The sequence below is a fragment of the Edaphosphingomonas fennica genome (assembly GCF_003034225.1).
GTDB classification, from domain to species: domain Bacteria; phylum Pseudomonadota; class Alphaproteobacteria; order Sphingomonadales; family Sphingomonadaceae; genus Sphingomonas_E; species Sphingomonas_E fennica.
The window spans coordinates 1-57,671 of the sequence record NZ_PHHF01000075.1; the positions used below are offsets into that span (position 1 = coordinate 1).

The 57,671-nt window shown below is 67.0% G+C and carries 45 protein-coding genes (1 of these 45 running past the window's edge); 20 read left to right on the forward strand and 25 right to left on the reverse strand.

Annotated elements, in window-relative coordinates:
- Positions 1-295 precede the first annotated feature (295 nt).
- The 6 genes from cas2 to CV103_RS17610 all read right to left on the reverse strand — a co-directional run bounded on the left by cas2 (position 296) and on the right by CV103_RS17610 (position 12,375).
- Entirely contained in the window at positions 296-643 is a 348-nt protein-coding gene (gene cas2, locus CV103_RS17585; RefSeq protein ID WP_245896931.1) for a CRISPR-associated endonuclease Cas2, read from the reverse strand.
- Positions 636-1,559, reverse strand: a complete 924-nt coding sequence (gene cas1 / locus CV103_RS17590) for a type II CRISPR-associated endonuclease Cas1 (protein ID WP_107395675.1) — start codon at positions 1,557-1,559, stop codon at positions 636-638. The genes cas2 and cas1 overlap by 8 nt, the downstream gene beginning before the upstream one ends.
- Before the next feature lie 18 nt (positions 1,560-1,577).
- Positions 1,578-4,862: a type II CRISPR RNA-guided endonuclease Cas9 gene (cas9, locus tag CV103_RS17595; RefSeq protein ID WP_107395676.1), complete on the reverse strand. Its 3,285-nt coding sequence runs from the start codon at positions 4,860-4,862 to the stop codon at positions 1,578-1,580.
- 332 nt (positions 4,863-5,194) lie between these two features.
- Positions 5,195-8,584, reverse strand: coding sequence for a class I SAM-dependent DNA methyltransferase (locus CV103_RS17600; protein ID WP_107395677.1), 3,390 nt, complete (start codon positions 8,582-8,584; stop codon positions 5,195-5,197).
- A gap of 168 nt (positions 8,585-8,752) precedes the next feature.
- Positions 8,753-10,045: a metallophosphoesterase gene (locus CV103_RS17605; protein WP_107395725.1), complete on the reverse strand. Its 1,293-nt coding sequence runs from the start codon at positions 10,043-10,045 to the stop codon at positions 8,753-8,755.
- 23 nt (positions 10,046-10,068) lie between these two features.
- Positions 10,069-12,375, reverse strand: coding sequence for a TonB-dependent receptor (locus CV103_RS17610; RefSeq protein WP_107395726.1), 2,307 nt, complete (start codon positions 12,373-12,375; stop codon positions 10,069-10,071).
- A gap of 97 nt (positions 12,376-12,472) precedes the next feature.
- Between CV103_RS17610 and CV103_RS17615 the strand changes: the two genes are divergently transcribed.
- Both CV103_RS17615 and CV103_RS17620 read left to right on the forward strand, forming a co-directional pair.
- Positions 12,473-13,066, forward strand: coding sequence for a TetR/AcrR family transcriptional regulator (locus CV103_RS17615; protein WP_107395727.1), 594 nt, complete (start codon positions 12,473-12,475; stop codon positions 13,064-13,066).
- Positions 13,067-13,161: 95 nt separating this feature from the next.
- Positions 13,162-15,324, forward strand: coding sequence for a penicillin acylase family protein (locus CV103_RS17620; protein WP_015458179.1), 2,163 nt, complete (start codon positions 13,162-13,164; stop codon positions 15,322-15,324).
- 16 nt (positions 15,325-15,340) lie between these two features.
- Here CV103_RS17620 and CV103_RS17625 read toward each other — a convergent pair whose 3' ends face one another.
- Positions 15,341-16,525 carry a TetR/AcrR family transcriptional regulator gene (locus CV103_RS17625; RefSeq protein WP_107395678.1) on the reverse strand — a complete coding sequence of 395 codons (1,185 nt, stop codon included), beginning with the start codon at positions 16,523-16,525 and terminating at the stop codon, positions 15,341-15,343.
- A gap of 213 nt (positions 16,526-16,738) precedes the next feature.
- On the opposite strand from CV103_RS17625, the gene CV103_RS17630 reads away from it, so the two are divergent.
- Positions 16,739-19,189, forward strand: a complete 2,451-nt coding sequence (locus CV103_RS17630; protein WP_170112664.1) for a TonB-dependent receptor — start codon at positions 16,739-16,741, stop codon at positions 19,187-19,189.
- 26 nt (positions 19,190-19,215) lie between these two features.
- Positions 19,216-20,244, forward strand: a complete 1,029-nt coding sequence (locus CV103_RS17635; protein WP_107395680.1) for a metallophosphoesterase family protein — start codon at positions 19,216-19,218, stop codon at positions 20,242-20,244.
- 122 nt (positions 20,245-20,366) lie between these two features.
- On the opposite strand, the gene urtE is transcribed toward CV103_RS17635, so the two are convergent.
- From urtE to urtA, 5 genes are read right to left on the reverse strand one after another with little or no spacing between them, the layout of a single operon-like run.
- The gene (gene urtE / locus CV103_RS17640) at positions 20,367-21,083 is read right to left on the reverse strand and encodes an urea ABC transporter ATP-binding subunit UrtE (RefSeq protein ID WP_070934799.1); all 717 of its coding nucleotides are present in this window, start codon (positions 21,081-21,083) and stop codon (positions 20,367-20,369) included.
- Positions 21,080-21,838, reverse strand: a complete 759-nt coding sequence (gene urtD / locus CV103_RS17645) for an urea ABC transporter ATP-binding protein UrtD (RefSeq protein ID WP_107395681.1) — start codon at positions 21,836-21,838, stop codon at positions 21,080-21,082. The genes urtE and urtD overlap by 4 nt, the downstream gene beginning before the upstream one ends.
- Positions 21,835-22,914 carry an urea ABC transporter permease subunit UrtC gene (urtC, locus tag CV103_RS17650; RefSeq protein WP_015458185.1) on the reverse strand — a complete coding sequence of 360 codons (1,080 nt, stop codon included), beginning with the start codon at positions 22,912-22,914 and terminating at the stop codon, positions 21,835-21,837. The genes urtD and urtC overlap by 4 nt, the downstream gene beginning before the upstream one ends.
- Positions 22,907-23,797: an urea ABC transporter permease subunit UrtB gene (gene urtB / locus CV103_RS17655; RefSeq protein WP_015458186.1), complete on the reverse strand. Its 891-nt coding sequence runs from the start codon at positions 23,795-23,797 to the stop codon at positions 22,907-22,909. The genes urtC and urtB overlap by 8 nt, the downstream gene beginning before the upstream one ends.
- Before the next feature lie 25 nt (positions 23,798-23,822).
- Positions 23,823-25,040, reverse strand: a complete 1,218-nt coding sequence (urtA, locus tag CV103_RS17660) for an urea ABC transporter substrate-binding protein (protein WP_107395682.1) — start codon at positions 25,038-25,040, stop codon at positions 23,823-23,825.
- 203 nt (positions 25,041-25,243) lie between these two features.
- Between urtA and CV103_RS17665 the strand changes: the two genes are divergently transcribed.
- From CV103_RS17665 to CV103_RS17680, 4 genes are read left to right on the forward strand one after another with little or no spacing between them, the layout of a single operon-like run.
- Positions 25,244-26,113, forward strand: coding sequence for a peptidyl-prolyl cis-trans isomerase (locus CV103_RS17665; RefSeq protein WP_015458188.1), 870 nt, complete (start codon positions 25,244-25,246; stop codon positions 26,111-26,113).
- On the forward strand, positions 26,094-27,098 hold the full coding sequence (locus tag CV103_RS17670; protein WP_107395683.1) for a HupE/UreJ family protein: 1,005 nt from the start codon (positions 26,094-26,096) through the stop codon (positions 27,096-27,098). Before CV103_RS17665 ends, CV103_RS17670 begins: the two co-directional genes overlap by 20 nt.
- 35 nt (positions 27,099-27,133) lie before the next feature.
- Entirely contained in the window at positions 27,134-29,188 is a 2,055-nt protein-coding gene (locus CV103_RS17675; protein WP_107395684.1) for a TonB-dependent receptor, read from the forward strand.
- Between the two features lie 10 nt (positions 29,189-29,198).
- Complete coding sequence (locus CV103_RS17680) at positions 29,199-30,785, forward strand: tetratricopeptide repeat-containing sulfotransferase family protein (protein ID WP_107395685.1); 1,587 nt, start codon at positions 29,199-29,201, stop codon at positions 30,783-30,785.
- A 116-nt stretch (positions 30,786-30,901) separates the two neighbouring features.
- Here CV103_RS17680 and CV103_RS17685 read toward each other — a convergent pair whose 3' ends face one another.
- Positions 30,902-33,307: a TonB-dependent receptor gene (locus CV103_RS17685; RefSeq protein WP_107395686.1), complete on the reverse strand. Its 2,406-nt coding sequence runs from the start codon at positions 33,305-33,307 to the stop codon at positions 30,902-30,904.
- A gap of 305 nt (positions 33,308-33,612) precedes the next feature.
- Here CV103_RS17685 and CV103_RS17690 point away from each other — a divergent pair, with 305 nt between their 5' ends.
- Positions 33,613-33,921 (forward strand): UrcA family protein, encoded by a 309-nt coding sequence (locus CV103_RS17690; protein WP_170112665.1) that lies wholly within the window; start codon positions 33,613-33,615, stop codon positions 33,919-33,921.
- 38 nt (positions 33,922-33,959) lie between these two features.
- On the opposite strand, the gene CV103_RS17695 is transcribed toward CV103_RS17690, so the two are convergent.
- Genes CV103_RS17695 through CV103_RS17730 form a run of 8 tightly spaced genes read right to left on the reverse strand, consistent with a single transcriptional unit; the run spans position 33,960 to position 40,545 of the window.
- A complete protein-coding gene (locus CV103_RS17695) occupies positions 33,960-36,149 on the reverse strand; it encodes a xanthine dehydrogenase family protein molybdopterin-binding subunit (RefSeq protein WP_107395688.1) in 2,190 nt (729 codons plus the stop codon).
- Positions 36,142-36,612: a (2Fe-2S)-binding protein gene (locus CV103_RS17700; RefSeq protein ID WP_107395689.1), complete on the reverse strand. Its 471-nt coding sequence runs from the start codon at positions 36,610-36,612 to the stop codon at positions 36,142-36,144. The genes CV103_RS17695 and CV103_RS17700 overlap by 8 nt, the downstream gene beginning before the upstream one ends.
- Positions 36,613-36,646: 34 nt before the next feature.
- Positions 36,647-37,144 (reverse strand): hypothetical protein, encoded by a 498-nt coding sequence (locus CV103_RS17705; protein ID WP_107395690.1) that lies wholly within the window; start codon positions 37,142-37,144, stop codon positions 36,647-36,649.
- Positions 37,141-37,599, reverse strand: a complete 459-nt coding sequence (locus CV103_RS17710) for a c-type cytochrome (RefSeq protein WP_107395691.1) — start codon at positions 37,597-37,599, stop codon at positions 37,141-37,143. The genes CV103_RS17705 and CV103_RS17710 overlap by 4 nt, the downstream gene beginning before the upstream one ends.
- A complete protein-coding gene (mauA, locus tag CV103_RS17715) occupies positions 37,599-38,147 on the reverse strand; it encodes a methylamine dehydrogenase (amicyanin) small subunit (protein ID WP_070934810.1) in 549 nt (182 codons plus the stop codon). Before mauA ends, CV103_RS17710 begins: the two co-directional genes overlap by 1 nt.
- A gap of 19 nt (positions 38,148-38,166) precedes the next feature.
- Entirely contained in the window at positions 38,167-38,796 is a 630-nt protein-coding gene (mauD, locus tag CV103_RS17720) for a methylamine dehydrogenase accessory protein MauD (RefSeq protein WP_107395692.1), read from the reverse strand.
- Positions 38,797-38,798: 2 nt separating this feature from the next.
- Complete coding sequence (locus CV103_RS17725) at positions 38,799-39,347, reverse strand: MauE/DoxX family redox-associated membrane protein (RefSeq protein ID WP_107395693.1); 549 nt, start codon at positions 39,345-39,347, stop codon at positions 38,799-38,801.
- Positions 39,348-39,354: 7 nt separating this feature from the next.
- On the reverse strand, positions 39,355-40,545 hold the full coding sequence (locus CV103_RS17730) for an amine dehydrogenase large subunit (protein ID WP_107395694.1): 1,191 nt from the start codon (positions 40,543-40,545) through the stop codon (positions 39,355-39,357).
- 185 nt (positions 40,546-40,730) lie between these two features.
- On the opposite strand from CV103_RS17730, the gene CV103_RS17735 reads away from it, so the two are divergent.
- The 11 genes from CV103_RS17735 to CV103_RS17785 all read left to right on the forward strand — a co-directional run bounded on the left by CV103_RS17735 (position 40,731) and on the right by CV103_RS17785 (position 53,406).
- The gene (locus CV103_RS17735) at positions 40,731-42,155 is read left to right on the forward strand and encodes an agmatinase family protein (protein ID WP_015458202.1); all 1,425 of its coding nucleotides are present in this window, start codon (positions 40,731-40,733) and stop codon (positions 42,153-42,155) included.
- Between the two features lie 161 nt (positions 42,156-42,316).
- Positions 42,317-43,810: an agmatinase family protein gene (locus tag CV103_RS17740; protein WP_084653368.1), complete on the forward strand. Its 1,494-nt coding sequence runs from the start codon at positions 42,317-42,319 to the stop codon at positions 43,808-43,810.
- Between the two features lie 79 nt (positions 43,811-43,889).
- On the forward strand, positions 43,890-44,774 hold the full coding sequence (locus CV103_RS17745) for an urease accessory protein UreD (RefSeq protein ID WP_211314421.1): 885 nt from the start codon (positions 43,890-43,892) through the stop codon (positions 44,772-44,774).
- Between the two features lie 2 nt (positions 44,775-44,776).
- Entirely contained in the window at positions 44,777-45,079 is a 303-nt protein-coding gene (locus CV103_RS17750) for an urease subunit gamma (RefSeq protein WP_015458205.1), read from the forward strand.
- A gap of 145 nt (positions 45,080-45,224) precedes the next feature.
- Complete coding sequence (locus CV103_RS17755; protein WP_107395696.1) at positions 45,225-45,530, forward strand: urease subunit beta; 306 nt, start codon at positions 45,225-45,227, stop codon at positions 45,528-45,530.
- Entirely contained in the window at positions 45,531-47,243 is a 1,713-nt protein-coding gene (ureC, locus tag CV103_RS17760) for an urease subunit alpha (protein ID WP_107395697.1), read from the forward strand. It abuts the gene before it with no gap.
- A gap of 10 nt (positions 47,244-47,253) precedes the next feature.
- On the forward strand, positions 47,254-47,784 hold the full coding sequence (gene ureE / locus CV103_RS17765; RefSeq protein ID WP_107395698.1) for an urease accessory protein UreE: 531 nt from the start codon (positions 47,254-47,256) through the stop codon (positions 47,782-47,784).
- The gene (locus CV103_RS17770) at positions 47,678-48,454 is read left to right on the forward strand and encodes an urease accessory protein UreF (RefSeq protein WP_245896934.1); all 777 of its coding nucleotides are present in this window, start codon (positions 47,678-47,680) and stop codon (positions 48,452-48,454) included. The genes ureE and CV103_RS17770 overlap by 107 nt, the downstream gene beginning before the upstream one ends.
- A gap of 2 nt (positions 48,455-48,456) precedes the next feature.
- Positions 48,457-49,125, forward strand: a complete 669-nt coding sequence (ureG, locus tag CV103_RS17775) for an urease accessory protein UreG (RefSeq protein WP_015458210.1) — start codon at positions 48,457-48,459, stop codon at positions 49,123-49,125.
- Positions 49,122-52,499: a hybrid sensor histidine kinase/response regulator gene (locus tag CV103_RS17780; RefSeq protein ID WP_107395699.1), complete on the forward strand. Its 3,378-nt coding sequence runs from the start codon at positions 49,122-49,124 to the stop codon at positions 52,497-52,499. The genes ureG and CV103_RS17780 overlap by 4 nt, the downstream gene beginning before the upstream one ends.
- Complete coding sequence (locus CV103_RS17785) at positions 52,489-53,406, forward strand: response regulator transcription factor (RefSeq protein WP_107395700.1); 918 nt, start codon at positions 52,489-52,491, stop codon at positions 53,404-53,406. The genes CV103_RS17780 and CV103_RS17785 overlap by 11 nt, the downstream gene beginning before the upstream one ends.
- A gap of 167 nt (positions 53,407-53,573) precedes the next feature.
- Here CV103_RS17785 and CV103_RS17790 read toward each other — a convergent pair whose 3' ends face one another.
- The 4 genes from CV103_RS17790 to CV103_RS17805 all read right to left on the reverse strand — a co-directional run.
- Positions 53,574-54,746 carry an acetyl-CoA C-acyltransferase gene (locus CV103_RS17790; RefSeq protein ID WP_107395701.1) on the reverse strand — a complete coding sequence of 391 codons (1,173 nt, stop codon included), beginning with the start codon at positions 54,744-54,746 and terminating at the stop codon, positions 53,574-53,576.
- Positions 54,746-55,639, reverse strand: a complete 894-nt coding sequence (locus CV103_RS17795) for an SDR family NAD(P)-dependent oxidoreductase (protein WP_107395702.1) — start codon at positions 55,637-55,639, stop codon at positions 54,746-54,748. The genes CV103_RS17790 and CV103_RS17795 overlap by 1 nt, the downstream gene beginning before the upstream one ends.
- Before the next feature lie 108 nt (positions 55,640-55,747).
- Positions 55,748-56,416 carry a TetR/AcrR family transcriptional regulator gene (locus CV103_RS17800; RefSeq protein ID WP_245896935.1) on the reverse strand — a complete coding sequence of 223 codons (669 nt, stop codon included), beginning with the start codon at positions 56,414-56,416 and terminating at the stop codon, positions 55,748-55,750.
- Between the two features lie 71 nt (positions 56,417-56,487).
- Positions 56,488-57,671, reverse strand: the 3' portion of a protein-coding gene (locus CV103_RS17805; protein WP_107395703.1) for an AMP-binding protein. Its footprint extends 376 nt past the window's final position; 1,184 of the gene's 1,560 nt are visible here — the last part of the coding sequence; its start codon lies beyond the right edge, outside the window — the gene reads right to left on this strand; its stop codon occupies positions 56,488-56,490.

Below are 57,671 nucleotides of genomic sequence, written 5' to 3' on the forward strand. Positions count from 1 at the left end.
CGATCTCTGAAGCGCTATTCTTGGCAGGAAGGAGAGAAGCGTTGGGCGACAAGTTGCCGCTGGACCGCGATCTCTGAAGCGCTATTCTTACCAGCTCCACCGTCAATTCGCCTGGACGGGTTGCCGCTGGACCGCGATCTCTGAAGCGCTATTCTTGCGCGGTGCCGACGCGAGACGCTCGTTGGAGTTGCCGCTGGACCGCGATCTCTGAAGCGCTATTCTTGGATGTGTGGTTATCTCGTTGATTGGAAACGGGATAACCACCGTCCTGAATGGACAGAAATACCCGGAATCGTCAGAATAATGCGAGTTGGTCGGGATTTTTGCGCTGGCGTCGGCGGCGTTGGCCGGAGAAGCGGACGATGTTTTCATATTGCCGGTCGGTGAAGGACAATATGTGGATATCGCCCTTTTCCGGCAAATGCGATTCGATCCGCCGCATATAGGCTTCGAACTGTTCCTTGCCGTTGCAGAAGCGCGCATAGACGGAAAACTGGCTCTTTTCGAAGCCTTCGTCCAGCAGGAATTCGCGGAACTTGGTGGCGGCGCGCGATTGTTCGCGGGTCATCACCGGCAGATCGAACATCACAAATATCCACATCAGCCGATAGCCGCTGAGCTGCGTCGCCATCGCTTCACGCAAGCAGCAGATCGAGCCCGGCGAGCTCGGATGCCGAGGGTGGCGGCGGGAGAATGAGATCCGCGGCGCGCCCGTTCTGGAAGCAGGCCGCTAGCGTCTGCGCGGCGCGGGTGGCGGCGCCGGAAACGGTGGTAATGCCGTTTTCGCCGGGAAGATCGAGAGCGATCATGCCGGCGAAAGCGCGCTTGGCTGCCGGCGTGACGCTATCAATGCCCTGCGCGAGAAGGCGGATGGTGAGTGCATCGGCAAGCGGGCGGAACGGCTCGATCAAATCATCCGCGAGCGCGAAGGGGTTGCCGCGATTGGCATGGTGCACACCGATCGACGGGTGAAGCCCCGCGGCGACCACCGCCCGCGCGCACATCGAGCGCAGGATCGCATAGCCGTAGTTGAGCATCGCGTTGACGCCGCCAGCATCGCGATCGCGGCGGAAATCCTCCCCCATCAACAGCGGCCAGTAGCGCCGCGCCGCCTGCGCCTCGACATTTTCGGGGTCGCCCGACCCTACACGGCGGGCAAGCAGATCGAAGGCGGACGCCGGCTTGCCGTTCGCGGTGAGCACCGCCGCCTGCCAGCCGATCTTGGCGACGACCAGACGGCGCCAGAGCTGCTTGGCGAGCGGCCTGCCCGCTTCCCATTGCGCCCGCATCCGGCCGTTCTGGGCGTGATGCCCTTCGAGCGGCAGACACACCGCCACCGGCGCGTGGTTCGAACCGCACAGCAGCAGAATCGCGCCGCGTTCCGCCAATGCTACGACGAGGTTGGTCGACCAGGTGACGCCATGGGCGTGGACGACCACCGCCGCGACATCGTCGAGCGGCACACGGCCGACCTCCTCGCGATCCTCGGATACGATCAGGAAACCGCGATAGGCCGAAAGATGCCGGCCATCGGTGGCGATATCCACGATACGCTCCACGCCACCGCCCTTTCCGCTTCAGCCGCGAGTCCGTCGCCGTGCCGTGCGGGCCGGGAAGCCGGGATCGACGATGCGGCCCAGTTCGTCGACACGAACTTGCCGCGCCCGCGCCCGCTTGAGCCCGCCGCAGGTAGGCGCGAAATATTTGAAGGGGTCCTGATCGTTCGGCATCGCATCGCGCCGCTTGAGGTCGCCCGCCTGCTGTGGCTCGGCCAGCGTGATCTGGCCGTTCTGGCCGAATTTCACGACACGCATCAGTTTGCGTTCCTCACCTTCGCGTTCGATCGCCAGCAAATCATTCTGGTGCAGGCTCAGCACCTTGCGCGCGGCGGGGTGCGGACGGGGCTGACCCTGAGACTGATGGGCATCGAACATCGAAACAATGCTGGAAAGACTATTACCGTCTTTGTCTTTCCAGTTCGTTACCCATTTGCCGTCAGGCAGTTCCCACACATCATAGCGATAGTTGGAGTCACCCTTATAACCTTTGTATATACGCCCTTCGCGATCCCGGATTGGAATGACTGTGAGCGGTTCGACCACACGCACGCGGCGGATGCCACGGAAGGGCAGAGGCCCGCGCGTCGAGAATTCGTGGATCGCCCGCTCGAATAGCTTACCCTCCAACCCACGGGCGAAGTCGCCGAGCGCAACCCTGAGCTCGGGATCGCGCACGCGATCGATATCCGCCGGCTTCTTCAGGCTACCGAGCGGCACGCGATGGACGACGATATTGTTGCCGCGCGCATCCCTCTCACCGGTCAGGCCATAAGCGATATCGTTGTGGAGCCGGCCGGCGGTGGCATCGAGCCCCTTGGCGAGGCCGGCTTTGGCGGCAGTTCCGTGATCCGCACGGTGGCTGACGATGATGCTATTAATCGCGATGCGGAGATCATCGCGAAACCCTTGCCACGGCTCCGGGATGATGATGCGTTCGCGGCCCTCGGCGCCCTCCTGGCCCGATGCGCGCGCGATCTTCTGCAGCATCGCGCGATCGACGATCGCCACCACCACCGCATCGATCGCATGATGACGGTGATCGAGCCGGTTCTTGGCCTGATCGCCGCCGGCATAATTATGATCCGGCAGCAGATCGTTGAGGCCCAACTTGCGGCGGACCATCTCGGTCAACCGGCCGGGTGAAACCCATATATGGCCGCTGCCCTCGCCGGTTTCGGGATAGAGCGATGCGAGATATTCACGGGCGAGGCGGGCAAGATACTGGGTATCCACGAGATGCCGGGCCAGAAAGCCTCCGCCGTCCCTGAAGCGCTCCATGGCGTCCGGTTCGAAACGCCAGCGCTTGTTGCGGGGAAGCTGCGCCGCCCGGGCGGCGATCTCCTCCCACTGCGGCATATGCCCCCACGCCTCGTAGGGCGATCGCTTGCGCTTGGCCCGGTTCGCCTCGCGCATGCAGACGATCTTGTTGGCGTTGCTGTCATCCAGCGTGTCCGAGAAGGGCAAGATGTGATCGATATCGACCGCGCCGGAAAAGAGCATCTCGATCGATATCTGCTGGCCGGTATAGACACAGCGCCGATCGAGGACATTGCCGGGGTTCAACTCCTCCCACAGCCTCAGCAGCGCGCGATTGGCGCCGGTATCCGGCTGGCCTATCGCCATCAGCTTCTCCGATCGGCGTTCGGCGGCCAGGCGGTTCTCGTTATTCTCGCGGTTCAGCCGCTTCTTGTCGTCATCGGTGAGCTTCAGGTCACGCGCCAGTTCGATCGCGATCTCGGCGGGCGGGCCATAGATGCGGATCAGCCGATTGACGACGCGGCGAAGCTGGTTGAGGCCGATATGCACGGTCGGGTTGGTCAGCCGGCCGATGCGCATCTCCTCCGGGTCCGAAGGCTCGCCGGTGCCCGGCATGATGTGCCGTTCCAGCACGGCGCCATAATAAGGCAGTTCCACATGCACTGCGCCGGTGCGGAAATCGCTGTGATGGCCAAGGCCGGCCCGCTCTACCGCCTCGCTATAGACGATGACGCGGCCGTCGACGTTCGCTGCATCGCGAAGTGCGTCGATCAGCCTTGTAGTGGCGGTGAGGCCGAACCGGCCATAGCCCTGCGGCAGATGCGCGGCGGCGACAGCCTTTGCCTGATCGGGGGAAAGGCCGTGAGCGGCGATGAGCCATTCGCGGAAAACGCGATCATCCTCGTCGCTTTCAACGGCGCCCAGCCGTTCGACGACCTCCCATTGCGCCTCGGCCGAAAGATGCGCCCAGAGATTGCCGAAACGGGCTTTCGCCCCCATCAGCGCGGCGACCTCATCCCCCTTTAGATCAGTGCGGTTCTCGCTTTCCTTGTTGAAGCGCGCGTCGGGATCGAGCTTCAGCAGCTTGCGCAGGCTGGCGAAAGCGACCTTGCCCTTGTCCTTCAGCTTGAGAAGCAGGAGATCGCGCTCCTCGCGCGTCAGCCGTTCGGCCTTTTCGCCGGGGCGGACGATCATCAGCGCGTTCAGTTCTTCCAGCAGGCGACGGCGCTGGAATAGCGGGTGGGCCTTGGGCAGCCGCTTCTCGCCCGGAACCAGCGTGCAGGTGCCGACTTGGGGGGCCTTGAGCGGGCGCTGGTGAAAGACGATCTCGAACAAACGCTTATAGACATCCCGCGTCAGGATATCGGGATGATGCGGCGCCTGCGCATCCCATATCTCCCGGAACTCATGCTCGATCAGGGTGCGGCCGGGATAAAAATCATAGCCATCGCCCTTCGCGCCCTCGCCGGTTTCGGGGCGCAGGCGCGCGCGGACGCTAGGGATCGCATTGGGATCGCTCGCCGCGGCGCGGCGGCGGTGGAGAAATTCCCCAAAAGTGCGCGCGCCGCTTTCAACGATGGCGTCGCGCAGGCGATCGATGCCGATCGCGATCTTGCCGGCATCGTCATCCGCCCGGCGATCGGTCTTGCGATTGGACTTGAAGCCGCGCCGCTGGTTGAGATGGAAGAAGGCGCGACCGATATGGTGGAGCGGCAGTGCCTCATCGAGCGCGCGGGCGCGCAGTTCGAAGGGGTCCAGCCTTTCCAGCGTCTTGCGCCCCGCGATATCCGCCGGGAACAACCCGTCACGGGTGAGATGGTCAAGCAGAGCCCGCTGCCGCTGCTTGAAACGATCGCGACGACGACGCATGGCACGCGCGTCACGGCGATCAACCGCGAGCGAGGCGCCGGATTTGGGATCGCGGCCGTCGCTAAAGATGCGAGAACCGGCAGCGAGGATGGTGCAAGGCTTACCCTCCTCATCGAGGCCGATCGCCGCCCAGCCGAACGAATTGGTTCCGAGATCCCCACCCAAGCGCCATTTCATATGCAATTCCCCTGAACTTGAAATGACAGCAGGAGATTCGGCATGATTCAAGACATGATCGTGAGGCGTTATGAATTTTATACCTCACTTCTGAAAATACTCTTGACCGCACTAATAGGCAGGCTTATTCACAAATCTTCAGAGATCGTGGTCTGGCGGCTAACAAGCAGCTAGTCCGCACCAGATAAAGGCGGCGCTGCGGCGCCGCCTTTTTAACGCCCTGCAAGGACGTTCAGAGATCGCGATCCAACCACAGCCCACCCCGATTATGCCACCCTGCGTAACGCACGTGCCGCTCTCTCCAGGGTCGTCCGCACCACAGCCCACCCCGATTATGCCACCCTGCGTAACCGATAGCCGCCCTGCTCCACGGCGACATGGCCCAGGCGCGCCAGTGCGGCGAGGGTCGCCTCGATGCGGGGCACCGCCTTCCGGCCCTGGGCGTAGCGGCTGGCAAGGTCGGTGGCGCTCCAGGCGCGGCCATCGCGCAGGCTCTCCAGCACCGCCGCCGTCTGCCCGATCGCATCGCGCGGGAAGGGGGGCTTGCCAGCCGCCGCGGCAGCCAACTCCGCCTCGATCTGCACGGCCGCGGGCTTGGGCGCGAGCATTTCCACGCCGCTGCGGGCAAGCTGATATTCTGGCCGGAGCCAGCGCACGCGGCCGGACTGCTCCTCCCGCGCGCGCTCCGCATTGAGCGCGACGAGGCGGGCGACGACTTCTTCGTCGGACAATGTGGCCGGCCATCCATAAGCGGCCGTCACGGCCAGATCGAGCCGGGCATGCAGTTCGGCGATGATATCCACCCGGCCGCGTATGCGCTGCCCCTCCTCGGCCGCGTTCAGCGTCCCGCCTGCAACGATCCTGTCGCGCAGATTGTAAAGGCCGGTCAGGGTGAGATCCCCATGCTCGGCCAGCACGGCCTTGCGGGTGGCATCCAGTTCCTCCGCGAGGTCGGCGATTGCCTTGCGGCTCGCCCGATCGGCTTCCGGGAAGGGGAAAGGATCGAAGACCCTGCTCTTCACATACACCGAGTCATTGCCAACACCCAGCCAACCACCCGCGCGAAGCGACCAGGCTATATGATACGACGACGACAGAATCCCGAGGATGTAGGCATCATCAAGGGCGATGGAGAGCAACTTGTTATCCGGAAGGATTTCCGCATCCAGAAACTGGAAAACGCGATGCTTCGCCGTCTCCACAGTGGCGATATAGCGCAACAGCCCCTCAAGCGCAGGACGCAGTTCACGGCGCGGCTCTCCGAAGGCCCACCAATTATCGCGATACGTAGCCCGGTTGTTTCGATCGCGCTCAGGCTTCACCGTGCGAAGGAGGTGGCCATAGGCTTCCGGAAAGCGCCGGCGGACATCCCCTTCCTCGAGACCGAAGAAATCCATTACCATCGCGCCGCGCGCCCGCGCGGTGAGATCGCGACCGTTGCGATAGGGGCGGATATGCCGATCCAGCCCCTCGCGCCGACCAAGGCCGAGATATTCCCCCTCGGCTGGCGTGACGATGAAGCCCGCGCCATGCAACTTCATGCCCGGCGAACTTAGCCCCGCATTGGCGCGCAGCGGGCGCGTGAGCGTGACATCCGCCCCCACCGTCAGATCCGGATGAATCCGCCCGCGCGCTTCCATGAAGGCGATGCGCGGCTGATCGCTGTCGAGCCCGGCTTCGCTCGCGACCTCGTAGAGCACGCCCTCCCCTTCGCCTGGCGCCACCACCGTCATGGCGATGCGGACAGCGGCGGAATCGGGCGTCGCCCTGGTCCAGGGATGATCGGGAACGGCCATTTCCAGATGGAGCGGCGATGGCCCGTCCAGCCGCTTCGCCATGACGCGGCGGCTGAATTCCTGGGTGACGGAATTGGTGGTGACGAAGCCGAACCGCTTGAGGCGGGAACCCCTGGCCGCCAGCAGCGCCGCCGCGCGATCCCACCAATACATCACGAAATCGGCGGATTTGTTGATATGCGGATGCGCCTTCCACAAGGCCTCGGCATAACCTTGCGGCAACCGCGCGCGCAGGTCCTTGCCGCCGATAAAGGGCGGATTGCCGATGATGTAATCGGCCTCCGGCCAATCCGGCCGCCGGGGATTGGGGCGTTCCGTCCCGGTGCGATCGGCATTGGGGCGTTCGGGATCATGCGCCAGCACCGCATCCATCGTGCGGATATTGCCGAAACTCTGGAGCACCGGATCGGAGATGCCGCCGCCATTGCGCAGATGCCATTGCAGGTAGCCCAGCCAAAGCACCAGTTCGGCGATGGCGGCAGCGCGCGGATTGACCTCCAGCCCCAGGAAATTGCGGGGATCGACACTCATCGTTTCGAGCGCGAGAGCCTCCTGCCCGCCGAGCGCGGCGAGCGTTTCCAGGACCTCGCCCTCCAGCTGCTTCATCAGTTCCAGCGCGACATAGAGGAAGTTGCCGGTGCCGCAGGCCGGATCCAGTATCCGGGTGGCGGCGAGGCGGGCGTGGAAGTCGCGGACGAGGGCGATCGCCTCGCCGGGCTTGTCCAGGCGCAGGCGCTCGACCGTGCCGAGCACCAGCGCCTCCCACTCCTCGCGCAGCGGCGCGATGACGGTGGCCACCACCAGCCGCTCGACATAAGCGCGCGGCGTATAATGGGCGCCGAGCTGACGACGCTCGTCGCGATGGAGCGCCTGTTCGAGCAGCGTGCCGAAAATGGCCGGCTCCACCTCGGTCCACAGATGGCGGGCGGCCTCGTATAATTCGCCAATCTCCTCCCGGCGCAGGGGAATGGCGGCCGCGTTGGCAAAAAGATTGCCGTTGAAATAGCGCACCTTGCGACGGAGCACCGGAGATATGCCGCCCGTGTTCATCGTCCGCCACAGATCCTCAAGCATCGGCGCAAAGGCCTCGGGATTGTCGCGCGCATCGGCGAGCATCTCGGTAAAGCTGCCGCGATCGAGCAGCCCGACATCCTCGGAGAACATCGTGAACAGGCAGCGCATCAGGAAATGGGCCACCTTCTCCGGCTGGTGGCCGCGCCCTTCCAGCGATTTGCTCACCGTCGCAAGCCGCCCGGCAATATCGCGGGTGACGGCGGCGGAACGACGGGCGGGATCGAGGCCCTGGGGATCGAGCCAGATCGCGCGCAGCAGATCGCGAACCTTGGCGTCCCTCAGATCCTCCAGATAGATGCGGAAACCGGTTCGATCGGGGAACTGGCGGTAATTCTTACCCTGGCCGGAAAAGTCGGCATACAGCTCCAGGCAATGGCCGACGTCGCAGACGATGAGAAAGGGTGGCCAGCCATGCTCGATATCGAGCGCGCGGGCATAGCGCTCGGCCTGGTCGCGAGCATTGCGCATCAGCACATCCCAGTCGCGGCGCGCGCTCCTGCGGCCGAGAAGCTCGGGCTCGGCAAAGCCGGGCGATTGCGGCTTTTCAGCCGGCAGCGATATTTCCTTGCCCTGATCCCGCCAACGGCTCTGCTTCGCCTCCAGCACGAAACAGCCCCGGCGATACAAGTCTATCCGGCCGGTGCGGATGTTGCCTTCGGCGTCGGCATCACGAACCGCGCGTTCGAATACATAGTCGTTATTTTCATGCGTTGCTCCGGCCGGATCAGGGTGCGGCAGCTCCAGCAGGTCGACAAGTTCCACGAGGAACATGGCGTAGTTCGCCCGCTCCGCCCCACCTTCACCGCCCCGCCAGCGCGCAATGAATATTTCGGTCGAATCCCCATCTTCCATACCGGAAAAGATGATTCTGAATCAGTTAACATATTCTTTGTCTCATTATTCTCCTTAAACTTCGGCAATTTTGATGACAATGTACCAACATTGTTTGCACGAAATGATATGCAAGCCCCATCCCGCCATCGCCCCGGACCGGGCGATGGCGGGATCGAGGCGACGCCCTCAGCGCACGGTTTGTGTTTCTCCCGCGAATCGCTGGCGGAAGTCCGTCAGTTCCAGCGAGAAATCGTCCTCGCCGTGGAAATCGGCGTCGCTGAGCTGCGGCTTTTCCTGCTGCTTGTACCAGGCGGCATAGTCGGCCGTATCGACGCTCAGGCTCTTATAGTGGGTGGAATAGGTGCGGACCTTGATGGTCGGCACGGGGGCGGCCATGTCGAAGGTCATCAGCCGCAGCCAGCCGTCGCCGATCCCCACCGGCCATTCGGATTTCACGCCCGCATCCTTGGCGGTCTGGCCGCGATCCTGATAGTCGGCGAGCACCTGGTGCACCTTGTGGCCGAAGCTGTTGGTGTCGGTGCGCACCGCCTGGCCATGTTCGTGGCCGCACAGCACCAGGAATATCTGGTCGTGCCGGCTGATGAACTTGTCCCAGATCATCTGGGGGCTGTTGTCCTGCGGATCGGCGGCATGGCCGTCGATCATCGGGTTGGGGATGCGGTGCGCTTCCTTGTCCATATAATCGTGCATCGTCACGATCGTCGGCAGGCCGGGATATTTCTTCACGATCGAGGCCGCCCATTCCAGCGAGGCGTTGGGGGCATCGAACTGCAGGCCGATGTGAAGGAACCTGTAGCCGCCGGCGGTGAAGATCTGGGCGCTGTCCGCCCCGCCGTCATGCGAGGCGACATACCAGGGCTGGCCCTTGAAGAAGGGGGACTGATCGCCGAACACGCTGCGGAAATTGTTGAGCCCGCCGGGATGGAGCATGCCGAGCGACGCCATGTCCTTGGGATCGAACTTCGCGGCCGGCGGGAATTTGGAGTCCGTCCACATCGCGTCATAATCATGATTGCCCGGCACGACGGAGAAGGGAACCTTGCCGGCGAGCAGCATATAGCCCGAGCGCGCGGCGGGCATCTCCACCGACTTCACCTTCTCGGTCGGCGCGAAATGGGCGTCGAGCATGGGATTAGCCGCCCGCTTGAAACCGCGCTTGGCATGATCGGGGTCCATGGCGATCGTCTGGTGCTGCCACACGTCGCCCAGCGCCGTCACGAAGGCGATGTCGCCGCCCGCGCTCTCCACATTGTCGGCGACATATTGCAGCTGCTGCATGAACATGTCGCGCGCGTCGAAGGGAAAGCCCTCGGCGGTCTGGTGCGTGTAATCGACATAATTCTGCGTGTCGGGGATCACCGCGATGGTGAAGCTGCCATCCTTGGCGGCGAGCGGCGCCGTCGCCAGCACGGTGGCGATCAGGGCGCAGCCGCGGAACAGGCGCATATATCGGGACATCATGCTTTCTCCTTGCAGGGAAATCAGAAGGTGACGCCGAATTCGGCGCGATAGGTGCGGCGCGATCCGGCGATGAAGGTGGGGATGCCGAAATAATCGCCGGTATTGCCGGCATCGACGAGGAACTTCTTGTCGGTGAGGTTGTCGCCGACCAGCGCGAAGGACCATTTCTTGTCGCGCGGGGTGAAGGTGATCCGCGCGCTCAACAGGCCGTAGCCGTTCTGGAATTCATCGACAACGCGATCGGAATAGGCCGCCGGCACGCGCTGCTGCAGATCGAGCCGGTCATTATCCTCGAAGAAGAACATCTTGGACTGCCAGCTGTAGAGCGGCGCGAAGGCGACCGTGCCGCCCTTCAACGGCGCCTCGAAATTGCCGCCGATCGCGAACTTGTGATCGGGGCTGTTGCGGAACATGTTGCCGTCATAAAGGCCGGCGCGGAAGCGGGCATGGTTATAGCCGTAGCTGCCGAAGACCGAGATGCCGGGGGTGAGCTCGTAGCTCAGCTGCGCCTCGAAGCCGGTGGCGTCCGCCTTGCCGGCATTCACCGTGGCGACGATGCCGTCCTTCAGGCCCAGCGTCTGGAAATTCTCATATTCATAATGATAGACCGAGGCATCGCCGACCAGGCGGCCGCCCAGCAGGCGGAACTTGACGCCCGCCTCCGCCGATTTCAGCGTCTCCGTGGGGATCAGTTGCGCCGGCGTGGTGGGGTTGAGCTGCAGCACCTCCGGCCGCTTGCCAATGCCGTAGACCGCGTAGAGATTGACGTCCGGCGTCAGCTTGAAGCGCAGGCCCGCGCGGCCGGTGACGTTGCTGGAGCTGTTGCTGCCGGTCAGCACCGCGTTGCCGGGCGTGGGCTGGAGCAGCAGGCCGCCGCCGGTGAGGCTGGACGGCCCGAGCGGGGTGAGGCCCTGGAGGGTGAGATCCTTCTTGTCCCACGTCGCGCGCGCGCCGGCGAACAATTCCAGCCGGTCGGTGAGGTGGGCGGTCACATCCGCGAAGATATCGTAGGTGGTGATCTTGGCGCCGGTGATCTGCTGATCGAGCTGGAACGCCTTCAGCACATTGGCGGCCGGCCCGAGCAGGGCGTTGATCTCCGCATTGGTGAGGCCGCGCGGGGCGAGATTCTGCAAGGTGCCGCCCAGCAGCAGCGCCATCGCACGCTCGTCATATCCCATCTCCATGCTCATGCCGTTATTGGCATGGAACACGCTGCCGCCGATGAAGCCTTCGAAGATGCCGACATCCTTGAAGTTGAGGCGCAGCTCCTCCGAATATTGCTTGCCGTCGTTGCACTGATGATAGGCGATCAGGTTGGTCGGCGTGCCGTCATTATCGCCCGACTGGCAGGCATCGAACCAGCGATAGCCGCTGATCGAGGTGAAGCTGAGGCGATCGTTCAGGCGCCAGTCCGCCGTGCCGCTGATGCCGACGATCTCGCGATGGAAATAAGGCGAGGGCAAGGTGCCGAAGGTATCGAGGTGGGTGGGCGTCCAGAAGCGAAGATCGCCGACCACCGCGCCGGTCGCCTGATCGAGCGGCAGGAAGGTGCGCGACTTGAAGGGAACGCCGCCCTTGGTGTCGTCCACGTCATAGGTGGCGATCAGGTTGAAGCTGAAATCGCTGGTCGGTTCCCACTTGCCCGCGAAGCGATAGGCCTGGGCGTCGAGCGCGTTGTAGGTGCCGCGGCCGTCGCTGTCCTTGACGAAGCCGTCGCGCTTGCGCTTGAGCGCGCCGAAACGGATGCCGAGCGTGTCGCTGACCGGCAGGTTCACCACGCCCTGCAGGCTGTAATAATCATAATTGCCGCCGCCGGCCTTGAGCTCGACCGAGAGATCGTCGGTCGGCCGCTTCTGGAAGATCGAGACGCCGCCGTTGAGCGCGGAGCGACCGTGGAGGGTGGATTGCGGCCCCTTCTCCACCTCGACGCGGTCGATGTCGAACAGCTCGCCATAGGCCGAGGCGGTCTGCACCACCGCGACGCCATCCTGGAACACGGCGACGCGCTGTTCCGCCTGGGGGGAGAATTCGTTGGAGGTGATGCCGCGCACGGAGAAGCCGGGGGCGAACTTGTCCTGCAACTGGATGACGAAGCCGGGGGTGATGGCCGATATCTTGGAAAGCTCGGTGCCGCCGATCTGGTCGAGGAAGCCGGAGCCGTAAGCGCTGATCGACATGGGAACATCGGTGATTCGCTGTTCGCGCTTCTGCGCGGTGACGATGATGTCGCCGCCCATCGCATCCGGGGCGGGAGCTGCTTCCGGCGCGGCGTGAGCCTGCGCCGCCGCCAATATCAACAGGCTGGAAGAAAAAAGGAACTTGCGCACGACCCGATCTCCATGGACCATTTACGAGACGGGCGTGTATCGTTATTCTATGACAGATTTGCTGCACGAAAGCTGCACGGAAATGGCGAGCGAAATAATGGATGCAGGCATCACGCGCGGCCGCGGCCGGCCGCGCGACACGCAGAAGGATGCGACGATCCGGGACGCGGCATGGCGCGTCCTGGCCGACAAGGGCTATGAGGGGCTGACCTTCGAGGCGATCGCCGAGCTGGCCGGGTGCAGCCGCGCCACCCTCTATCGGCGCTTCGCTTCCAAGGACGAGCTGATCACGGCGATCCTGCACGAAACCTCGCGAGCGATCGAACCGGGTTTCGCCGCCGGCGAATCCCCCCGCAATATCCTGATCGGCCATGCCAGCGCAGCCGCCGACTATCTTTCGGGCGAGCGGGGCCAGGCGATCCTGAAGCTGGGCTTCACGATCGCGCACCTGCCCGATCTGGCGGCGGCGATCGGCCGGCATGCCGATCAGGAACGGACCTTCTACATCCGCGAGTTCCGGCGGCTGGCCCCGGCCGCCGCGCTGGCGGACATCGAATTCGCCTGCCACACGCTGATCGGCAGCGTGACCTACCATGTCGCCATCCTGCGACGCCCGCTTCCCCCGGCGCGCATCGCCCAGCTGGTCGATCAGGCGATCGCGCTGGTTGCCGATCGAACCGGAAGCCGCTGACCGGCAGCCCGAGGCGAATGGGATGGGGGGTGCGGCTGCCCCATCCCCGGTCGCGCGCCATTGCGATGAGGCGCCGCGCGTTCTAGCGGACGGGCATGCCTGCCATCGTCCGCTCCGCCCGCCGCCTTGCCTTTCCCCTGCTCGCTTTCGGTTTCGCCGCATCGGCCCTGGCCGATCCCGCCGCGCATATCGGCAATGTCACCATCACCCGCGACGATTGGGGGATCGCCCATATCGACGGCAAGACCGATGCGGACGCCGTGTTCGGCATGATCTATGCCCAGGCCGAGGACGACTTCAACCGGATCGAGACCAACTATCTGGTCAATCTCGGCCGGCTGGCGGAAGCCGAGGGCGAAAAGGCGATCTGGCAGGATCTGCGCCAGCGCCTGTTCGTCGATCCCGAACGGCTGAAGGCCGATTATGCGCGCAGCCCGCAATGGCTGAAGGCGCTGATGCAGGCCTGGGCGGATGGCCTCAACCATTATCTCGCCACCCATCCCGATGTCCGCCCCCGCGTGATCCGCCGTTTCGAGCCGTGGATGGCGCTGAGCTTCACCGAAGGCAGCATCGGCGGCGATGTGGAGCGGGTGCCGCTGAGCCAGCTCGAAGCCTTTTACGGCAGGAAGCAGATCGCCATGACGGCCGACGAGAAGGGCCTCCTCTATCGCGAGCCGCAAGGATCGAACGGCATCGCCATCGCGCCCGGCCACACGAAGGACGGCCACGCGCTGCTGCTGATCAACCCGCACACCAGCTTCTTCTTCCGCGCCGAGCAGCAGGTGAAGAGCGGCGAGGGGCTGAACGCCTATGGCGCGGCCACCTGGGGCCAGTTCTTCATCTATCAGGGGTTCAACGACCGGATCGGCTGGATGCACACGTCGAGCGGGATCGACAATGTCGACGAGTTCGCCGAGACGATCGTGCGCCGGCCGGACGGCGGGCTCGCCTATCGCTACGGCAAGGCGCTGCGCCCCGTTGCCGAAAGGACGATCCGGCTGGCCTATCGCGTGGCGGACGGGACGATGGCCGAGCGCAGCTTCACCACCTATGCCACGCATCACGGGCCGATCGTGCGCGAGGCGGACGGCAAATGGATCGCCACCGCCCTGATGAACCGGCCGGTGCCGGCGCTGGAGCAGAGCTATCTGCGCACCAAGGCGCGCGATTATGCGGGCTTCCTGAAGGTGGCCGAACGCAAGGCCAATTCCTCCAACAACACGCTGTTCGCGAGCGCCGATGGGGACATCGCCTATCTCCATCCCCAGTTCGTGCCGGTCCGCGACGATCGCTTCGACTATCGCCGCCCCGTGGACGGCAGCGATCCGGCGACCGACTGGAAGGGGCTGCACAGCCTGGCCAGCCTGCCGCAGGCAGTGAACCCGAAGAATGGCTGGGCCTTCAACACCAACAACTGGCCGTGGACGGCCGCCGGCAAGGACAGCCCCAGGGCGGCGGATTATCCCCGCTACATGGATCAGGTGGGCGAAAATCCGCGCGGGCCGCATGCCGAGCGGGTGCTGAACGCGCAGGCGCGGTTCACGCCCGAAACGCTGATCGCGGCCGCTTACGATCCCTATCTCACCGCCTTCGCGCGGCTGATCCCCGGCCTGGTCGCCGCCTATGACCGCGCGCCCGATCCGGCGCTGGCCGGGCCGATCGGCCTGCTGCGCGGCTGGGACCATCGCTGGGGACTGGAGAGCGAGGCCACGTCGCTGGCGGTGTTCTGGGGCGAGGCGATGTGGGAGCCCGCCGCGGGCCCCGCCAAGGATGCCGGGCTTTCGGTGTGGGATTATATGGCGACGCGGGCGAGCGATACGGAGCGGCTGGCCGCGCTGCGCGCCGCCGTGGCGCGGCTGACGCAGGATTTCGGCGGCTGGCGGGTGCCGTGGGGCGAGATCAACCGATACCAGCGCAACGACGGCGCGATCGAGCAGGTTTTCGACGATGCCAGGCCCAGCATCGCGGTGCCCTTCACCGCATCGCAATGGGGATCGCTCGCGGCGTTCGGGGCGAAGCGCTATCCGGGGACGAAGCGCTATTATGGCACGCGCGGCAACAGCTTCGTCGCCACCGTGGAATTCGGCCCGCGCATCCGCGCCTGGGCGGTGAGCGCGGGCGGCGAGAGCGGCGATCCGGCATCCCCGCACTTCGCCGATCAGGCCCGGCTCTATGCCGAGGGCAAGCTGCGCCCGGTCTATTTCTACCCGGACGAGCTGGCCGGGCATATCGGGCGGCGTTATCGCCCCGGCGAGTGAAGCGGGGGCGGCGCGCTCAGCCGAGGCGGGCCAGCACCGCCCCTGCCCGCATCCGGGCGACGATATGCCCTTCCCGTTCCGCCGGATCACGGGAGAGGTGGAGCATGCCGAGGCCGATCGTCCACAGGGACAGGAAGTGCGAGAGCAGGTCCTCATTGGGCGTGGCGCCGGCATCGTCGCGCACCTGCCCGCGCGCCAGCCGCATCGACCAGGCCTGGTGGGCCAGTTCCGGATCGCGCCAGCCGGCCAGGAACAATTCGCAGGATGCGAGGACGAGCGGAACCTCGCCGGCCATCTGCCGGGTGATCATCGGCGGGAACATGGCGACCACCCGGTCGACCAGCCCCGCGCTCTCCAGCCGGCCGGCGGGGACCGATCGGGTGAAGCGGCGATGGATATCCTCGTAGATCGCCATCACCAGATGCTGGCGGGTCGGGAAATTGTAGAGCACCGATGACGGCGCGACCGCCGCCCGCGCCGCCACCTTGCGGTAGCTGAGCGCGTCGCCGCCCGATTCGGCCATCATGCGGATGCCGGCATCCAGCACCGCGCGGGCGACATCCCCCGAAACGGCGCGATCGGCGTCGCCCGGATCGCGCCGCTTTTCCCGGTCGCGGAAGGCGCGCAGCCAGCCGCCGGCATCGGCATCCCGCCGGCCGAAAACGAAGAGGAGCAGCTCGCGATCGAGCACGTCCTTCTCGACCCGGAAGGCATGAGGCGCGCTCGCCAGCGCCACCCCGACGATCAGTTCCAGCACGAAGCCCGCCATGTCCGCCGGCAGGCCCGCTTCGCCGGCCATCGCGGCGACCATGCGGGCCTCCCAGTCGCGCGCCATCGGCGCGTAGGTCCCGTCGCGCGCCGCCTGGGCCAGCAGGTGGAGGATGCCGGCGGTCGCTCGCTCCGCTTCGCCCAGCCAGGTGCGCAGCAGCGCGATCGCCAGCTCCGTATCCGGCACGGGCAAGGCGGCGAGGCCCGCAAAGGCCGAAAGGGCCGTGGCCGTGGCCGCGACATGCCGGTCCGCCGCGCGGGCGTAGATCGCCTTCAGCAGCGCCTGCTTGCTGGCGAAATGATGCTGCAAGGTCGCGGCGGGCACGCCGGCGCGATCGGCGATGCCGCGCACGCTCGCCCCTTCCGGGCCGGCTTCGGCCAGGACCGCGAGGCCCGCATCGAGAATCAGATCCACCGTCGTCACGATCGCCATCGGCCGCTCATAGCAGGCGGGCGGAACCGGCTCCAATAATCAATACGATCGTATCTTTCCTAATGCCACTCCCCGCATATCGAGTCCCGATTGACTTATGAATGTCACATATATGCAGGATTTTCTCTCTATCGGAAGCGCCGAGCTTCCAAACGGGGATTGATACAAATGTATTGCCATGACAGGTTCCGTCCTCATAACGGGGAGAGAGAAATGACTGAGGGGACGAAGGCGCCGAGGCGCCTCGGAATGCTGCTGGGCGGGTGCGCGGCGATGCTGCTGGCAAGCGCGCCGGCCGCGGCGCAGGTAGCGAACGCGGACGGCGGCGATGGCGGGCAGGCCGCCCGGGAAAATGCGGCGGACGAGATCATCGTCACCGCGCAGCGGCGCGAGCAGGCGATTACCGAGACCTCCGCCTCCGTCACCGCATTCTCGGCCGAGCGGCTGCAATCGATCGACGCGCAGGACGCGCGCGACCTGACGATGTTCGCGCCCAGCCTGACCTTCATCAAGAGCGCGCAAATCAACCAGATCGCGATACGCGGCCTGGGATCGCCGGGGCTCGACGATTTCGAAAGCGCGGTCGGCTTCTACAATGACGGGGTCTACACTTCGAAATCGCGCAACGCGCTGACTCCCTTCTACGACATGGGCGGCATCGAGGTGCTGCGCGGCCCCCAGGGCGTGCTGTTCGGCAAGAATGCGCTGTCGGGCGTCGTCAGCCTCCGCACCGCCGATCCCTCCCATGATTTCGGCGGCTTCGTAACCGCGCAGGGCGGCAGCCTGGACCTGTTCGAGGCGACCGGCGCCGTCACCGGCGGGATCAACGACGATGTGAGCTTCCGCCTGGCCGGCATGGTGCGCCGGCGCGGCGGATATCTGGACGATCTGGCGCCGGGCAAGAGCGACGGCGGCAAGCAGCGCACCTATGCGGTCCGCGCCAAGAGCACCATCGACCTGGGCGACACCACGCGGCTGAAGCTGAAATATGAATGGTTTCAGGATGATGAGCATGGCTACACCCGCCAGCTCACCTCCGTCGGCCCGGCCGATGCGGTAAACCCCGCCTTCAACGGCATCGAGACCGAGCTCGACGATCGCGTCTATTCGGGCCAATCGGGCATCTACAATGTCGATGCGCTGGTCGGCACCCGCGCGCATATCGCCACGGCGGATCTGGAGCAGGAGATCGGCAATGGTGACACGCTGTCGATCATCGCCGGCTACACCAATTTCCACCACGTCCTGCGGCGCGGCGATGCGCTGCCGATCGACACGCTGCTGCAGGCCAACCCCACCCGTAACGAGGCGGCGACGCTGGAAATCCGGCTGACATCGGCCGACGACCGGCCGTTGCGCTACATCGTCGGCGCCTATGGCGACATGACCTGGACCAAGCGGCGCGGCTATTCCGCGCTGAACTTCACCGGGGTCGGGCAAGGCGTGCGCGCGGCCCTGATCGGCAACGGCATCCCCGCCGCGCTGCTCCCCTCGCCGCAGGGTTTCGACGAAGCCAATACTCTGATCCTCGCCAGCCCGTTCGACCAGAAGGGCAAGAGCTGGGCGGCCTTCGCGGAGCTGAGCTACGACCTGACGAGCAAGCTGAGCGTGACGGCGGGCCTGCGCTACAGCTGGGACAGGAACAGCATCCGGCGCGGTTTCGATCGATCGCTGGACCTGAACGGAAATATCTTCGCCTCGGTCGCAAGCTATGCGGCGGTCGTGCCCGTGCCCGGCTTCCAGATCGCGCCGGGGCTGACGGTGGAGCAGCTGCTCGCCGGCACCATGCAGGGCGTCTACGGCGCCTTCCTCGCGCTGCCCGGCACGCCGGCGGACGATGGTTCGATGAGCGACGGCAACCTCCAGCCCGCCGGCCGCATCGAATATCGCCCGTGGGACCGGGTGCTGCTCTACGGCACGGTGCAGACCGGCACCAAGCAGGGCGGCTTCAACGCCTCCAGCCTGCTGCCCGCCACCGCCTTCGGCAAGGAGAAGGCGCTCGCCTTCGAAATCGGCGCCAAATATGATTTCGGCATCGGCTATGCCACGCTGGCCGCGTTCCGCACCAATTTCGACGACCTGCAGGTTTCCGCCACCAACACCGCCGGCGCGGTCGACACGATGAACGCCGCCAAGGCGGTCTCGCAGGGCTTCGAGGCGGAGATATCGGTGCAGCCCATGCGCGGCATGCGGCTGGGCGCCTCCTACGCCTATCTCGACGCGCATTATCGCCGCTTCGTGAATGCGCCGTGCACGGTCGACCAGCTCCACGCCCAGCCCAACGGCTGCTCGCAGGATCTGACCGGGCGGCCGCTGCCCAATGCGCCGGCCAATTCCGCATCCGTCTATGCCGACACCGAAATTCCGTTGACCGACCGGCTGAACCTGAAGGCATCGGCCAATATCGGCTGGAAATCGGATTTCTATACCGAGATCACCGATACGCCGCAGCAGAAGGCGGATTCGCTGGCGATCGTGAACGGACGGATCGGCGTGGAGCTGCCCGACACCGGCCTCACCGTCTCCCTGATCGCCAAGAACCTGTTCGACGAGCGCGGCGCGCTGATGCGTCAGCGGGCGTCCAACGCCCGCGATCCGGGCACCATCCTGTCGCTGATCAACGAGCCCCGCACCTTCGCGGTCGAAGCCCGCTTCGCCTTCTGATTCCCCAAAACATGAGAAGAGATGCCATGATCCGATCCTCCCTTCTGGCCGCCGCCGCGCTGCTGGCGGCAACAGCCGCCACCGCCGGCCCGCAGCCCGCCTTCCAGCCGGACATGCCGGACAAGGCCAGCCCGGCGCCGTGGACGCAGGCGCCCGCCACCCGGCCGGATGCGATCCGCTTCGCCGTGATCGGCGACCGCACCGGCCTCGCCCGGCCCGGCGTGTTCGAACAGGCGGTGAAGCAGGCGGACGGGCTGAAGCCCGAATTCCTCATCAATGTCGGCGATCTGGTCGAAGGCTATACCGCCGACGCCGGGGAGCTTGCCGAGGAATGGGGCGCGATCGAAAAGGCGATCGGCGAAATCCGCATTCCCTTCTTCTACGTCGCCGGCAATCATGACCTGGGCAATCAGGCGATGCTGGACGTGTGGCGCGCCAAGCGGGGCGAGCCTTATTACGCCTTCACCTATAAGGGCGCGCTGTTCCTGATCCTCGATACCGAGGATCCGCCCCGCGACATGTCCCCCGAATTCGCCGCCCAGTTCCACGCGCTGGCGGCGCAGATGAAGACCGATCCGGCCGGCACCGAGGAGAAGCTGAAGGCGGCGCTGGCCGGCGTGAACGCCAAGCGGACGGCGGGTGAGACCGATCCCGCCATGGCCGCGCTGGAAGGCGCGCGCTTCAGCCAGAAGCAGGTGGACTGGGCGCTCGATACGCTGAAGCGGCACAAGGATGCGCGCTGGACCTTCGTGCTGATGCACAAGCCGGCGTGGAAGCTCCATTCCGCCGAATTCGACCGGATCGAGGCGGCGCTGGGCAGCCGCAACTATACGGTGATCGCCGGGCACAACCATTATTATGCTCATGAGGTCCGCAACGGCCGCGATTATCTGACGATGGGCACCGCCGGCGCGGTTTCCCACCAGCACGGGCCGGGCGAGATGGACCATCTCGCCTGGATCACGCTGGACGAAGGCGCGCCCTCCATCTCCCTGCTCCGCCTCACCGGCATCCTCGACCGCAAGGGCGAAAGCGGCCAGCCGCTCGCCAAGTAAGCGGGCATCGCCGATCCTGATGCCGGGGGGCCGGGCGACGCGGCGGCCCCCCGGAAATGGCGGGCAGGCAAGGGAGCCCCGAGGCCCGATCCGGTTCGGCCTGAACCGGATCGGGCCGCTCCTCATATCTGGACGAGGTGGGCGACTTCCGCGGCCGTCTCCGTCGCCGTGCTGCCGCGCCCGACGATGCGCCCGCCCTGCATCGCGCAATAGCCGTCGGCGAAGCGCCAGACGAAATCCAGATATTGCTCGACGATCAGGATCGTCATGCCCAGCGTGTCGCGCACGGTGCGCAGCGCCGCCTCGATCTGCTGCACGACATTGGGCTGGATGCCCTCGGTCGGTTCGTCCAGCAGCAGCAGGCGCGGCGCGCCCGCCAGCGCGCGGCCGATGGCGAGCTGCTGCTGCTCGCCGCCCGAAAGGAAACCGCCCTTGCGATCGCGAATGGCGTGCAGCTTGGGGAAAAGATCGAAGATGTGCTGCGGCACGCGGGCATTGCCGCCAACCCGGCCGCCGCCGGCCGAAAGGCCGGTTTCCAGATTCTCCATCACCGTCAGGTGGGGAAAGATATGGCGCCCCTGCGGGACATAGCCGATCCCCGCGCGCGCGCGCCGATAGGCCGGCAGGCCGGTGATGTCCGCGCCTTCGAAGACGATCCTCCCCGCCGTCGCGGATCGCGTGCCGGCGATCGCGCCGAGCAGGGTGGACTTGCCGACGCCGTTGCGCCCGATCAGCGCCGTCGCGGTGCCGGGCGCAAGCTCGATCCCGACATCCCACAGCACCTGGCTCTGGCCATAGGCGCTGGCCAGCCCCTCCGTCGAAAGCAGCGCCCCGCTCATGCCGCATGCCCCAGATAGACGGCCGCGACCTCCGGGTCGGCGCGCACCTCCGCGACGCTGCCCTGTTTCAGGAACCGGCCCTGGTGCATCACCGTGACGGACGCGGCGAGCTGATCGACGAAGCTCATGTCATGATCGATCACCAGCACCGCGCGGTCGGCGCCCAGATCGCGGATCAGATCGGCGGTCCGGCTGGTCTCCGCCGGCCCCATGCCCGCCGTTGGCTCGTCCAGCAGCAGCAGCTCGGCCCCCGTCGCCACCACCATGCCGATCTCCAGCCACTGCTTCTCGCCATGGGCGAGCAGCCCCGCCATCACCGCCCGCCGGTCCGCCAGCCCGATCAGGTCCAGCGTCTCTTCCACCATGGCCCGCTCCCCGACCGGGATGCCGAAGCCGAAGCTCTTCCACCAGCGCCGGTCGCGCCGCGCGGCCAGCGCCAGATTGTCCGCCACGCTCAGATTGGGCAGCACGCCCGGCGCCTGGAACTTGCGGCAGATGCCGCGCGCGACGATCTGCTGCTCGGGCAGGCGGCCGATATCCTCGCCGCGGAAGAGGATGCGGCCGTCGGTGGCCCGGACGCGGCCGATGATCGTGTCGCACAGCGTGGACTTGCCGGCCCCGTTCGGGCCGATCACCACCCGCGTCTCGCCGCGCTGGAGCGTCAGGCTGAAATTATCGAGCGCCTTGAAGCCGTCGAAGTCGACGGTCACACCATCGACCGCGAGCAGCAGGTCCGCCACCGCCGATCCGGTCATGCCCGTCCCTCCCCGCCGAAACGCGCCCTGGCGAAGCCCGCGAGCCCGTTGGGCAGCAAGGTCACGACCAGGATGAACAGCGCGCCGATCAGGTAGAGCCACAATTCGGGCATGGCGCTGGATATGCCGTCGCGCGCGAGGTTCACGGCCAGCGCCCCCAGGATCGCGCCTGCCAGGCTGTATCGCCCGCCGATCGCCACCCACACGACCATCTCGATCGACGGCACCACACCCACCAGCGCGGGCGCGACGACGCCGGCATGGAGCGTGAACAAGGCCCCCGCGACACCGGCCAGCAGCCCCGCGATCGCGAAGGCGACCACCTTGAACGGCGTCGGGCTGTATCCCAGGAAACGCGCCCGGTTCTCGCCGTCGCGCACCGCGCGCAGCAGCATGCCGAAGCGCGAGGCGAGCAGCAGCCTGAGGCCGATGAAGGCGAGGCAGAGGATCGCCAGCGTCACCCAGTAAAGCCCCTTCGCCACCGCCGGGCGCGAGAGGCCGAAGCCGAAGACGCTGTAGAAATCGGTCAGCCCGTTGAAGCCGCCGGTCACATCCTGCCGGCTGGTCAGCAGCGTCGCGAAGGCGAGCGCCAGCGCCTGCGTGATCAGGGCGAAATAAGTGCCGCCGACGCGCCGGTGGAACACCGCCCAGGCGAACAGCGCCGCCACCAGCGCGGGCACGATCAGGATCGCCGCCAGCGTGAAAGCGGGGCTGGCGAAGGGCTGCCACCAGAAAGGCAGGCTTTCCCGCCCGCTCCACACCATGAAATCGGGCAGCTCGCCCGCCGGCAGATCGGCCAGCTTCATGTGCATGGCGATGGCGTAGCCGCCCAGGCCGAAGAACACGCCTTGCCCCAGGCTCAATATGCCGCCATGGCCCCAGATCAGCACCAGCCCCAGGGCGAGGATCGCCATCGCCATGAAACGGGCGAGCAGGTTGAGATTATAGGCCGAAAGCAGGAAGGGCGCGGCAATGGCGAGCGCGAGGAGCGCCCAGGGGACGAAGCGGCGGAGCCGCGCGCCCGGCAGGCGGCGCTCCGTCGCCCGTGGCGGGATGGCGATCGCGGCGTCAGGCATCGAGCGCCCGGCTGCGTATGGCGATCACGCCCTGCGGGCGCGCCTGGAGGAAGAGGATCACGAACAGCAAGAGCAGCACCTGCGCCATGCTGACGTCGACGAAGATCTGCGCGAGCGCGGAGAACAACCCCAGGATCAGCGCCGCCACGGTGGTGCCGACAAGGCTGCCGAGCCCGCCCATCACCACCACCAGGAAGGCGGGAATGATGTAGCTCTGCCCCACATTGGGCGTGACGGGCCCGAGCAGCGCCAGCACCACGCCCGCCAGCCCGGCGATGCCGGAGCCGAGGCAGAAGACCATGAGGTCGACGCGGCGCACATCTATGCCCACCGCGCCCGCCATCATCCGATCCTGGTTCACCGCGCGGACGAGGAGGCCGATCCGCGATCGCTTCAGGAGCAGCGCGATCCCGGCGAGCACCGCGATGGTGACGGCGATGATGAACAGCCGCGTCGAAGGCAGGTTGACGCCGCCGACCGCCATGCCGCCCCCCAGCCAGTCCGGCGCCCGCACCTCCACGCCGATCGCCCCGAATATGTCGCGCGCCGCCTGCTGCAGGATCAGGCTCACGCCCCATGTCGCCAGCAGCGTATCCAGCGGGCGCTGGGCCAGCCGGCTGATGAGCGCCGTCTGCACCACGCCCCCCATCAGCGCCGCGCCGGCGAACGCCACAGGGATCGCGATCAGGATGGCCAGCGGCCCCGGCACCACGATCAGGGTGAGATAGGCGAGATAGCCGCCCAGCATCAGCATCTCGCCATGGGCCATGTTGATGACACGCATCAGGCCGAAGCTGAGCGCCAGCCCCAGCGCCGCCAGCAGGTAAAGCGACGCAACCGAAACGCCGTTGAAGAGCTGTGTCAGGAAAAGCAGGCTGTCCATCGCCGCCTCCGATCGAGCCGGCCGGTCAGAGCTTGCACGTCTTGCCGGGGAAGGCGAGCGGGTCATAGGGCTCGGGCGCGATGTCCGCGCCGGAATCGGCGATGATCTCGAACTGGCCGTCGCCCTTGAGCTTGCCGACATAGGCCTTCTGCACCAGGCTCTGGTTGGGCGCGAAGCTCACCTTGCCCATCGGCGTGTCGAAGCCGCCGAGCGCCGCGGCCGCCTTGCGCACCGCTTCCGGATCGAAGCCGCCGGCCTTCTCGGCCGCCGCCTTCCACGCCCAGACATTCAGATAACCGTGCACCATCGGATCGGTGATCGCGGCATCCGCGCCGAATTTCTTGCGATAGGCCTCGATGAACCGCGCATTGTCCGGCAAGGCGAGGCTCTGGAAATAATTCCAGGTAGCGTAGCTGCCCTCGACCAGTGCCGCGCCCATCGCCTGCGCTTCCTGCTCGCCGATGGAGAAGGACATCACCGGCAACGTCTTGGGGCTGAGGCCGGCCGCCTGCATCTGCTTGAAGAAGGCGACGTTGCTGTCGCCGTTCAGCGTGTTGATGACGATCGCAGGCTTAGCGGACTGGATTTTCGCGATCACGCCCGAAAAGTCGGTCCCGCCCAGCGGCACATAGGCCTCGCCGGCCACCGCCATGCCGCCCTTCTCGATATGCTTCTTCAGGATCAGGTTGGCGGTGCGGGGATAGACATAGTCCGATCCCACCAGGAAATAGCTCTTATATCCCTGCTTCACCGCCCATTCGAGCGCGGGCAGCGCCTGCTGGTTGGGCTGCGCGCCCGAATACATGATGTTGGGCGAACATTCATTGCCTTCGAACTGGACGGGATACCAGAGCAGGTTGCCGGTCCGCTCGAACACCGGCAGCATCGCCTTGCGGCTGGCCGACGTCCAGCCGCCGAAGACGGTGGCGACGCCACCATCCTCGATCAGCTTCGACGCCTTCTGGGCGAAGGTGGAAGGGTCGGAGGCCCCGTCCTCCACCAGCGCCGTGATCTTCTTGCCCAGCACGCCGCCGGCGGCATTGATCTCGTCGATCGCCAGCATTTCGGCATTCTTCACGGTGATCTCGCTGATCGCCATCGTGCCGGTCAGCGACTGAAGCACGCCCACCGCGACGCCATCGCCCTTGGCCGCGCCATCCGCGCCGCCGCCCGAGCAGGACGCCAGCGCCAGCGCGAGGCCCGACACGGCGAGAGCCAGGATCTTGGACGATTGAAAGGCCATTTCGCTACTCCCTAAGCGCACCGCCGGATGGCGGGCACACCCCCTGCCGGGATGGCGCGAACGCTAGGAAAGGGCGGGCTCCGCTCGATATGCGTCATTTGACGTAGGCGGCCGCCCTGCCGACCTCGATAGGATCGCCCCGACAAGCGCCGACGCCACCGGAAAACCGGGCGCGAAGGTGGCATTCGAACGGGGGCGCAACCTTGATAGCGACCGAGCAGAAGCAGGATGGCACCGCCGCACGGGTGACGGGTCCGCCCTGGCCGGACCCCGCGGGACTGCGCCGCAGGATGGGCGCGATCGTGCGCGATCCGCTCTTCGCCTTCCTCATCGTCGGCGGCGGCTTCTTCGCCGCCTATCACGCGATCGAGGCGAGCCGGAAGGAGCCCGTCCACTACAGCCGCGAAATCCAGGCCGCGCAGGTCGAGGAGTTCGAGATGCTGGCCGGCCGCAAGGCGAGCGAGGCGGACAAGGCGCGGATGCGCGACAATTTCATCGCCGACGAACTATTGTTCCGCGAGGCGATCGCCCGCGGCATGCACCTTACCGACAGCCAGACCCGCAAGCATCTGACGGACAAGGTGCGCTACCTCATCGCCGGCGCCCCGCCGGAGCCGACCGAGGAACAGCTCGTCGATTATTATTCGGACAATCTGAAACGCTATCAGGCGGAGCCGAAGATCAGCTTCTCGCAGGTCTTCTATTCCGCGGCGCCCGCCGATCCGGCGGCGGTGCTGGCCGCGCTCAATGCCGGCCAGCGGGTCGGCGGCGACGATTTCTGGCTCGGCCGCGATTATCCCCAATATGGCGAGAGCATGGTGCGCGGCATCTTCGGCCAGCCCTTCGTCGAACGGCTGCGCAAGGCGCCCGACGGCGCCTGGTTCGGCCCCGTCCGCTCGCCGCGCGGGTGGCATTTCGTCCGCAAGGATCGGAGCTTTGCCCCGTCGCTGATGCCCTATGCCCAGATCCGCGATCAGGTGCGCCAGGATTTCATGATGGCCGCGACCAATTCGGTGGTCGATCGCGAAGTGGCCAAGCTCAAGGAGAAATTCGATGTTCGGATCGATCGCTAGGCTCGCCGCGCTGGCGTTGGCGGCCGCGACGATCGCGGCCGCGCCGGCCCGCGCCGATATCTTCCTGTCGGGCGAGTTCAGCCTCGCGCGCGGGGAGGAGCCGGACAGCTACGAATTCACCGCCGCCGTTCCCGAAGCCGTCAGCTCGCCCGCCCCGGTGATCTGGCCCGAAGGCTGCAGGCAGGCTTCCTCCAGCCGGCAGACGGCGGGCGGACGCGCGCGCTACTCCTTCGAATTCACCTGCGACCGGGCGATCCGCACCACCGATGTGATCCAGGCACCGTGGAAGGTCGATGGCGCCAGCTTCGTCACCAACATCATGGGCGCGCAGGTCGATCGCAGCCTGACCGGCGATGAAAAAGGCGTCGCCGTGCCCATCGGCGAAACCGCCGCCACCGATCGCCCCGTCATGGAGATCGCGCGCGGGTTCCTGGCGCAGGGCGTGCTGCACATCTGGCTGGGATGGGATCACCTCGCCTTCGTGCTCTGCCTCTGCCTGCTGGCGCGCGGCCGCGAGCTGATCGGGCTGGTGACGGCCTTCACCCTCGGCCACTCCGTCTCGCTGGCCATGGCCTTCTTCGAACTGGTCAACATCCCCATCCCCCCGGTGGAGGCCGCGATCGCGCTGTCGATCGCCTTCATGGCGCGCGAGGCGCTACATGCCAGCGGCCATATCCCCTCCCCCAGCGTGCTCCGCCGGCACATGACGGTGGTGTCGCTGTTCGGCCTGCTCCACGGCCTCGGCTTCGCCAGCGCCCTCGGGGAACTCGGCGTGTCGCGCGGCGAGCGGGTGCCGAGCCTCATTTTCTTCAACATCGGGGTCGAGGCCGGCCAGCTCATCTTCGTGGCGGCCGTCACCGCGATCATGGCGGGGCTGCGCACCGTCTCGCTCAGCCAGCCGGTCCGCAAGGCGGCGCTCTATGGCGTCGGCACGCTCGGCGCCTTCTGGATGGTCGAACGCGCGACCGGCTTCGGCCTCGCCTGACCGCCTTTCGCCCATTCCCCATTCGGCAGGAGCAGATGCACATTTCCGGTTTCCTGAAAATGGCCTCGCCCGCGGCCATGGTGCTGGCGATCGGCCTCAGCGGATCGCCGGCCATCGCAGCGGAGACGGCACCCCCGCAGGAAAGCGCCGAAGCCATCGTGGTCTGGGGCCGCGCCCAGGCGCAGATCGGCATCGCCACCGCCGGATCGCAGGGCGTCGTCGGCTATGCCGATTTGGAGAAGCGGCCGATATTGCGCGTGGGGGAGCTGGTCGAAACCGTGCCCGGCGTCATCGCCACGCAGCATTCCGGCACGGGCAAGGCCAACCAATATTTCCTGCGCGGCTTCAACCTCGATCATGGCACCGATTTCGCCGGCTTCGTCGATGGCATGCCGGTGAACATGCGCACCCACGGCCATGGCCAGGGCTATCTCGACTACAATTTCCTGATCCCCGAGCTGGTCGAGCGCGTCGATTACGCCAAGGGCCCCTATTCGGTGGACGCGGGGGATTTCAGCGCGGCGGGCACGGTGCGCTTTTCCACCTATCGCCAGCTCGCCCGCCCCTTCGTGGAGGTCACGGCAGGCTCGAACGATTATTATCGCGGCCTCGCCGCCCTCAGCATGGATGACGATGCCGGCGGCACCACGCTGGTCGGCATCGAAGGGCTCGCCTCGCGCGGGCCGTGGGTGCTGGACGAGAACCACCGCAAGGCCAACCTGCTCGCCAAATACAGCCGGGATGACTGGTCGGTGACGGCGATGGCCTATCATGCCCGCTGGAATTCGACGGACCAGATCCCGCTCCGCGCCGTGGAGGACGGGTCGATCCCCCGGCTCGGCTATATCGATCCCGATCTCGGCGGCCGGACGACCCGGCTCTCGCTGTCCGGCGATGCCGAGATCGGCGACGGCACCTCGGTCAATGCCTATGCCATCTACTATCAGATGCGGCTGACGTCGAACTTCACCTATTTCGCCGCCGATCCGGTGAACGGGGACGAATTCCAGCAGCGCGACAAGCGGGGCATCTTCGGCGGCGCCATCCGCCATCATTGGGATGGCGCGACGGCCGGCATCCCCACCATCTTCCGCCTGGGCGCGGACACGCGCTACGACCTGATCGGCCGGGTGGGGCTCTATCCCAGCGTCGACGGCCGCCGCCGCGATCCGATCCGCCAGGACAAGGTCGATGAATATAGCGTCAGCGGCTATGGCGAGGCGGAGCTGGCGCTCGGCGGCGGCGTGCGCGCCATCCTCGGCCTGCGCGGCGATTTCTACGGCTATGATGTCGATGCCGACATCTCCGCCAACAGCGGCTCGGGCACCGACGCGCAGCTCAGCCCCAAGGTCGCGCTGGCCTGGGCGGCGGCGAAGGGGCTGGAATTCTACGCCAATTACGGCGAGTCCTTCCACAGCAACGATGCGCGCGGCGCCGCGATCAGCATCGATCCGGCGACCGGCGATCCGGTCGACAGCGTCGACCTCCTCGTCCGCGCGCGCGGCGCGGAAATCGGCGCCCGCGTCGAAGGCGCCCGCTTCAACGCCTCGCTGGTCGGCTTCTGGCTGAAGCTCGGATCGGAACTGGTGTTCGTCGGCGATGCCGGCACCACCGAGCCCAATGACGCATCGAAGCGGCTGGGCATGGAATTCAACGCCTTCTGGCGCCCCGTCGATGCCGTCAGCTTCGATCTTTCCGCCGCCTACACCCGCGCCCGCTTCAGCGGCACGCCCTCGGCGGTGGATCGCATTCCGGGATCGGTGGGCTTCGTGCTCGGCGCGGGGGCGGCGATCGATCTCGGCGACGGGCTGTCCGCGGCGCTGCGCGTCCGTCATTTCGGCAGGGCCCCGCTGATCGAGGACGGAACCGTGAAATCGCAGCCGACGACCCTCGTCAACCTCGGCGGCTACAAGGCGCTGGGCCCCTGGCGGATCGGCGTGGACATCTACAACCTGTTCAACGCCCGCGACGCGGACATCACCTATTTCTACGAATCCCGGCTCGCCAACGAGGCGGAGCCGGTGGAGGACATCCATTTCCATCCCGTCGAGCCGCGCCAGTTCCGCGTCTCGCTGCGCCGCAGCTTCTGATCGGATCGGCATGGCGGCCGCCCTTCCCCCGCCCGATTTCACCGCCGCCCGCGCGGCGCTGGCGGCAGGCGACCTCAACGGCTGCGCCGGGATCGCGGCGGCGGCCGTCCAGTCGCATCCCCATCTCGCCGAAGGGCATTTCCTGTTCGCGATGGCGCTCGGCGAAGGCGGGCGGATCGCCGCCGCGCTGCAGGCGATCGACAGGGCCACGGATCTGGCGGCCGACAACCCCGAATATCAGGCGCAGCGCGCCCGGCTGCTCACCCTCGCCCGGCGCGAGGCGGAGGCGCGGGCAGCGGCGGATCGGGCGGCGGCCTCGGCCGGCGCGGCGGACGCCCGCACGCTGGACACGATCGGCTGCGTCTATGCGCGGCTCGGCGACCATGCCGCCGCCCTTCCCCTGTTCGAAGCCGCCGTGGCCATGGCGCCCGATAATGCCGAATATCGCTTCAACCTCGCCGCCGCTTACGGCTTCTTCGATCGCAAGGCGGATGCCGAGGCGCAATATGAGGCCATCCTCCGGCGCGATCCCGCCCACGGCCGCGCCCACTTCGGGCTGGCGGGGCTCCGGCGGCAGACGCCCGCCGCCAACCATGTCGAACGGCTGGAACGGGCGCTCGACGCCGCGCGCGATCCGCTCGATCGGCTGCGCATCCATTATGCGGCGGCCAAGGAATATCAGGATATCGGCGAACATGACGCCGCCTTCCGCCATCTCGACACCGGCAATCGCGCGCACAAGGCGCGGACCGGCTTTTCGATCGATGCCGACGCGCGCAACGCCTTCGCCATCCGCACCGCGTTCGACCGCTCCGGCTATTTCACGGGCGCAAGCAAGGTGGAGGACGCGCCGATCTTCGTGACGGGCCTGCCGCGCACCGGCACCACGCTGGTCGATCGCATCCTTTCCTCCCACCCGGAAATCGCTTCCGCCGGGGAGCTTCAGGCCATGCCGCTCGCGATCAAGCGCCTGGCGAAAACGCCGTCGCGGCTGGTGCTGGACATGGAGACGATCCTGGCCGCGGCCGGCCTCTCCCCCGATGCCGTGGGGCGGGATTATATCGACCGCGCCCGCCAGCATGAGGGCGCCCGCCACGGCCGCTTCGTGGACAAGCTGCCCCTCAACTTCCTCTATATCGGCTATATCGCCCGCGCGCTGCCCAATGCCCGGATCGTCTGCCTCCGGCGCAACCCGATGGACAGCATCTGGAGCAATTTCAAGAATCTGTTCGCCACGACATCGGCCTATTACGGTTATTCCTACGATCTCGTCGATTGCGCGCGCTTCTATCTGCTGTTCGATCAGCTCATCGCTTACTGGCGGGCAAAGCTGCCGGGCCGCGTGCTCGAATTCAGCTATGAAGGGCTGATCGACGATCAGGAGGGCCAGACCCGGCGGCTGCTCGATCATTGCGGGCTGCAATGGAACCCGGCTTGCCTGGATTTCCACGCCAATGCCGCCCCCGTGGCCACCCCCAGCGCCGCGCAGGTGCGCCGGCCCCTCTATCGCGACGGCATCGGCCAGTGGCGCGCCTATGAACGCCACCTGGCGCCGGCGCGCGATTTCCTGATCGGCCAGGGCATCGCCATAGACTGAAATCCGGCTGCGGGAGGCGCGGGATATGCGCGCGCTGGGGCCCCATTTCCCCACAAAAAAGCGGCCGCTCCGTGGGGCTGGAGCGGCCGCGAGGTTGAAGGGGAATGCTTGCGCGGTCAGAAGCGGAAGCGCGTCTCGATACCCACGGTGCGCGGGCGCACCACGGCATGCGAGTAATAACGAAGCGCCACGCCGTCATTGACGCCGATCTGCTCGGTCGACTGGCCCACCGAGGTAACGGCGTAATTGTCGAAGATGTTGTTGGCGAACAGGCTCACCTCCCAATCGTCCATGCCATAGGTGATCGAGGCGCGATGCAGCGTGTAGGAGGGCAGCTTCTCGCCGAAGCCCCGCGCGCCGATCCGCGTCACCACGTTGCCGCGATAGACGGCCGTCCAGTTGAGCTTGAGATCGGCGCCGCTGTCGAACGGCACGGTATAGGTGGCGCCGATCGTGCCCGCATTCTTGGGCGTGCCGGGCAGGCGGTCTCCCGGCTCGCCATCGAAGCGCCCGTGATGGGTGGTCACGATCACGCCGGGCGCGACATCCGTCAGGTGCACGTCATTGTAGGAATAGGTGCCGCTGATCTCCAGCGCGGAGACCGGCCGGCCGGTGAAGCTCAGCTCCACGCCCTTCGACACCGCCTTGGCGCCGTTCACCGTGATGCCGAGCGCGCCGTTCACCGTCTGGCTGCCCACCTGGATGCCGTCCCAGTCGATATGATAGCCGGCGACCGATCCGACCAGGCGCCTGTCGAACAGCGAGAAGCGGACGCCGATCTCCTTGTTTTTGGTCTTGTCGGGACCGTAAATTAGCTCGTCCGGCAGCGCGCAGACATTCTGCCCCGGCTCGAGCGGCAGCACGCAGGGCGGGTGGCGGTTGACGCCGCCGATGCGATAGCCGGTGCTGTAGGTCGCATAGACCATCAGATCGTCGGTGAACTTGTAGGAGGTGTTGACCTTCCACACCGTGCCGCTGTCGCTGGTATCGCCCGAACGCACGCGGCTGGGATCGAACTGGATCGCCGGATAGGGCGTGCGCCGCCGCCCGCCGCCGGTCAACGGCAGATCGGTGCCGCCCGTCACCTCGGCTTCATATTTGAAGTAGCGGATACCGCCCGTAACCTGCCATTTCGGCGTAATCTCGAACGTCGCCTCGCCGAACACCGCCTTTTCCTTGGTCTTGGAATTGACGAAGGAGATATATTCGAGGTCGTCGGGCCGGTAATCGATGCCCGCCCAGGCGGTGTAGCCCGGCACATATTCGTTGCGCCACTGGCTGGTGCGGAAATTGTTGTAGAAGCCGCCGATCACCCAGCTCAGCGGGCCGCCATGGGCGGAAACGAAGCGCACTTCCTGGTTGAACTGCTTATATTTGTTCTCCGACGGCGCGTAGGAGGAGAAGCCGGGGAACAGCTCATAATCATAATCTAGATCCAGCAGCAGATCGGTATTGTCGGTATTCCCCGTCACCTTCTGCCGGGTGAGCGCGGTGGACGTCACGAGCTGCGCGAAATCGAACAGGTTGGCGTTGATCTCCAGCGAAACGAGATGCGCCTCGCGCCGCGACGGCTCCAGATAGCGGGATGCGCGCTCATATTTTCCGGTGCCCAGCACGCCCGCGCTGTTGGACTGGTAGCCGTCCGTCTTGGAAAGCTGGTAGGCGTAGGTCAGGAACGCCTTCAGATCTTCCGAGGTCTGCACCAGCAGCGTGTTGCGGGTAGTGAAGGTGCGCTCGAAATCCGCATCCTTGTGCCGCTCGAAATTCTCGGCCTGCTGCGCCGGCGTGCCGAGATCGAGGCCGCCCGGCTGCGGCAGCGATATGCCAGGCTGCTTCAGGACATAATTATAGTCGATGAACCCCGGCTCGAAATAATAGCCGAACACCGATCGCAGCGCGATATGATCCTGGACGATCGGCACGTTGAACGCAGCATCCCCGATATAGCCGATATCGTCGCTGTGCGCGACGGTGGAGGCGCGAAGATGGGCATAGCCTTCCACGTCGTTCACGTTCGGGCGCTTCGGCATGTAGCGGATCGCCCCCGCCAGCGTGCCCGAGCCGTAAAGCGTGCCCTGCGGCCCCAGCAGCACCTCGACCCGATCGATATCGATCAGCTTGAAGTCGAGATACATGGGCACTTCGCCCAGATAGGTGGCCACCGAATTTTCGGTGTTGCTGCCGCCGATGCCGGTATCGTTCGCGGAAAGGCCGCGCAGCACGATCTTGCTGGCGCTGCGCGCGCCGGTATCGAGCACCGTCACGCCCGGCGTGAAGTTGGCGAGGTTGCGGATATCGGTGATGCTCTGGGCTTCGAGCTGCTCGGCGCCGACGGCGGTGATGTTGATCGGCGCGTCCTGCACCGAAACCGAACGGCGCGTGCCGGTGACGATGATGTCGTCGGCGGCGTTGGCCGCCGCCGCGGCTTCGGCCGCCTCGGCGGCATGGGCGATGCAAGGCAACAGGCCACCCAGCGCGGTCGCCGACATCAAGGCGAGGCTGGTGAGAGATCGGCGCTTCATATTACCCCCTTCTTTTTGGTTCTCGTGCCGCCAGCATCCGATGCCCCCGGCGGCCCGCTTCTGACGGTGCCGCGCGACCCGGCGCGCGATGGTGGCGCGCATCCGACCCGGAGCATGAAAAGGGTATGAGGGGCGCCGGGCCGGCCCTATGGGGCGTTTGACGTAGGACCGGAATTGCAGTCAAATATTTGATATTTAATAATATTATGGCGAGTAACATGCACGCAATTGGCCGCGCGGCGCATGCGGTGCTATGACGTCGGCACCCCGGCGATACAGATCGGGGAAAGATGCAGGAGATCAGGATGCGAAATCACATCATGGCGGCATGCGCGCTTGCATGCCTGCCCGCCATGGCCATGGCCGCGCAGAATCCCTTCGCCGCCCCAAGCGCCACGGTGCGCACGGACGGCCTCGATCTTGCGAGTCCCGATGGCCAGCGCCGGCTCGACGCCCGCCTCGCCGATGCCGCGGAGGCGGTGTGCGGCCGATCGGTCAGCCACATCCATCTCGCGATGGCGAAGAAGGCCAGCCAGTGCCGGGCCGAGGTGATAGCCGAAGGCCGCGCCCGCCTCGCCGCCGATCGCTCCACGGAGCTGCGCGGCACCGATTGAAGCCAGCGGCCCGCACACGGGGAAGCGGCGTCCGGCCGCTATCCCGCCAGCATCTCCGCCGTGATCGGCAGTGAGCGGATGCGCTTGCCGGTCGCGGCGTGGATCGCGTTGGCCAGCGCCGGAATCACAGGCGGCAGCGCCGGTTCGCCCAGCCCGCTCGGCGGATTGTCGGTAATCACCCATTCCACCACGATCTCGGGCACGTCGCCGATGCGCGGGATCGGCGCGTCGTGGAAATTCTCCTGCGTCACCGCACCCGCGACCTGGGTGATCGCCTGCCCCGACAGCGCATAGCCCAGCCCCTCGATCACCGATCCCTGCACCTGGTTGATCGCGTTCACCGGATTGATGATCTGGCTGCCGACGTCGCCCGCCACCCAGACCTTGGCGACGCGCGCCTCGCCTTCGGCCGATACGGCCACGTCCACGATCTCCGCGAAATAGCCCATATGGCTGAAGTAGAAGCCGAAGCCCCGGCCGCGTCCCTCGGGCAGCCGCGCGCCCTTGCCCCAGCCCGCCATGGCGCACACCTTGTCGATCACGCCGCGCGCGCGGCCGGTGTTGAGCGCGGGCGCGTTGGGCAGCCAGGGCAGGTCGCGCGGTTCGCCCAGCAGCTCGATCATCAGATCGGGCAACGTCTTGCCGGCGGCGACGGCCACCTCGTCCAGGAAGGACTGGAAGACGAAGCCCAGCGCGTTCGAACCCGGCGCGCGCAGCCAGCCGGTCGGCAGGTTGGTCGCCAGCAGCGACTGGCCATAAGCTAGATTGGGTACGCAGCCGGCCGGAAATTCAAACGGGCTCATCTGCGCGGAACGGATGGGCTTGCCGTCCTGGCCGAAGGTGATGAAATGATCTTTGAAGCCGGTCAGCCGGCCCCGCCCGTCGATCGCGGCGGCGAAGCGGTGCCAGCCGCCGGGACGATAGAAATCGCGCCGCACGTCATCGGTGCGGGCATAAAGCAGCTTCACCGGCGTGCCGGGCACCTGCGCGGCGATGGCGGCGGCGCGGACCATATAATCGTTCATCAGCCGCCGGCCGAAGCCGCCGCCCGATCGCGTCATGTTGATGCGGATCGCCTCGGGCGGAACGCCCAGCGCCTCGGCCACCAGCTTGCGGCCGGGCTCGGGATTCTGCGTGGGCGCCCAGATCTCGACCTTGCCGTCCTTCACCAGCGCCGTGCAGTTCTGCGGCTCCAGCGTGCCATGGGCGAGGAAGGGATAGCTGTAATCGGCCCGCACCACCCTGGCGGCGGCGGCGAAGGCCGCCTCGACGTCGCCATGGCGGGCAAGCTCGGCATCGGGCTTGGCGCCCATCCTCGCTGCGGCCTCGGCCGCATAGCCATCGGTGGAAAAGCCTTCGAGGCCGGCCGTGTCCCATTGCAGGTCCAGCGCCTGCCGCGCGCGATCGGCCACCCACCAGCTTTCGGCCAACACCGCCACGCCGTCGTAGAGCGATTCCGCCTGGCCGTTGCCCTTGATGACGATCACATGGCGCACGCCCGGCATCTTGCGGACCTCGTCCAGATTGCCCGCCCTGAAGGTGCCGCCGAACACGGGGCATACCTCCAGCGCCGCGTGCAGCAGCCCCGGCATCGCGACATCGATGCCGTAAAGCGGCTTGCCCGCGACGATCGCCGGCACATCCACCCCGCCTATGGACCTGCCGATGATGCGGAACGCCGCCGGGTCCTTCAGCTTCACATTTTCGGGGTCGATCGGCGGCAGCGCCGCGGCGTCCGCGGCGAGATCGGCATAGCGCGCCGTGCGGCCGCTCGCCTCGTGCGTCACCACGCCGCCCGCCGTCGCGAGGCCCGCCGGATCGACGCCCCATTTCCGCGCCGCCGCCTGCACCAGCAGGCTGCGCGCGGTGGCGCCCACCCTGCGCATCGGCAGCCAGTTGACGGGCGTCGCGCGGCTGCCGCCGGCAACCTGCGGGCCGAACAGCCTTTCCGCGGCATGGGTCTGCTCGATGCGGACCTGCGCCCAGTCGACATCCAGCTCCTCGGCGATCAGCATCGGCAGCATCGTCTTCACGCCCTGCCCGATCTCCGGATTCTTGGCGCCGATGGTGATGCTGTTGTCGGCGGCGATGCGGATGAACGCATTGAGGGCGACGGGCGCCTCCCCCGCCGTCCCGGCCAGCGCCACGCGCGCGTCGATGGCCAGCGCGCCGCCGGCAAGCAAGGTCGCCTTCAGGAAGGAACGGCGTTCGATCGCGATGTCAGGCACCGGCGCCTCCCGCCCCGGCCGCCTGCCGGATCGCGGCGCGGATGCGCAGATAGGTGGAGCAGCGGCAGAGATTGCCGGCCATCGCCCCATCGATATCCTCGTCGCCGGGATGGGGCGTGGCGGCGAGCAGCGCCGTGGCGCTCATGATCTGTCCCGCCTGGCAATAGCCGCATTGCGGCACGTCGAGCGCGATCCAGGCATCGGCCACGCGGCGCCCGGCGTCGGTGGTCGCGACCGCCTCGATGGTGACGATCTTCATCGCGGCGGCATCGGCGATCGTCGTCTGGCAGGATCGGATGGCGGCCCCGTCGGCATGGACGGTGCAGGCGCCGCACAGGCCCGCGCCGCAGCCGAACTTGGTGCCCCTGAGGCCCAGATCCTCGCGCAACGCCCAGAGCAACGGCTTTTCCGGATCGGCATCGATCGTGCGCGCCTGCCCGTTGATGTTGAGGGTGATCGTCATGAAGCCTCGCGCCTCCCGTGCGCCGCGCACAGACCTATCCGGCCCCGCCATAGACCAGCAAGTCCTTCGGCGCGCCGCATCTGCGGATCAGATCGTTCACCACCTGGCGGCGATGCGCGAGCAGCGGCACGTCGGTCAGCGGGCGGGCGCGGATCGCGCGCACCTCCTCGCCGGTGAACGGTTCCGCCCCGTGCGGGGCGGAGCCCTCGCCGAGGTCGAAGGCGACGAAATTGAGTACGGCGGCCAGCCGCGCATCGTCCAGCAGCGCGCGGGCGACGTTGGGAACGCGCACGATATATTCGCGCCCTTCCGGCGTGCAGAGGAACCACCCCGCCCGCCCGCGCAGCACCGGCACCGATTTCGGCGGCGAAAGGCCGGCCGTGCCATGGCAACCGCCGCAGCGGAGGAGGAACTGGCTTTGCGCGGGATTGAGCACCGGGGCGCCCGCCGTGCCGCTGTCCGCACGGCCAGCCACCACGCCCGCCAGCCCGATCGCCGCCGCCGCGGCGAGAGCCAGCGGCCGCGGGATCACGGCACGATCCCCGCAGTGGCCAGTCGTTCGCGCTCCTCGCCTACCTTGGCTGCGGGCAGCTTCGGCGCGGCGCGGACGGCCGCCACCTCGGCCGGGGTGAACGGCCGGGCCTTGGCCCTGGCGCCGGCGGTGGAGATATAGGTCAGGATGTCCGCCAGATCCTTGTCGGCCAGGCGGGCATAGGGAAGCATCGCGCCGCTCAGTGGCTTGCCGTCCACCATGATCCGTCCGGTCTGGCCGTGGAGCAGGACGGCGATCAGGTATCGCCGCCCATCCTCGCTGGCCGCCACCTTGTCCATCCGGCCCGCGAGCCGGGGATAGACGCCGGGCACGCCCTGCGCGGCGGACTGGTGGCACATCTGGCAATTGGCCTTGTAGGCCTGCGGCACCGCCTGCGCATATGCCGCCGCCGGCGACAGCAGCAGGGCAACGGCCGCGATCCAGGCCCGTGACATCAGCTCGCCACCCCGACCAATGCGGCCGTCGAGCAATGATAGGCCATGGAGGATGTGCCGAAGCACCAGATGATCTCGTTATTCCCCGATGGCCGGTAGGCGGGCGTCGCCTCCTCCGTATTGTCGCAGCGGCAGCGGCCGCAGCCGCTGGTGCCGCAGCAGTCGCGATAGGCGATCAGGTAGAGCCGCTTGTCGTCCGGGTTGAGGCAGGTGCCGACCCAGGAGGTGAGCGACGGCTGCGTGCCCGGCGGGCACATGCTGGTCGTGCCGCCGCAGCAGGTGCAGAGCGATCCGTCGATGGCGCAATAGCGCCAGTAATTGCACTCGGTATCGTCCTTGGTCTGCGCCTTCTTCTGGAAATCGCTGCGCGTATCGGGTTCCGCCGGCTCGGCGGCATGCGCCTTCATCCGGTCGACCGGCAGCAGCGGGAAGAGCGGCGCCGCGACAAGCGCCGTTCCCACGCGCGATATCATGCTCCGCCGCGAGGTGCGGCCGGCCAGCCTGCGGGCAAGCTTCTCGCCGATGCCGTCCATGTCCGATATCTTCATGGCACTATCCCCCGTTCGTTCACTTGCCGCCGCCGGCATGCATGCGGACGACCTTCTCGTCGCCCGCCGCGCCGCGTTCGCGCAGATAGTCCTGGGCCGATGCGAAGCCGGTCTCGCCCGCCACGATCAGGCTCTCCAGATGCTCCCGGCTGTTGACGAGGCCCTTGGCGACGATGCTGCCGGCCGCGCTCACCAGCGCCGCCGTGGGCAGCTTGCCCACCTGATAGGCCAGCCCGATCTGCGGGCTCAGCGCGAAATCGAACCCTTCCATGCGATGGCGCCGGGCCATGGCGGCATAATCCTCCGCATTGCCGTCGCCCACGAACACCAGCCGCAGCTTCTCCGCGCGGGCCAGCACCATCGCGATGGGGATGATCTTCTTGCAGATCGGGCAATCGGGCGCGACGAACAGCAGCAGCGATGCCTGCCCCGAAGCGTCCGGCCCGCCGACATTGACGATCCCGCCCGCCAGGCCGGGGGCCGCGATCATCGGCGCCAGGTCGCCGGCCTTGGGGCCGCCGTCCGTCACCAGCGCGCCCATCGGCGCGATCCGTTCGTGCAGCACGCCGATCTGGCGGGCGAGCGCCACGACCGCGACCACCAGCAGCGCCACCACGATCCACAGCAGGAATGTCGATGCGATCAGCATGATCAATAGGCTCCGTTGGGCGCGCCGGTGGATCGCGGCGCGAAGGAATGGAGGATGGCGATGGCGCGGAACAGCGCGTAGACGCCCGCGCCCGCCATGATCGCCAGCAGCCGCGCCGGCAGGCCCGCCCCCGGCCCGGCCGCGATCCCGCCCAGCAGGATGCCGGCGAGCGCGACGTTGCGCGCAACCATGGGCCAGCCGATCGGCCGGGGCCGGCCGCGCGGATCGCAGCCGCAATCGATATGGCGCCGGCCGCGCAGCAGGTTGACGGCGATGGCCGCCGCGAAGGCCAGCAGCAGCCCCGCGCCGGCGATCACGCCCGCGGCACCGCCAAGGCCGGTGACGATCAGGATCGCCACGGCCAGCTCGGCAGCCGGCAGCAACGCCGCCACGCCGCCCATCAACGGACCAGGCACCAGCCGATAGCCGGCGAGCGCAACCAGCCAGTCGTCGCGGGCGGCAAGCTTGGCCAGCGCGCCCGCCGCCAGCATCGCCGCGATCGCCGATGCGGCGGCCAGGTGGCCGATCGCCAACAGGGCGGATGCGTCCATGACGCGATCAGAAACCCGTGACCTGGATCATCCCCGGCCGGCGGATCTCGCTCATCTGGCGGACGATCCTGCCATTTTCCGGGTCCATCACCCAAAGCCAGTCGCCCTCGCCCGCCACATAGAGCAACGGCTTCTCGTCCTGGCTCACGCCGACGACGCGGCCGGCGGTGGGCACGCGGAACCGCCCCTTCACCTGCCGGGTGGCGACGTCGATCGCCCACAGCTCGGTGCCTTCCGCCTTCTGCGTCCAGGGCTTGCCTTCATGCATGAGGGCGAACAGCGTGCCGCTCGCCATGTGGATCGCAAACGGCCGCCGCCCGCCGGGCCGCCAGGTCTTGTGCTGCGGCTCGGTCGTCGCCGGGGAAAGCCCGGCCGCCGCCTGCAGGCTCCACGGCTCGCCGAACACCGGCTCGCCCCCCAGCTTCACCGGGTGGACGAGGCCGTTATAGGTGATGAACCAGGCTTGGCCCGTCTTGCGATCGACCAGGCTCTCCTCGAACACGGGGTCGGTCTCGGCCTCGAAGAATGGCTGGCTCTGCCGGATCGTGCCCTTCGCCTTCGCATCCACCGTCACCGTCGCCAGCGAACCGTCGGCGCAGAGCGAGGCGAAGCCCTCGTCGCGATAGGGGAAGATCAGGCCGCAGCCCGGCACCTCGATGGTGGAGAGGAACTTCTTCTTCTCCAGGTCCACAACCTGCACCGAGGTCGCCGGCTCGAGGTTGAAGACATAGCCGCGCGTGCCGCTCGCGCTGATCGAGAAGAAGGGCATGCGCCCCGATGCGATCAGCCGGCCGGGCAGCTTGATCTCGTTCACCAGCTTCAGGCTGGCGCTGTCATAGACGGAAACGAGGTCGACCCGCTCGCCGCGATTGTCCCGCGACCAATAGCTTTCGGAAACATAATAATGGCCGTTGTCCGGCGCGACGGCGAGCACGCCGGCCCGGCCGCCATGGATCGTCCCTTCCACCTTCGCGGTGTCGCCATCGATGATGGTGAAGCCTTCGCCGGCGGCGATGTAGAGGCGGTGCGCGCCCGCCGGGCCGAGCGTCAGCGTGCCGCTGGTCTCGGCCTCCAATATCGGCGGCGGTGACGATGCGGGCGCGGGCGGCGGCGTATCGGCGGCCGATGCGATGCCCGCCCAGGCGATGCCGGCGGCGCAGACGCCTCCCCTCAGCCACGATCCGAACTGCAGCCCCATATCCCGTTCCCCACAGGTTGATCGATGGGCGGCAGCATTGGATTGCGGCGATTTGCCGGGCCATGGGGCGTTTGACGTAGGGGCCGCGCCGCCCGCCCGATGCTAGCTCCGGCACGGCCCCCTGGAGGGACGATTCCGTCCGCGCCGGTGCCTGGGGCCGATGGCAAGAACAGGGAGGTCGCGGCGTGGGACTATCGAGGAAACTCGGCATCATCGCCTTGTCGGCGGCGGCGGGCATCGCATCGCTCGCCATCGCGCAGAGCACGGAAAAGCGGTTCGCGCCCGAGATCGAGGCCAAGCTCGACAAGCTGACGCCCGAGCAGGCGAAATTCCTCCGTTCGAAGGAAACCGATCGATTCGTTTCCGTGGAAGGCGAGCTGGAGCGCCGGCTGGCGGCCAAGTCGCCGGAGGAGATCCAGGCCTATGTCGCCGCGATGATGGAGGTGATCGAGGCGAGCAAGTTCAACCCCAAGACCGACATGGCGTCGATCCCCCTCAACCCGGAGGCGAAGAGCTTCAACAGCTGGAAGGTGCTGCGCCCGGCGGAGCTCGATCCGAAACGCGAACCCGGCCCCTTCTCGCTCAGCCGCTATGTCGAAGGGCGCAGCGGCATTCCCACCTTCTTCGGCCTGCCCGTGGCGCTGCGGCCGGACGACCTGACCGCCGGCAAGGTCGATATCGCCATGGTCGGCATCCCGCTCAACATGGGTTCGGGCACGCGCGGCGCGCATCTCGGCCCCACCGCCATGCGCACCGTCCGCATGGGCGCCGGCAACGACATGTATACGATGACGTCGCCGCGCGCGGTGCTCAACATGGTCGATTATGGCGACGTCGCCGTCGACAATATGAGCACCGAGCGATCGATGGGCCATGTGCGCGAACAGGTGGCCTCCATCGCGAAGACGGGCGCCATCCCCTTCATCGTCGGCGGCGACCACAGCCTTGCCTATTCGGACATCGCCGGCGTCACCGACGTGCTGGGCAAGGGCAAGGTCAGCGTCATCCACTTCGATTCGCATTATGATGCGGGTCGCGGCCGCGCCCACCTGATCGATCATGGCCAGCCGGTCTATCGGCTCATCAAGGAGGGCCATGTCGCCGGCCGCGATTACATCCAGGTCGGCCTGCGCGCGCAATCGCCCGATATCGAGACCTTCGAATGGATGCGCGAACAGGGCTTCCGCTACCACACGATGGTGGAGGTGGAGAAATCCGGCTGGGACGTGGTGGTCAGCCGCGTGCTCAAGGAAGCCAAGGAAAACGGCAAGCGGGTGTTCGTGTCGTTCGACATCGACGTGCTCGACCCCGCTTACATGGTCGGCACCGGCACGCCGGTTCCCGACGGCCTCACCATGCGCGAGGTGGTGCCGCTGATCCGCCGCATCTGCGCGGAGACCGACCTTGCCGGCTTCGAGCTGGTGGAGCTCGATCCGACGATGGACCCCACCTACCGCTCCGCCCAGAACAGCGCCTACATCATGCACGCCTGCATGGCCGGCATGGCAATCCGCAAGAAGGGCATCACCCAGGAACATTATCTGAGCCCGCTCAGCTCCGAATGGCAGAAGCCCGCGGAAAAGAAGGGGCGCCAGAAGCCCACGACCTGATCCGAAATCCAGCGTGGACCTGGGGGCGGCGTCGCAGGATGCCGCCCCTTCTTGTTACAGATCAGTATCTTGCCCTGCTACGTCAATCGCCCCATATCGGCCCTGCCCCGCCGCCCCTAGCGTCCCGCCCCGACAGGATTTCTTTTGCCGGGGGCTGGATCATGAGGCTGAAACGGATCGTTATCGGAATGCTGCTGGCGGGCGTGGCGATCACCGCGACCGTGGCCGCCGGATCGGACAAGGTGGCGCCGCCCGCCTGGCTGGAAGCCAAGATCGCGAAGCTGCCCAAGGAGAAGCGCGATTTCCTCCTTTCCGAGAAGGCGGAGGGCATGGCCGGTTCCTACGACAAGCTGTTCCAGCGCCTCGAGAAGAAGAGCCCGGCGGAGATCGAGGCCTATATCGACGGCATGCTCGCCGTGGTGGAGGCGAACAAGTTCCACCCCGACACCGACATGGCGTCGATCCCGCTCAATACCGAATCGCCCATGTTCAACGGCTGGAAGACGATGCGCCCGCGCACGATGGACCCGAAGCGGGAGCCGGGCCCCTTCAGCCTCAGCTATTACATGAACGGCCGTGGCGGGGGCGTCTATGGCGGCGGCATCGCCACCTTCGCGGGCGCGCCGGTCGCCATCTATCCGGAGGATCTCGTTGCCGGCAAGGTGGACGTCGCGATCGTCGGCGCGCCGCTGGACATGGGATCGGGCTATCGCGGCGCCAAGTCCGGCCCGTCGGCGCTCCGCAACCAATATGGCGCGGGCGGGATCGACATGTTCACCATGGTCGATCCGTCGAAGGAGCTGAACATCGTCGATTATGGCGACATCGCCGTCGACAATATGAGCACCGAGCGCACCGTCCACCATGTGCGCGAGCGCGTTGCCGAGATCGCCCGCACCGGCGCCATCCCCTTCATCGTCGGCGGCGATCACAGCCTGGAATATTCGGACGTGGCGGGCCTGGCCGACGTCCACGGCAAGGGCAGCTTCGGCGTCGTCCACTTCGATTCCCACTTCGATGCCGGCCAGGGCGGCGTCCACTTCATCACCCATGGCGCGCCCGTCTATCGCGCGGTGAAGGAAGGCCATGTCCTCGGCCGGAACTATATCCAGGTCGGCCTGCGCGGGCCGTGGCCGGAGGCGGAGGGCTTCGAATGGATGCGCAACAACGGCGTGCGCTACCATGCGATGCCGGAAATCGAGAAGAATGGGTGGCAGGCGACGATGGAGCGCGCGCTCAAGGAAGCGCGCGAAAGCGGCAAGAAGATCTTCATCAGCTTTGACGTCGACGTGCTCGATCCCGCCTTCGCGCCCGGCACCGGCACACCCGTTCCCGGCGGCCTCACCATGCGCGAGGCGCTGCCGATCGTCCGCCGGCTGTGCGCGGAGAACGAGCTGGTCGGCTTCGAGATCGTCGAGGTGGCGCCCCAGCTCGATTCCACATACCGCACCGCGCTCAACGCCAATTTCGTGATGCACGCCTGTCTCACCGGCGTCGCGATGCGCAAGAAGGGCATCACCCAGGCCGGCTACCTTTCCGACCTCACGACCGAGCATCAGCAGCCCTCGGCCGGCCAGAAGGGCGAGCGCGACGGCAAGGTGGAAAAGGTCGATCCCGATTATGGCTGGCGGCCGAAGAAGCGCCCGACCACCTGACCGGCGGGGCGAGGTTCTCCCGCCCCATACGTCAAATGCCCCATGTCGATGCGTCCGTGTCCCCCGCACAACCATCGGCATGGAGCATGGCCGATCCGCAGATGCCGTCATTCATCCGCTGGCGCCGCCGCCATCGGCGCAGCGCCAGCAGGCGGCACTGCAACGGGTGGATGGCGAGGCGCGCATCGCCTTCGCCGCGCGCGGCGTGGCGGATCTCTACCAGCGCGCGCCCTGCCGGCTGCTGTTCCCCGATGTCGCGGCGGGCGATTTCCCGCAGGCCGTATCGATCACCACCAGCGGCGGCCTCACCGGCGGCGATCGCGTCGCGCTCGATATCCGGGTCGAGCCCCATGGCCGCGGCACCGTCACCACCCAGGCGGCGGAGAAGCTCTATCGCGTGCGGCCGGGCGATCCCGACATCCGCATCGAGACGCGGATCGAAATCGCCGAGGCCGGGCGCTGCGAATGGCTGGCGCAGGAAGCGATCCTGTTCGATCGCACGCGGATGCGCCGGCGCCTGCATGCCCATCTGGCGGAGGATGCCCGGCTGCTCGCGGTCGAAACCATGCTGTTCAGCCGCGCCGCGATGGGCGAGCAGTTCACCCGTGGCCTCGTCCATGACGAATGGCGCATCTGGCGGGCCGGCCGGCTGCTGTGGGCCGACGCGCTGCACATCGCCGGGGATTTCGCCGCCACCGCCGATGCGCCGTTCGGCTTCGGCGGCGCGCGCGCGATCGCGACGCTGGCCTATGCCGGCCCCGATGCCGCCTGCCACCTCGATCTCGCCCGCGATCTCGCCGGCGCGCCGGATGGCGGCGCCACCTGCCTCGACGGCCTGCTCATCCTCCGCCTGATCGACCGGGACGCGCGGGCCTTGCGGGATCGCGTGATCCGCGCGACCGCCGCGCTGCGCGCCGCCACGCTGGGCCTGCCCCCGCGCCTTCCCGCCGTCTGGTATTGCTGACGATGAACCTCACGCCCCGCGAAAAGGACAAGCTTCTGGTGGCGATGGCCGCGATCGTCGCGCGCGGCCGGCTCCAACGGGGCGTGAAGCTCAACCATCCCGAAGCGATCGCGCTGATCACCGAACATGTCGTCGAAGGCGCGCGCGACGGCCGCAGCGTCGCCGATCTGATGGCGAGCGGCGGCCATGTGCTGACCCGCGATCAGGTGATGGAGGGCATATCCGAGATGATCCACGACGTGCAGGTGGAAGCCACCTTCCCGGACGGCACCAAGCTCGTCACCGTCCACAGGCCGATCCGGTGACGGCGGTGCCCGCGCCCTCCACGCCCCACATCCGTCATGCCGGACTTGATCCGGCATCCATTGCCGCTGCGCTGGAATTTCGGACGGAGCGGCAATGGGTCCTGACTTTCGTCGAGATGACGGAAATGGCGCGCGGGGCCGCCGCATGATCCCCGGCGAGATCATCCCCGCCGAAGGCGACATCGTCCTCAACGCCGATCGCGTGGCCATCACCCTTGTCGTCGCCAATAGCGGCGACCGGCCGATCCAGGTCGGCAGCCATTATCATTTCGCGGAAACCAATCCCGCGCTCGCCTTCGATCGCGCCGCCGCACGCGGCCACCGCCTCGATATCGCGCCCGGCACCGCCATCCGCTTCGAGCCGGGGCAGAGCCGCGAGGTGGCGCTGATTCCCTATGGGGGCCGCCGCATCGTGATCGGCTTTCGCGGCGAAGTGATGGGGGGGCTCTGAATGCCGGTCACGCTCACCCGCCGGGCCTATGCCGGCATGTTCGGCCCCACCGTCGGCGATCGCATCCGGCTGGGCGATTCCAGCCTCCTCATCCGCGTCGAGGAGGACCGCACCGTCCATGGCGAGGAGGTGAAGTTCGGCGGCGGCAAGGTGATCCGCGACGGCATGGGCCAGAGCCAGGCCAGCCGGGCCGAAGGCGCCGCCGATACCGTCATCACCAATGTCGTGATCCTGGATCATTGGGGGATCATCAAGGCCGATGTCGCGATCCGCGACGGCCTGATCGCGGCGATCGGCAAGGCCGGCAACCCCGATACCCAGCCCGGCGTCGACATCGTCATCGGGCCGGGGACGGAGATCATCGCCGGCGAGGGCCGCATCCTGACCGCCGGCGCGATCGACGCGCACATCCATTTCATCTGCCCGCAGCAGGCGGAAGAGGCGCTGAACGCCGGCGTCACCACCATGCTGGGCGGCGGCACCGGCCCCGCGCACGGCACGCTCGCCACCACCTGCACCCCCGGCCCCTGGCACATGGAGCGGATGTTCCAGGCGCTGGAGGCGATCCCGATGAATTTCGGCCTGTTCGGCAAGGGCAATGCCAGCCGGCCCGATGCGCTGGTGGAGATGATCCTGGCCGGCGCCTGCGGCCTCAAGCTGCACGAGGATTGGGGCACGACGCCGGCCGCGATCGATTGCTGCCTGTCGGTGGCGGACGACATGGACATCCAGGTCACGCTCCACACCGATACGCTCAACGAAAGCGGCTTCGTGGAAAGCACGATCGCCGCCTTCAGGGGCCGCACCATCCACGCCTTCCATACCGAGGGCGCTGGCGGCGGCCATGCGCCGGACATCATCCGCGTCGCCGGCCTGCCCAACGTGCTGCCTTCCTCCACCAACCCGACGCGCCCCTACACCGTCAACACGCTCGACGAGCATCTCGACATGCTGATGGTGTGCCATCATCTCGACCCCCGCATCGCCGAGGACGTGGCCTTCGCAGAAAGCCGCATCCGCAAGGAGACGATCGCCGCGGAGGATATCCTCCACGATCTCGGCGCCTTCTCGATGATGTCGTCGGACAGCCAGGCGATGGGCCGGGTCGGCGAAACGATCATCCGCTGCTGGCAGACGGCGGACAAGATGAAGGGGCAGCGCGGCCCCCTTGGCACCGACGATGCCGATGCGGACAATTTCCGCGCCCGCCGCTACATCGCCAAATATACGATCAACCCGGCGATCGCCCACGGCATCAGCCACATCGTCGGATCGATCGCGGTGGGCAAGCTCGCCGATCTGGTGCTCTGGTCCCCGGCCTTCTTCGCGGTGAAGCCCGATATGGTGATCAAGGGCGGCAGCATCGCGGCGGCCCCGATGGGCGATCCCAATGCCAGCATCCCGACGCCGCAGCCCGTGCATTATCGGCCGATGTTCGGCGCGCTCGGACGGGCCAACACCTTGTCTTCGCTCTTCTTTGCGTCCGGCGCATCGATCGATGCCGGAATTCGCAATCGATATGGCCTTTCGCGCCCCTTTGCTGCAGTGCACAACACCCGTGGGACCATCGGAAAGGGGGCTATGATCCTGAACGACGCAATGCCGCATATCGAGGTCGATCCCGAGACCTACGAGGTCCGCGCGGACGGCGAGCTGCTGACCTGCGAGCCGGCCCGCACCCTCCCCTTCGCCCAGCGCTATTTCCTGTTCTGAAAGGATCGTGATGCAGACGGCGGAACGGATCATCGCACGGGGGGAGTGGGACCCGGCCAGCGCGTCCGATCATATCGCCCTCGATCATGACGAGCGGCACCGCCGCCGCTTCCGCTATGTCGCGAAGGGCGGCACGGCCTTCCTGCTCAACCTGCCCCGCGCGGCGGTGATCGGCCATGGCGACGCGATCGCGCTGGCGGACGGGCGCCTGATCGCCGTCACCGCCGCGCCCGAGCCGCTGATGGCGGTGCGCGCGGGGCCCGGCATCGGCCTGGTCCGCCTCGCCTGGCATATCGGCAACCGCCACCTGCCGGCCGAAATCCAGGCCGACCGCATCCTGCTGCGCGAGGATCATGTGATCCGCCACATGCTGGAGGGGCTGGGCGCATCGGTGGATGCGGTCCACGCGCCCTTCACGCCCGAACAGGGGGCCTATGCCGGCGGCGGGCACGGCCACGACCATCATCACGGCGACGGCCACCATCACGATCATGCCGCGCCACCCGGACGGGAGCGCCACCACCATCACCATGCTCACTGACGGCGCCCTTCAGCACCTGCTTGCCTGGACATCGCCAGCCTATCCGGTCGGCGCCTTCACCTACAGCCACGGCCTGGAAACGGCGGTCGACGATCAGCGGGTCCGCGATGTGGCCGGCCTCGCTTTTTATATCGAGGCGGTGCTCGCGCGCGGCGGCGGCTGGGTGGATGCGGTGCTGTTCGGCCATGGCTGGCGCACCGCCGCCGATCCGCAGGCCTTCGATGAGGTGGCGGCGCTGGCCGCCGCCTTTCGCGGCAGCAGCGAAACCGCGCTGGAAAGCCACCAGCAGGGCCGGTCCTTCCTCACCGTCACCCGCCGCGCCTGGCCGCATCCCGCGCTCGACGGTTTCGCCGGCCGCTGGGGCGATCGGCCGATCGCCCATGCCGTGGTGCTGGCGCTGGCCTGCGCCGCCCACGGCGTCCCGCTGGAGCCGGCGCTCCATGCCTATCTGCACGGCACCGCCGCCAACCTCGTCTCGGCCGGCGTGCGCCTCGTGCCGCTCGGCCAGACGGACGGGCAGATCGCCACCGCCCTTCTCGCCCGCAGTATCCCGCCGATCGCGGCGCGGGCCATCGCCACCCCGCTCGACGATCTCGGCACCGCCGCCCCGCTGCTGGAACTGGCGTCGATCCACCACGAAACGCTCTACACAAGGCTGTTCAGATCATGACCATGGCCGCCCTCGCCCCACAGGGCCACGCGCCCCGCGCCCCCCATGTCCACGGCCCGCTCCGCATCGGGATCGGCGGCCCCGTGGGATCGGGCAAGACGGCGCTGACCGACCGGCTCTGCAAGGCGATGCGGGACGATTACGATATCGCCGCCATCACCAACGACATCTACACGCGCGAGGATGCCGAATTCCTCACCCGATCGGGCGCGCTCGTCCCCGAAAGGATCATGGGGGTGGAGACCGGCGGCTGCCCGCATACCGCGATCCGCGAGGATGCCAGCATCAACCTCGCCGCCGTGGACCAGATGGCGGCGCGCTTCCCGGGGCTGGAGGCGATCTTCATCGAAAGCGGCGGCGACAACCTGGCCGCCACCTTCAGCCCGGAGCTTGCGGACATCACCATCTACGTGATCGACGTTTCCGCCGGCGACAAGATCCCGCGCAAGGGCGGCCCCGGCATCACCCGATCCGACCTTCTGGTCATCAACAAGATCGATCTCGCCCCGCTGGTCGGCGCGAGCCTGGAGGTGATGGACCGCGACGCCCGCAAGATGCGGGGCGCCCGCCCCTTCCTGTTCACCAACCTCAAGGACAATATCGGGCTGGACGAGATCATCGCCTTCATCGTCCAGGCGGGCGGGCTGCCGGCAAGGCGGGAGAGCCGATGAACCAGCCCGCCTACATCTACCGGGAAAAGCGCCTCTACAACAAATGGGCGGCCAGCCAGACGCTGGAGGATTATGCGCTGCGCTACACGGCGGACAGCGCGCGGCGCTGGTCGGCGGGGCGGGTGGCGAACACGGCGATCGGGGCGACGGCCTTCCTGGCCTGCGAGGCGATCGGGGCGACGATCACGCTGGCCTACGGCTTCGCCAACAGCGTCGCGGCGATCGCGGCGGCGGTCGCGCTGATGTTCGTGATCGGCTTCCCGATCGCCTATCAGGCGGCGCGGCGCGGGCTCGACATCGATCTCCTCACTCGGGGCGCGGGCTTCGGCTATCTGGGCTCCACCATCACCTCGCTGATCTACGCCTCCTTCACCTTCCTGCTCTTCTCGGTCGAAGCCAGCATCATGGCGGTCGCGCTGCGCGCCATGTCCGGCATCCCGATGAGCCTGGCCTATGTGCTGAGCTCGCTCGTCGTCATCCCGGTCGCGCTCTACGGCATGAGCGCGATCACCCGCTTCCAGTTCGTCACCCAGCCCATCTGGGTGATGCTGCAGCTCGCGCCCATCGGCTACATCCTCTGGCTCGGCCGGCCCGCGCTCGATGAATGGAGCCGCTTCGCCGGCCAGTTCGGCGCGCCGGACGGGGAGGTCAGCCTCCTTTATTTCGGCCTGGCCTTCTCCACCCTCCTCTCGCTGCTGCCGCAGATCGGCGAGCAGGCGGATTATCTGCGCTTCCTGCCCGCGCGCGAGAAAACGGGACGCACGCGCTGGTGGCTGGCGATGATCGCCGGCGGGCCGGGATGGACGCTGATCGGCGGCGCCAAGCTGCTGCTGGGCTCCTTCCTCGCCGATTATGTGCTGCGCCACGGCGCGACGGCCGCGCAGGCGGCCAGCCCGACGGACCTGTTCCTCACGATCTTCACCGCGATGACGAGCCATTCGGGGCTGGCGCTGGTGCTCACAGGCATCTTCGTCATCACGTGCCAGCTCAAGATCAACGTCACCAACGCCTATGCCGGGTCGATCGCCTGGTCCAACTTCTTCGCCCGGCTCACCCACAGCCACCCCGGCCGCGTCGTCTGGCTGATCTTCAACGTCGTCCTCGCGCTGATCCTGATGGAGATCGGCATCCTCGACGCGATCGAGGGCATCCTGATCCTTTACGCCAACATCGCCGCCGGCTGGATCGGCGCGCTGGCGGCGGACCTGATGATCTCCAAGCCGCTCGGCCTCTCGCCGCGCGGCATCGAGTTCAAGCGCGCCCACCTGTTCGACATCAACCCGGTGGGCGTGGGCGCGATGACGCTGTCGATCGTCGCCTCCACCGTCTCGCATGTCGGCCTGCTGGGCCCGCTGCCGCAGGCGTTCGCGCCCGCCATCGGGCTGGCGATCGCCTTCGTCGCCGCGCCCGCCATCGCGCTCGCCACCCGCAGCCGTTATTATATTGCGCGCCGATCGACATTGCCGGCCAAGGCGGAACGGCGCTGCATCATTTGCGAAAACAGCTTCCAGCCGGACGACATGGCCCATTGCCCGGTCTATTCGGCGCCGATCTGCTCGCTGTGCTGCACGCTGGAGGCGCGCTGCCACGATCGCTGCAAGGATCGCAGCCGCGCGACGGAGCAGGTGTCCCACTGGCTCGAACGCTTGCTGCCGGCATCGCTCGCGGCGCAGGTGCACACCCCCGTCGGCCATTTCATCGGCGTGCTGGCGCTCATCAACCTGTGCAATGCGCTGGTGCTCGGCGTCATCCACCGGGAGTTCGCGCGGCGCATGGCCGATGGCGGGGCCGCCATCGCGCCGGTGCTGCTCGCGGTGTTCTTCGCCTTCGCGCTGCTGGCCGGCATCGCCGCCTGGATCATCGTCCTCGCGCACGAAAGCCGCCGCGCCGCCATGCAGGAAACCCAGCACCACATGCAGAAGCTGGTCGAGGAGATCGCCTCCCACGACGTCACCGACCGCCAGCTCCAGAAGGCGAAGGAGGCCGCGGAGGCCGCCAACGCCGCCAAGAGCCGCTACCTCGTCAGCGTCAGCCACGAAATCCGATCCCCGCTCAACTCGATCTACGGCTATGCCCAGCTTCTGGAGCGCGGCAGCGACGTGCCCCCCGTGGAGGCCGCCCGCGTGATCCGCCGCAGCGCGGAGCATCTCACCAACCTGGTCGAAGGGCTGCTGGATATCTCGCAGGTGGAAAGCGGCATCCTGCGCGTCAGCCGCGATACGGTGCGCCTGCCGCCCTTCCTCGATCAGCTCGCCAACATGTTCCGCCCGCAGGCGCAGGCCAAGGGCATCGCCTTCGTCTACGAACGGCCGGAACGGCTGCCCGAATTCGTCCACACCGATCAGAAGCGGCTGCGCCAGATCCTGATCAACGTGCTGTCGAACGCGATCAAGTTCACCGAAGCCGGCAAGGTCGGCTTCAAGGTCAAATATCGCAGCCAGCTCGCCACCATCGAAATCGCCGATACCGGCATCGGCATCGATCCGCGCGATCTGAAGCGCATCTTCGATCCGTTCGAACGCGGCAGCAATCCCGGCGCGCACCGCCAGCAGGGCGTGGGCCTCGGCCTGTCGATCACGCAGGCGCTGGTGCAGATATTGGGCGGGGAGATCACCGTCAGCAGCGAACCCGGCAAGGGCACCCGCTTCGTCATCCGGGTGATGCTGTCCCAGGCGGCGGCGGGCGCCGCGCTGCCCGACAGCCCGAGCGGCGACACCGTGACCGGCTATGTCGGCCCGCGCCGCTCCGTCCTCCTCATCGATGACGATCCCACCCAGATCGCGGTGCTGCGCAACCTGCTCGAACCGCTCGGCTTCCCGGTCTATACCGCGCTCGACGGCGAAAGCGGCACCATGCTCGCCGCCCAGGTCCGGCCCGATCTCGTGCTGCTGGACATCACCATGCCGGGATTGTCGGGCTGGGAAACGGCCCGCCTGATTCGCGAGGCGCATGGACCGGCGATCCGCATCGTCATGGTTTCCGCCGACGCGCACGAATATCGCCGCGGCGGCGACGGGCAGGATGCGCACGACATGTTCCTGATCAAGCCGGTCGAGCTCAACACGCTGCTCGATACCATATCCGACCAGCTCGATATCGAATGGACGAGCGGCACCCCCGCACCCGCCACGGCCGACACGGGCGAGGGCGGTTCGGCCGATGCCCTGCCCGAAGCGGCGCAAGCCTATCTGGTCGAGCTGGAGCAACTCGTCCGTATCGGCCATGTCCGGGGGATAGAAAGGAAGATACAGGAATTCGAGGCCGCCGTGCCCGAGGCCCGGCCGATGACGGGGCATTTTCTCGCCTCGCTCGACCGTTTCGACCTCAAGGGGCTGGGGGCGATGATAAAGACAAGGTTGAACGATGGTCGCTGATCTTGCCCATGAAACCGTGCTCGTCGTGGACGACACGCCCGAAACGCTGCGCTTCCTCACCGACACCATCGATCGGGCGGGCATGACGGCGCTGATCGCCACCAGCGGCGAGGGCGCGGTCGATCTGCTCGCCCATGTCACCCCCGGCCTGATCCTGATGGATGCGGTGATGCCCGGCATGGGCGGCTTCGAAACCACCCGCGCGATCAAGCGCAACGCCGCCTGGGCGCATATCCCGGTGATCTTCATGACCGGCCTCACCGAAAGCGAGCATGTCGTCCATGCGCTCGACGCCGGCGGGGTCGATTATGTCCGCAAGCCGATCGTGGTGGAGGAACTGCTCGCCCGCGTCCGCGTCCACCTCGCCAACGCGCGGATCTCCCATGGCAGCCAGATCGCGCTCGACGCCACCGGGCGCCACCTCCTCGCCGTCGACGAAGCGGGCGGCCTCGCCTGGGCGACGCCGCAGGCCGGCCGGATGCTGGCCGATATCGATCCCGCGTGGGACAAGGAGGCCGGCGCCCTGCCCGATCTCCTCCGCCCCGCGATCGCCCGGCTGCTGGCGGACGACAATGGCAGCGGCGCCGGCATCAAGCTCGATCTGCCGGGCGCCACGCTCGAACTGGTGCTCGTCACCCGCGCGCGGCGGGACGAGACGCTGATCCGCCTCAACCTGATCCGCGACGGCGCCGATATCCAGCGCCTGCAGGATCGCTACGCCCTCACCCAGCGCGAGGCGGAGGTGCTGCTGTGGATCAGCTACGGCAAGCCCAATCGCGTGATCAGCGAGATCCTCAGCATCAGCCCGCGCACCGTGAACAAGCATCTGGAACAGATATTCGAAAAGCTCGGCGTCGAGACGCGCGCCGCCGCCGCCGCCTTCGCGGTGCGCACGATCGGCAACTGACCCGCGCGGCGGCAGTCAGGAACCGCTCCGGGACACCTCGTCCGCGAGGCGCCTGCTGTCGGCCTTGAGCGCATCCATGGCCACCCGGTGCAGCGCATCGACCCCGACCACGTTCAGATCCTGCGCCAGCCCGGCTGAGCACCGATCACCCGGACCCGGTGCGAGGCCTACATCACCTCGAACAGGCCGGCCGCTCCCATGCCGCCGCCCACGCACATCGTCACCACGACATGCCGGACGCCCCGGCGCCTGCCTTCGATCAGCGCGTGCCCGACCATCCTGGCGCCCGACATGCCATAAGGATGCCCGATCGCGATGGCTCCGCCATTCACGTTGAGGCGTTCGTCGGGAATGCCGAGCGTGTCGCGGCAATGGAGCACCTGCACCGCGAAGGCCTCGTTCAATTCCCAGAGCCCGATATCGTCGATCGCAAGATCGAACTTCTCGAGCAGCCTAGGAACCGCGAGGACCGGGCCGATCCCCATCTCATCCGGCTTCGTCCCCGCCACGGCCATGCCGACATAGCGGCCCAGAGGCTGCAATCCGCGGCGCTCGGCGGTGCGCGCCTCCATCACCACGCAGGCCGATGCGCCGTCCGAAAGCTGGCTGGCATTGCCGGCCGTGACGGTTCCGTCGGGGAAGACGGCCTTCAGGGCGGACAGGCCCTCGATCGTCGTATCGGGGCGGTTGCCCTCGTCCCGTTCCAGATGCACCTCGCGGACGCTCGTTTCGCCGCTGGCCTTGTCCACATGCCGCATGGCGGTGCGCACCGGAACGATCTCGGCATCGAAACGGCCTTCCGCCTGGGCACGCGCCGTGCGCTGTTGCGACTGGAGCGCGTAGGCGTCGCATGCCTCCCGCGGGATGCCGTAACGCGCCGCCACCGTCTCGGCGGTCTCGAGCATCGACATATAGATGTCGGGCTGGGCGGCAGCCAGCCTGGGGTCCTGATCGACGCGCAGATCCGGGGTCTGGACCAGCGAAATCGATTCGACGCCGCCGGCGACCACCACGTCCATCCGGTCGACGATCACCTGCTTTGCCGCCGTCGCGATCGTCATCAGGCCGGAGGAGCATTGGCGATCCAGCGTTATGCCGGACACCGAGACCGGCAGGCCAGCGGCCAGCGCGGCCGTCCGGCCGATGGTCTGCTGGAAGCCCTGGGGCAACGAACAGCCGAGGATGCAATCCTCGACCGCCCCCGGCTCCACGCCCGCCCGCTCCACGGCCGCCGCAATGGCATGGGCGGCAAGGGTCGGAGACGGCGTGGCGTTGAAGGCGCCGCGATAGGCCCGGCCGATCGGGGTGCGGGCGGTGGAAACGATGACGGCGTCGCGCATCACTGGCGGAGCGCTACGACGAGGTTTTCGTTGCCCGCGCTGGCAAGCTCGCGTTCCGCCTGGAAGAAGCCGTAGGGGGGAACCATCTCACCCGTGCGATCGGTGACGGCCTGCCAGCCCGAAAGCAGGTGATCACCCGCATCGGCCCCGGCACCGACATAATGGCCGCGCGTAAGCGTGATGTTAGCCGCGGCGAAATGGCCGGCGCCCGCGCAGAGCACCGTGCGCGTGGGCGCATCCTCGCCCGCCAGCGCCAGAAGCGCCGGGCTCACCAGCGACGGATCGAGAAGCTCCAGGCTGTCATCGGAAAGAACCCCGTGCGTCATTTGGGTTGCCGCCGTCGGCGCAAGGGCGTTTACCCGGATGCCATATTTCTCGCCTTCGATGGCGAGCGTCTGCATCAGGCCGACCTGGGCCATCTTGGCGGCGCCATAATTGGCCTGCCCGAAATTGCCATAGAGGCCCGAAGACGAGGTCGTCATCACAATCCGCCCGTAACGCTGCGCCCGCATCGGCTCCCATACGGCCTTCGAGCAGATCGCGGCGCCCATCAGATGCACGTCGACGACGGCCCTGAAGTCATCCATCGTCATCTTCGCGAAGCTCTTGTCGCGGAGAATGCCGGCATTGTTGACGAGAATGTCGACGCGGCCCCAGCGGGACAGAATATCTTCGACCATGGCGAGAATGGCCGCCTCGTCCGTGACCGAAGCCGCGACCGGCATCGCCTCGCCCCCGCCAGCCGCGATTTCCGCAGCGACCTTGCCGGCGCTTTCCTGCGACATGTCGTTGACCACGACCTTGGCGCCGAGACGCGCGAGGTAAAGCGCATGGGCACGCCCCAATCCCCCACCCGCGCCCGTGACGATGGCAATTCGACCCGCAAGATTCATGGCACTCTCCCTTCTTGCGGAAGGGATTAGCGCATGGAATATTCACTATCAAGTGAGCGAATGAAATTCACGCCGCTCGAAACGCCGGTGCCGCTTCCTCGCCTGCCCTTATCGCCCCTGGCCGCAGATTTGCAGGAAACCCGCCGCCATGAAGGAAGCCATGCGTTCCTTCACGGCGACGAAATCGTCGGATTTGCACAGGCCGTGGGAGAGCTTGTCGATACGCCCCGTGCGCGCGAGCGTGAGCATGAGAGCACCGGTAACGAACTGATACCCCCAGAAAATATCCTCCTCGCTGCAATCGGGCAGCGCCTTCTTCAGAAGGTCGATCAATCTGAGCACGACGGGATCGAAGTGGGTGTCCATCAGCTCGGCGCCCCATTCGGGCGTATTCGCCACCTGCGCGCCCAGCGCGGCGTAGTTTTTCCACGCCTCGCCACCCTCGATATAGAGGTCGAGGTCCGTATCCAGAAAGGCGCGGAGCGCGCCTTCCACGGTCGGCCTGTCGCCGCACGCTTTCTCATATTGATCGAGCGCGTTCATGCGCCGCTCGCTCGTCACGACGGCGCGACGGGCGAACACGGCATGGAAGAGCTTGTTCTTGTCCTCGAAATAATAATTCAGCAGCGTGTGATGGACGCCGACCTTCTTCGCCACGTCCTTCAGCGTGACCCCGTAGAGCCCATGTTTCGAAAAGAGATATTCGGCAGCATCAAGGATCTGCTCGATTGTCTCGGCGCGTTGTTCGGCCTTCTTCGACCGCTTAGGGGCTTTCACATTCTCTTGCACGAGAATGTTCTTCGGGGATAGGCGCGCAGGCGTCAAGGCTGGAGAACAAGGCGGGAAAGTCAGGCCCCGCCATATTCGCTTTGGAGACGCAATTTATCGATCTTGCCCGTTGCGGCCAGCGGCATGGCGGACAGGCGGACGACCGCGTCGGGAATCCACCAGGGCGCAACCCGGCCGACAAGCGCGCCCAGCAGCTTTTCGTCGGAAACCTGCTGATCATCGCGCATCTCGACCAGGAGGATCGGGCGCTCGCCCCATTTCGGGTCCGGCCTGCCGATGACGGCCGCGAGCGACACTTCAGGCAGGGCGCCCACGACCGCCTCGATTTCCGCCGGATTGATCCACTCCCCACCCGATTTGATGAGGTCCTTGGCGCGGCCGGTGATGATCAGCTCGCCATCGGCGGTCAGCTTCGCCAGGTCGCCCGTGGCGAACCAGCCGTCGGGATCCGTGGCGGACCGGTCGTGGCCGAAATAGCGTTCGATCACCGCTGCGCCGCGGACGCGAAGATGCCCCTCCGTTTCCCGTTGCGTCGGAAGCGCCCGTCCCTCCGCATCGGTGATGAGCAGATCGACACCGATCGCCGGCTTGCCCGACGCCGTCGCCTTGCGCGCGGAATCGCCCGGCACGGCCACCGTGCCGGAGGGAGAGAGTTCCGTCATGCCCCAGCTGGTCTGGATTTCGACACCCAGCCGGCGTTCGAGCCGCTCCATGAGCGCGGGCGCCATCGGCGCGCCGCCGACGATGATCCGTTCGAGGCTCGGCAAGGCGCCGCCTTCGGCCTCGAGATGCTCGAGCAATCCCAGCCAGACCGTCGGCACCCCCACGCCGATCGTGACATCCTCGGCCGCGATCAGCCGCGCGAGGCTGGCGCCGTCGTTCCGCCGTCCGGGCAGGACCAGCTTGCCGCCGGTCGCCGGCAAGGCGAAGGGAAGGCCCCAGGCATTGGCATGGAACATCGGCACGACGGTCAGAACATTGTCCCGCCCCGATATCGCCATCACATCGGCCTGCAGCAGCCGCAGCGTGTGCAGGAAGCTGGAACGGTGCGTGTAGGTCACGCCCTTCGGCGATCCGGTGGTGCCGGACGTGAAACAGAGACCCGATGGCGCCGTTTCGGCGAAGCCGCCCCAAACGACATTGCGCGGCGCCCCCTCGATCAGGGATTCGAGGTGGGAAATTCCGGGCGCGTCCCCGCCATCGCCATCGATGACGAGGATATGCTGCAGGACCGGCGCGCGTT

Coding starts and splice junctions, on each gene's coding strand:
- cas9 (WP_107395676.1), bottom strand. CDS start 4,862: ATGAAATGGCGCTTGGGTGGGGATCTCGGAACCAATTCGTTCGGCTGG.
- CV103_RS17600 (WP_107395677.1), bottom strand. CDS start 8,584: ATGGAAGATGGGGATTCGACCGAAATATTCATTGCGCGCTGGCGGGGC.
- CV103_RS17605 (WP_107395725.1), bottom strand. CDS start 10,045: ATGTCCCGATATATGCGCCTGTTCCGCGGCTGCGCCCTGATCGCCACC.
- CV103_RS17615 (WP_107395727.1), top strand. CDS start 12,473: ATGGATGCAGGCATCACGCGCGGCCGCGGCCGGCCGCGCGACACGCAG.
- CV103_RS17620 (WP_015458179.1), top strand. CDS start 13,162: ATGCCTGCCATCGTCCGCTCCGCCCGCCGCCTTGCCTTTCCCCTGCTC.
- CV103_RS17625 (WP_107395678.1), bottom strand. CDS start 16,525: ATGGCGATCGTGACGACGGTGGATCTGATTCTCGATGCGGGCCTCGCG.
- CV103_RS17630 (WP_170112664.1), top strand. CDS start 16,739: ATGACTGAGGGGACGAAGGCGCCGAGGCGCCTCGGAATGCTGCTGGGC.
- CV103_RS17635 (WP_107395680.1), top strand. CDS start 19,216: ATGATCCGATCCTCCCTTCTGGCCGCCGCCGCGCTGCTGGCGGCAACA.
- urtE (WP_070934799.1), bottom strand. CDS start 21,083: ATGAGCGGGGCGCTGCTTTCGACGGAGGGGCTGGCCAGCGCCTATGGC.
- urtD (WP_107395681.1), bottom strand. CDS start 21,838: ATGACCGGATCGGCGGTGGCGGACCTGCTGCTCGCGGTCGATGGTGTG.
- urtC (WP_015458185.1), bottom strand. CDS start 22,914: ATGCCTGACGCCGCGATCGCCATCCCGCCACGGGCGACGGAGCGCCGC.
- urtB (WP_015458186.1), bottom strand. CDS start 23,797: ATGGACAGCCTGCTTTTCCTGACACAGCTCTTCAACGGCGTTTCGGTT.
- urtA (WP_107395682.1), bottom strand. CDS start 25,040: ATGGCCTTTCAATCGTCCAAGATCCTGGCTCTCGCCGTGTCGGGCCTC.
- CV103_RS17670 (WP_107395683.1), top strand. CDS start 26,094: ATGTTCGGATCGATCGCTAGGCTCGCCGCGCTGGCGTTGGCGGCCGCG.
- CV103_RS17675 (WP_107395684.1), top strand. CDS start 27,134: ATGCACATTTCCGGTTTCCTGAAAATGGCCTCGCCCGCGGCCATGGTG.
- CV103_RS17680 (WP_107395685.1), top strand. CDS start 29,199: ATGGCGGCCGCCCTTCCCCCGCCCGATTTCACCGCCGCCCGCGCGGCG.
- CV103_RS17685 (WP_107395686.1), bottom strand. CDS start 33,307: ATGAAGCGCCGATCTCTCACCAGCCTCGCCTTGATGTCGGCGACCGCG.
- CV103_RS17690 (WP_170112665.1), top strand. CDS start 33,613: ATGCGAAATCACATCATGGCGGCATGCGCGCTTGCATGCCTGCCCGCC.
- CV103_RS17700 (WP_107395689.1), bottom strand. CDS start 36,612: ATGACGATCACCCTCAACATCAACGGGCAGGCGCGCACGATCGATGCC.
- CV103_RS17710 (WP_107395691.1), bottom strand. CDS start 37,599: ATGTCACGGGCCTGGATCGCGGCCGTTGCCCTGCTGCTGTCGCCGGCG.
- mauA (WP_070934810.1), bottom strand. CDS start 38,147: ATGAAGATATCGGACATGGACGGCATCGGCGAGAAGCTTGCCCGCAGG.
- mauD (WP_107395692.1), bottom strand. CDS start 38,796: ATGCTGATCGCATCGACATTCCTGCTGTGGATCGTGGTGGCGCTGCTG.
- CV103_RS17725 (WP_107395693.1), bottom strand. CDS start 39,347: ATGGACGCATCCGCCCTGTTGGCGATCGGCCACCTGGCCGCCGCATCG.
- CV103_RS17730 (WP_107395694.1), bottom strand. CDS start 40,545: ATGGGGCTGCAGTTCGGATCGTGGCTGAGGGGAGGCGTCTGCGCCGCC.
- CV103_RS17740 (WP_084653368.1), top strand. CDS start 42,317: ATGAGGCTGAAACGGATCGTTATCGGAATGCTGCTGGCGGGCGTGGCG.
- CV103_RS17745 (WP_211314421.1), top strand. CDS start 43,890: ATGGAGCATGGCCGATCCGCAGATGCCGTCATTCATCCGCTGGCGCCG.
- CV103_RS17750 (WP_015458205.1), top strand. CDS start 44,777: ATGAACCTCACGCCCCGCGAAAAGGACAAGCTTCTGGTGGCGATGGCC.
- CV103_RS17755 (WP_107395696.1), top strand. CDS start 45,225: ATGATCCCCGGCGAGATCATCCCCGCCGAAGGCGACATCGTCCTCAAC.
- ureC (WP_107395697.1), top strand. CDS start 45,531: ATGCCGGTCACGCTCACCCGCCGGGCCTATGCCGGCATGTTCGGCCCC.
- ureE (WP_107395698.1), top strand. CDS start 47,254: ATGCAGACGGCGGAACGGATCATCGCACGGGGGGAGTGGGACCCGGCC.
- CV103_RS17770 (WP_245896934.1), top strand. CDS start 47,678: ATGCCGGCGGCGGGCACGGCCACGACCATCATCACGGCGACGGCCACC.
- ureG (WP_015458210.1), top strand. CDS start 48,457: ATGGCCGCCCTCGCCCCACAGGGCCACGCGCCCCGCGCCCCCCATGTC.
- CV103_RS17780 (WP_107395699.1), top strand. CDS start 49,122: ATGAACCAGCCCGCCTACATCTACCGGGAAAAGCGCCTCTACAACAAA.
- CV103_RS17785 (WP_107395700.1), top strand. CDS start 52,489: ATGGTCGCTGATCTTGCCCATGAAACCGTGCTCGTCGTGGACGACACG.
- CV103_RS17790 (WP_107395701.1), bottom strand. CDS start 54,746: ATGCGCGACGCCGTCATCGTTTCCACCGCCCGCACCCCGATCGGCCGG.
- CV103_RS17795 (WP_107395702.1), bottom strand. CDS start 55,639: ATGAATCTTGCGGGTCGAATTGCCATCGTCACGGGCGCGGGTGGGGGA.